43 protein-coding genes, 1 pseudogene and 1 riboswitch are annotated in these 46,104 nt (G+C 69.8%); of the genes and pseudogenes, 10 read left to right on the top strand and 34 right to left on the bottom strand.

Annotated elements, in window-relative coordinates; translation table 11 throughout:
- Positions 1–375: phenylalanine--tRNA ligase beta subunit-related protein (locus H1D24_RS37890; RefSeq protein ID WP_258564649.1), on the top strand; the 375-nt coding region annotated here is incomplete at its 5' end.
- 60 nt (positions 376–435) lie between these two features.
- On the opposite strand, the gene H1D24_RS37885 is transcribed toward H1D24_RS37890, so the two are convergent.
- The 7 genes from H1D24_RS37885 to H1D24_RS37855 form a co-directional block, all read right to left on the bottom strand.
- A complete protein-coding gene (locus H1D24_RS37885) occupies positions 436–1,068 on the bottom strand; it encodes an MBL fold metallo-hydrolase (protein ID WP_181662284.1) in 633 nt (210 codons plus the stop codon).
- Positions 1,065–2,150 carry an S-(hydroxymethyl)mycothiol dehydrogenase gene (locus tag H1D24_RS37880; protein ID WP_181662283.1) on the bottom strand — a complete coding sequence of 362 codons (1,086 nt, stop codon included), beginning with the start codon at positions 2,148–2,150 and terminating at the stop codon, positions 1,065–1,067. Before H1D24_RS37880 ends, H1D24_RS37885 begins: the two co-directional genes overlap by 4 nt.
- A 58-nt stretch (positions 2,151–2,208) precedes the next feature.
- Positions 2,209–3,423, bottom strand: coding sequence for a cytochrome P450 (locus H1D24_RS37875; protein ID WP_181662282.1), 1,215 nt, complete (start codon positions 3,421–3,423; stop codon positions 2,209–2,211).
- A gap of 103 nt (positions 3,424–3,526) precedes the next feature.
- A complete protein-coding gene (locus tag H1D24_RS37870) occupies positions 3,527–4,477 on the bottom strand; it encodes a PDR/VanB family oxidoreductase (protein WP_181662281.1) in 951 nt (316 codons plus the stop codon).
- Between the two features lie 157 nt (positions 4,478–4,634).
- Positions 4,635–5,441 (bottom strand): IclR family transcriptional regulator, encoded by an 807-nt coding sequence (locus H1D24_RS37865; protein ID WP_181662280.1) that lies wholly within the window; start codon positions 5,439–5,441, stop codon positions 4,635–4,637.
- Between the two features lie 134 nt (positions 5,442–5,575).
- Positions 5,576–5,827 carry a hypothetical protein gene (locus H1D24_RS37860; RefSeq protein WP_181662279.1) on the bottom strand — a complete coding sequence of 84 codons (252 nt, stop codon included), beginning with the start codon at positions 5,825–5,827 and terminating at the stop codon, positions 5,576–5,578.
- A 52-nt stretch (positions 5,828–5,879) separates the two neighbouring features.
- Complete coding sequence (locus H1D24_RS37855) at positions 5,880–6,419, bottom strand: MarR family winged helix-turn-helix transcriptional regulator (RefSeq protein WP_181662278.1); 540 nt, start codon at positions 6,417–6,419, stop codon at positions 5,880–5,882.
- A 93-nt stretch (positions 6,420–6,512) separates the two neighbouring features.
- Between H1D24_RS37855 and H1D24_RS37850 the strand changes: the two genes are divergently transcribed.
- The 4 genes from H1D24_RS37850 (at position 6,513) to H1D24_RS37840 (ending at position 8,823) form a co-directional block, all read left to right on the top strand.
- Positions 6,513–7,166, top strand: a complete 654-nt coding sequence (locus tag H1D24_RS37850; RefSeq protein WP_258564648.1) for a GTP cyclohydrolase II — start codon at positions 6,513–6,515, stop codon at positions 7,164–7,166.
- A 140-nt stretch (positions 7,167–7,306) separates the two neighbouring features.
- Positions 7,307–7,579: a dihydrofolate reductase family protein gene (locus H1D24_RS44300; RefSeq protein ID WP_374064569.1), complete on the top strand. Its 273-nt coding sequence runs from the start codon at positions 7,307–7,309 to the stop codon at positions 7,577–7,579.
- Positions 7,462–7,716 carry a zinc-binding dehydrogenase gene (locus H1D24_RS44295; RefSeq protein ID WP_374064578.1) on the top strand — a complete coding sequence of 85 codons (255 nt, stop codon included), beginning with the start codon at positions 7,462–7,464 and terminating at the stop codon, positions 7,714–7,716. Before H1D24_RS44300 ends, H1D24_RS44295 begins: the two co-directional genes overlap by 118 nt.
- 174 nt (positions 7,717–7,890) lie before the next feature.
- Positions 7,891–8,823, top strand: coding sequence for an NADP-dependent oxidoreductase (locus H1D24_RS37840; RefSeq protein ID WP_181662276.1), 933 nt, complete (start codon positions 7,891–7,893; stop codon positions 8,821–8,823).
- Between the two features lie 62 nt (positions 8,824–8,885).
- On the opposite strand, the gene H1D24_RS37835 is transcribed toward H1D24_RS37840, so the two are convergent.
- The 14 genes from H1D24_RS37835 to H1D24_RS37770 form a co-directional block, all read right to left on the bottom strand.
- Positions 8,886–11,441, bottom strand: coding sequence for a family 78 glycoside hydrolase catalytic domain (locus H1D24_RS37835; protein WP_309484595.1), 2,556 nt, complete (start codon positions 11,439–11,441; stop codon positions 8,886–8,888).
- 47 nt (positions 11,442–11,488) lie between these two features.
- Positions 11,489–12,256, bottom strand: coding sequence for a carboxymuconolactone decarboxylase family protein (locus H1D24_RS37830; protein WP_181662275.1), 768 nt, complete (start codon positions 12,254–12,256; stop codon positions 11,489–11,491).
- A gap of 33 nt (positions 12,257–12,289) precedes the next feature.
- On the bottom strand, positions 12,290–13,771 hold the full coding sequence (locus H1D24_RS37825; protein WP_181662274.1) for an aldehyde dehydrogenase family protein: 1,482 nt from the start codon (positions 13,769–13,771) through the stop codon (positions 12,290–12,292).
- 113 nt (positions 13,772–13,884) lie between these two features.
- Positions 13,885–14,712 carry an NAD(P)-dependent oxidoreductase gene (locus H1D24_RS37820; protein ID WP_181662273.1) on the bottom strand — a complete coding sequence of 276 codons (828 nt, stop codon included), beginning with the start codon at positions 14,710–14,712 and terminating at the stop codon, positions 13,885–13,887.
- 64 nt (positions 14,713–14,776) lie between these two features.
- The gene (locus H1D24_RS37815; protein ID WP_181662272.1) at positions 14,777–15,553 is read right to left on the bottom strand and encodes an SDR family oxidoreductase; all 777 of its coding nucleotides are present in this window, start codon (positions 15,551–15,553) and stop codon (positions 14,777–14,779) included.
- Positions 15,550–16,335: an SDR family oxidoreductase gene (locus H1D24_RS37810; protein WP_181662271.1), complete on the bottom strand. Its 786-nt coding sequence runs from the start codon at positions 16,333–16,335 to the stop codon at positions 15,550–15,552. Before H1D24_RS37810 ends, H1D24_RS37815 begins: the two co-directional genes overlap by 4 nt.
- Before the next feature lie 41 nt (positions 16,336–16,376).
- The gene (locus H1D24_RS37805) at positions 16,377–17,042 is read right to left on the bottom strand and encodes a TetR/AcrR family transcriptional regulator (protein WP_309484594.1); all 666 of its coding nucleotides are present in this window, start codon (positions 17,040–17,042) and stop codon (positions 16,377–16,379) included.
- Between the two features lie 324 nt (positions 17,043–17,366).
- Positions 17,367–17,603, bottom strand: coding sequence for a ferredoxin (locus H1D24_RS37800; protein ID WP_181662269.1), 237 nt, complete (start codon positions 17,601–17,603; stop codon positions 17,367–17,369).
- A gap of 24 nt (positions 17,604–17,627) precedes the next feature.
- The gene (locus tag H1D24_RS37795; RefSeq protein ID WP_181662268.1) at positions 17,628–18,818 is read right to left on the bottom strand and encodes a cytochrome P450; all 1,191 of its coding nucleotides are present in this window, start codon (positions 18,816–18,818) and stop codon (positions 17,628–17,630) included.
- Positions 18,815–19,651 (bottom strand): mycofactocin-coupled SDR family oxidoreductase, encoded by an 837-nt coding sequence (locus tag H1D24_RS37790; protein WP_181662267.1) that lies wholly within the window; start codon positions 19,649–19,651, stop codon positions 18,815–18,817. Before H1D24_RS37790 ends, H1D24_RS37795 begins: the two co-directional genes overlap by 4 nt.
- Before the next feature lie 105 nt (positions 19,652–19,756).
- A complete protein-coding gene (locus H1D24_RS37785) occupies positions 19,757–20,449 on the bottom strand; it encodes an SRPBCC family protein (protein WP_181662266.1) in 693 nt (230 codons plus the stop codon).
- Positions 20,446–20,952: a (2Fe-2S)-binding protein gene (locus tag H1D24_RS37780; RefSeq protein ID WP_181662265.1), complete on the bottom strand. Its 507-nt coding sequence runs from the start codon at positions 20,950–20,952 to the stop codon at positions 20,446–20,448. Before H1D24_RS37780 ends, H1D24_RS37785 begins: the two co-directional genes overlap by 4 nt.
- 42 nt (positions 20,953–20,994) lie before the next feature.
- Complete coding sequence (locus H1D24_RS43845) at positions 20,995–21,873, bottom strand: FAD binding domain-containing protein (RefSeq protein ID WP_181662264.1); 879 nt, start codon at positions 21,871–21,873, stop codon at positions 20,995–20,997.
- A complete protein-coding gene (locus tag H1D24_RS37770) occupies positions 21,870–24,215 on the bottom strand; it encodes a xanthine dehydrogenase family protein molybdopterin-binding subunit (RefSeq protein WP_181662263.1) in 2,346 nt (781 codons plus the stop codon). The genes H1D24_RS43845 and H1D24_RS37770 overlap by 4 nt, the downstream gene beginning before the upstream one ends.
- A gap of 100 nt (positions 24,216–24,315) precedes the next feature.
- Between H1D24_RS37770 and H1D24_RS37765 the strand changes: the two genes are divergently transcribed.
- Complete coding sequence (locus tag H1D24_RS37765) at positions 24,316–24,924, top strand: TetR/AcrR family transcriptional regulator (protein ID WP_181662262.1); 609 nt, start codon at positions 24,316–24,318, stop codon at positions 24,922–24,924.
- 202 nt (positions 24,925–25,126) lie between these two features.
- On the opposite strand, the gene H1D24_RS37760 is transcribed toward H1D24_RS37765, so the two are convergent.
- Genes H1D24_RS37760 through H1D24_RS37745 form a run of 4 tightly spaced genes read right to left on the bottom strand, consistent with a single transcriptional unit; the run spans position 25,127 to position 30,266 of the window.
- Complete coding sequence (locus tag H1D24_RS37760; protein ID WP_181662261.1) at positions 25,127–25,951, bottom strand: ATP-binding cassette domain-containing protein; 825 nt, start codon at positions 25,949–25,951, stop codon at positions 25,127–25,129.
- A complete protein-coding gene (locus H1D24_RS37755) occupies positions 25,948–27,753 on the bottom strand; it encodes a dipeptide/oligopeptide/nickel ABC transporter permease/ATP-binding protein (protein ID WP_258564647.1) in 1,806 nt (601 codons plus the stop codon). Before H1D24_RS37755 ends, H1D24_RS37760 begins: the two co-directional genes overlap by 4 nt.
- Positions 27,750–28,694, bottom strand: coding sequence for an ABC transporter permease (locus tag H1D24_RS37750; RefSeq protein WP_181662260.1), 945 nt, complete (start codon positions 28,692–28,694; stop codon positions 27,750–27,752). Before H1D24_RS37750 ends, H1D24_RS37755 begins: the two co-directional genes overlap by 4 nt.
- Before the next feature lie 12 nt (positions 28,695–28,706).
- The gene (locus H1D24_RS37745) at positions 28,707–30,266 is read right to left on the bottom strand and encodes an ABC transporter substrate-binding protein (RefSeq protein ID WP_181662259.1); all 1,560 of its coding nucleotides are present in this window, start codon (positions 30,264–30,266) and stop codon (positions 28,707–28,709) included.
- 404 nt (positions 30,267–30,670) lie between these two features.
- On the opposite strand from H1D24_RS37745, the gene H1D24_RS37740 reads away from it, so the two are divergent.
- Positions 30,671–31,279 carry a TetR/AcrR family transcriptional regulator gene (locus H1D24_RS37740; protein WP_181662258.1) on the top strand — a complete coding sequence of 203 codons (609 nt, stop codon included), beginning with the start codon at positions 30,671–30,673 and terminating at the stop codon, positions 31,277–31,279.
- Positions 31,280–31,573: 294 nt separating this feature from the next.
- Here the strand turns inward: H1D24_RS37740 and H1D24_RS37735 are convergent, their stop codons facing one another.
- On the bottom strand, positions 31,574–32,809 hold the full coding sequence (locus tag H1D24_RS37735) for an MBL fold metallo-hydrolase (protein ID WP_181662257.1): 1,236 nt from the start codon (positions 32,807–32,809) through the stop codon (positions 31,574–31,576).
- An 825-nt stretch (positions 32,810–33,634) separates the two neighbouring features.
- On the opposite strand from H1D24_RS37735, the gene H1D24_RS37730 reads away from it, so the two are divergent.
- Both H1D24_RS37730 and H1D24_RS37725 read left to right on the top strand, forming a co-directional pair.
- Positions 33,635–34,798, top strand: coding sequence for a glutamate dehydrogenase (locus H1D24_RS37730; RefSeq protein ID WP_181662287.1), 1,164 nt, complete (start codon positions 33,635–33,637; stop codon positions 34,796–34,798).
- Between the two features lie 172 nt (positions 34,799–34,970).
- Positions 34,971–35,591, top strand: coding sequence for a TetR/AcrR family transcriptional regulator (locus H1D24_RS37725; protein WP_181662256.1), 621 nt, complete (start codon positions 34,971–34,973; stop codon positions 35,589–35,591).
- A gap of 188 nt (positions 35,592–35,779) precedes the next feature.
- On the opposite strand, the gene H1D24_RS37720 is transcribed toward H1D24_RS37725, so the two are convergent.
- From H1D24_RS37720 to H1D24_RS37710, 3 genes are all read right to left on the bottom strand, one after another.
- On the bottom strand, positions 35,780–36,571 hold the full coding sequence (locus H1D24_RS37720; RefSeq protein WP_181662255.1) for an SGNH/GDSL hydrolase family protein: 792 nt from the start codon (positions 36,569–36,571) through the stop codon (positions 35,780–35,782).
- A 242-nt stretch (positions 36,572–36,813) separates the two neighbouring features.
- The gene (locus tag H1D24_RS37715; RefSeq protein ID WP_181662254.1) at positions 36,814–37,752 is read right to left on the bottom strand and encodes a M23 family metallopeptidase; all 939 of its coding nucleotides are present in this window, start codon (positions 37,750–37,752) and stop codon (positions 36,814–36,816) included.
- A 2-nt stretch (positions 37,753–37,754) separates the two neighbouring features.
- Positions 37,755–37,935: riboswitch (cyclic di-AMP (ydaO/yuaA leader) on the bottom strand.
- 286 nt (positions 37,936–38,221) lie between these two features.
- Positions 38,222–40,315, bottom strand: a complete 2,094-nt coding sequence (locus tag H1D24_RS37710) for an alpha-galactosidase (protein WP_181662253.1) — start codon at positions 40,313–40,315, stop codon at positions 38,222–38,224.
- Between the two features lie 266 nt (positions 40,316–40,581).
- Between H1D24_RS37710 and H1D24_RS37705 the strand changes: the two genes are divergently transcribed.
- The gene (locus H1D24_RS37705; protein ID WP_181662252.1) at positions 40,582–41,379 is read left to right on the top strand and encodes a tyrosine-protein phosphatase; all 798 of its coding nucleotides are present in this window, start codon (positions 40,582–40,584) and stop codon (positions 41,377–41,379) included.
- 23 nt (positions 41,380–41,402) lie between these two features.
- On the opposite strand, the gene H1D24_RS43205 is transcribed toward H1D24_RS37705, so the two are convergent.
- The 5 genes and pseudogenes from H1D24_RS43205 to H1D24_RS37680 form a co-directional block, all read right to left on the bottom strand.
- Entirely contained in the window at positions 41,403–41,594 is a 192-nt protein-coding gene (locus H1D24_RS43205; protein ID WP_246460325.1) for a DUF6126 family protein, read from the bottom strand.
- The gene (locus H1D24_RS37695; protein ID WP_181662251.1) at positions 41,591–42,226 is read right to left on the bottom strand and encodes a helix-turn-helix domain-containing protein; all 636 of its coding nucleotides are present in this window, start codon (positions 42,224–42,226) and stop codon (positions 41,591–41,593) included. The genes H1D24_RS43205 and H1D24_RS37695 overlap by 4 nt, the downstream gene beginning before the upstream one ends.
- 66 nt (positions 42,227–42,292) lie before the next feature.
- Complete coding sequence (locus H1D24_RS37690; protein ID WP_258564646.1) at positions 42,293–43,774, bottom strand: aspartate aminotransferase family protein; 1,482 nt, start codon at positions 43,772–43,774, stop codon at positions 42,293–42,295.
- A complete protein-coding gene (gene dxs, locus H1D24_RS37685; RefSeq protein ID WP_181662250.1) occupies positions 43,771–45,675 on the bottom strand; it encodes a 1-deoxy-D-xylulose-5-phosphate synthase in 1,905 nt (634 codons plus the stop codon). Before dxs ends, H1D24_RS37690 begins: the two co-directional genes overlap by 4 nt.
- Positions 45,676–45,926: 251 nt before the next feature.
- Positions 45,927–46,104: pseudogene (locus tag H1D24_RS37680) on the bottom strand (flavodoxin-dependent (E)-4-hydroxy-3-methylbut-2-enyl-diphosphate synthase); the annotation flags it as partial.

Genomic DNA, 46,104 nt, shown 5'->3' with positions numbered 1-46,104 from the left:
GTGACGGCAAGGCGTACCGCCGGCGCCTTCGACCTGGACAACGTCACCGGCGACGTCGTCATCCGCCACGCGGACGGCACCGAGTCCTTCACCCCGCTCGGCGAACCCGACACCGTCGAGAACCCCAAGCCCGGCGAGATCATCTACGCGGACACCACCGGCGTCCTGACCCGCCACTGGAACCACCGCGACGCCCACCGCACCCGCGTCACCGAGGACTCCACACACGTCGCCTTCATCCTCGAAACCCTCCACGCCACCCGTGACGGCGACCTCCTCAAGGTCGCAGCGGACGAACTCGAGGGCCTGCTCGCCCCGCACGCCGAACAGACCGCCGTGCACTACCTCAGCCCTGCACAACCTCAGGCCGCTTGACGAGCCACGTCAAGGCTGTGGCGTAGGAGTCAGCAGGCCGGGCGGGATCGCTTCTGCAGCCTAGTAGCCCCGGTCGACCCACTCTTGGAGATGCGGGGCCTCGGTGCCGATGGTGGTGTCCTCGCCGTGGCCGGTGCGGACCACCGTTTCCGGCGGCAGCACCCACAGCCGGTCGCGGATGGAACGGACGATGGTCGGGAAGTGGGAGTACGACCGCCCGGTGGCCCCCGGTCCGCCGGCGAACAGGGTGTCGCCGGTGAAGACGGTGCCCAGTTCCGGCGCGTGCAGGGAGATCGCTCCCGGCGTGTGTCCAGGAGTGTGCAGCACGGTCAGTTCGATACCGGCCACGCTGATCCGGCGCATGTCGGCGAGGTGGCCGTCCGGGTTCCGTTCCGGGTGGGTGTGTTTCCACAGCAGCCGGTCGTCGAGATGGATCAGGATCGGTGCACCGGTGGCGTCGGAGAGTGCGGGAGCGGCGTATATGTGGTCGTCGTGGCCGTGGGTGCACACGATGGCCTTGAGATGCCGGTCGCCGACGGCGGCCGCGATGGCGTCGGCGTCGTGGGCGGCGTCGATGACGATCACCTCTTCGTCGTCGCCCACGATCCACACATTGTTGTCGACGTCCCAGGTGCCGCCGTCCAGGCTGAAGGTGCCGGACGTGACCAGGTGCTCGATACGGGAGGCCGTCACAGCACGACCACGGAGCGGAGCACGTCGCCCTTGTGCATCCGGGCGAAGGCGTCCTCGACGCCGTCCAGGGCGATCGTCTCGCTGACGAACGCGTCGAGGTCCAGACGGCCCTGGAGGTACAGGTCGATCAGCAGGGGGAAGTCCCGGGAGGGCAGGCAGTCGCCGTACCAGGACGACTTCAGCGCCCCGCCCCGGCCGAAGACGTCGAGAAGCGGCAGTTCGAGCTTCAACTCGGGCGTGGGCACGCCGACGAGGACCACCGTCCCGGCCAGGTCGCGGGCGTAGAAGGCCTGTTTGTAGGTTTCGGGGCGGCCGACGGCCTCAATGACGACGTCGGCGCCGAAGCCGCCGGTCAGCTCGCGGATCGCCTCGACGGGGTCGGATTCGCGCGAGTTGACCGTGTGCGTGGCGCCCAGCCCCCGGGCGGTCTCCAGCTTGCGGTCGTCGATGTCCACCGCGATGATCCTCGCCGCGCCGGCCAGGTGGGACCCGGCGATGGCCGCGTCGCCGACACCGCCGCAGCCGATGACGGCGACCGAGTCGCCGCGGCCGACGTTGCCGGTGTTGATCGCGGCGCCGATGCCCGCCATCACGCCACAGCCCAGCAGACCCGCGGCGGCCGGTGCCGCGGCCGGGTCGACCTTGGTGCACTGCCCGGCCGCGACCAGGGTCTTCTCGGCGAAGGCGCCGATGCCCAGGGCCGGGGACAGCTCGGTGCCGTCGGTGAGGGTCATCTTCTGTCGCGCGTTGTGGGTGTCGAAGCAGTACCAGGGGCGACCGCGCAGACAGGCCCGGCACTGGCCGCACACGGCACGCCAGTTGAGGATCACGAAGTCGCCGGGCTCGACGTCGGTCACGCCTTCGCCGACCGTCTCCACGACGCCTGCCGCCTCGTGGCCGAGCAGGAAGGGGAACTCGTCGTTGATGCCGCCCTCGCGGTAGTGGAGGTCGGTGTGACACACGCCGCACGCCTGGATCCGCACCACCGCCTCCCCCGGCCCGGGGTCGGGGATCACGATCGTCTCGATGCCGACCGGCTCGCCCTTGGCCCGCGCGACGACGCCTCGTACCTGCTGGGACATTGCTGGTTCCTTCACTTTCCGCAGAGATGTTTGCGACGGAGCCGATGTCGACGGCTGTTCAGGCAGTCGGCTGGACGCGCAGGGGCAGGGACGCCCACGAGCGCAGGGTGTTGTTGGGGTGGCGGTGCGGTGTGCCCGCGAGTTCGATCCGCTCGATGCGGTCGGCCAGGGCGGTCAGCAACGCTTCGGCCTCGAGACGGGCAACATGCTGGCCGACGCACTGGTGCAGGCCCATGCCGAAGCCGACGTGGCCGGAGGGGTCACGGGTGAGGTCGAAGCGGTCTGGATCATGCCAACGGTCCGGGTCGCGGTTGGCCGCCCCGAGGAACATGAGGATCTTCGTGTCCTTGGGGACGATCGTGCCGGCGATGGTGACGTCGGTGGTCGCGGTACGGAAGAAGGTCTGCACCGGCGACTGCCAGCGGACCGCCTCGTCGAACGCGGCACGTGCCAACTCCGGCCGGTCCCGCAGTCGTTGCCACTCGCCGGGGTGGGTGGCGAAGGCGTACAGGCAGGCCGCCAGCCCGTGCACCGTGGTGTCGACGCCGGCCGTGAGCAGCGAACGCACCACCAACGGCGCCTGTTCGTACGTCAGATCGCCGCGGTCGGCGGCGGCCCAGATCTGCGCGCCGAAGCCGTCCTCGCTCAGCGCCTCGCGCCGGCACTGGGCGTTCACCCATGCGGACAACTCGGCCGTGCGGTGCGCGTCGGCCGCGACGAGATCGTTGCGCGGGCCGAAGGCGTTGAAGGCCATGTTGCCGTACGGCAGGAGGTTCTCCCGGCCGTCCGGGCCGAGGCCCACCGCGTCCGGGAAGGCCCGCAGCGGGAACGCCTCCGCCAGCGCGGTGAAGGCATCGAACTCGGTTCCCTCGGCGAGGACTTGATCGACGAGTTCCTCGGCCACGGCCGCCCACGACGCGCGCAGGCGGCGCAGGGCGGGCGGGGCCAGGATCTCGCGCAGGATCCGGCGCGGGGCGTCGTGCCGGGGCGGGTCGGCCTCCAGCAGCAGGCTCGGCGGCCGCCACGGCTTCTCGTGCCGGAAGTTGGCCAGGCCCACACCCGAGCCCGACTCGAAGCGCTGCCAGTCCACCAGAGCCGCGTGCACCTGCTCGTAGCGGGCCAGTGCATGGACGTCGTAGCGCGAGAGGTATACGACCGGACCGGCCTCGCGCAGGGCCTGGTGCAGCGGTTCGGGGTCCAGGAGGACCTCGTGGGCGAACGGGTCGGCGTCACTGACGGGCGGCACGACGGCACGCTCCAGTGCCTCAGTCATCACGGCTCCTTGGGGAAGTGAAGGATCTCAGAGGCCGGCCTCAGAGATCGGTTTCAGAGAGCGGTCTCAGAGAGCGAAGGAAGTCCAGAGAGTGGAGGGCACCTCAGAGATCGAGAACGAGACGGTCGCCGCAGGAGCGGGACACGCAGAGGAACATGCAGTCGTTCGCCGCGCGTTCATGGTCGGCCAGCACCGAGTCCCGGTGGTCCGGCTGCCCCTCCAGCACCGGTGTCAGACACGTTCCGCAGGTGCCCTGCTCGCAGGAGGACAGCACATCGGCTCCGGCGCGGCGCACCGCATCGAGCACCGAGACCTCCGGGGTGACGGTGACCGTGCGTCCGGTGCGGCGCAGTTCCACCTCGAACGGCGTGTCCCGCACCGGCGCGGTCTGCGCGGCGGAGGTGAAGCGCTCGACCCGCAGGGCGTACGGCGGCCAGGCGGCGCAGGCCGCTTCGACGGCGGCGAGCAGCGGGGCGGGACCGCAGCAGTACACCTTGGTGTCGGGGCGCGGGGTGCCCAGCCAGGTCGCGAGGTCCAGCAGCCCGAGTTCGTCCTGCGGGACGACGTGCACCCGCTCGCCGTAGGCCTCCGTCAGCTCCTCACGAAAGGCCATCGACGCCCGGGTCCGGCCGCCGTACAGCAACTGCCAGTCGGCGCCGAGCAGTTCGGCCTGGCGCACCATGGGCAGCAGCGGGGTGATGCCGATGCCGCCCGCGATGAAGAGATACTTCTCCGACGGCACGAGGGGGAAGTGGTTGCGCGGGCCGCCAACCCCGACCCGGTCCCCCGGCCGCAGCCGATCATGCACATACGCGGATCCGCCCCGGCCCGCGGGCTCCCTCAGTACGGCGATCCGGTAGGTGTGCGCGTCCCATCGGTCGCCGCACAAGGAGTACTGCCGGGTCGTCCCTTCCGGCAGCACCAGGTCGATGTGGGAGCCCGGCGTCCAGTCCGGCAGCCGGGCACCGTCCGGACGGGCGAGGGTGAGTGACACGACGCCCTCGGCGACGTCCTCCTTCACGGAGACCGTCAGAGTCGCCGCGTTTCCCGGCATCGACCGTCCTGCGCCGACGCCGGACCCGGCATCCGCAACCACGCTGCTTCCGACCACGTTGTCGCCTCCCGTCGTTGGGTTGCAGGCAGGATGCGGGGCGGCGACGGACGGTCGCGACGGCATTCTCAACCAGTGAGAGACGAACTTCCGCCGACTGTCATACGGCCGTTGCACTGCCGTCACGTGAGCCACCGGGATCCCGGCGCTGTCCCGAGGTGTCAGGGGCTCCCAGCGCACGGGAGATCCCGCGTGCCGCGGTCCGCACCACCGGCACGACGGACGTGGCCCCGGCCTCGTTGGGGACGATGACCGCCAGCGCGGCCACCACCTCACCGCGCGCGTCACGCACCGGCGCCGCGATGCCCAGGGCGTCCGGGTGCACGTACCCAGGGCAGTACGCGTACCCCCGCCGACGCACCTCGGCCAGCACGGCCCGCAGCCCCGCGGCAGTGGCGGGAGTGTTCGGGGTGTAGCGGTGCAGAGGCTCGTCGAGCATCCGCCGGCGCAGGTCCGCGGGCCCGTGGGCCAGGAGGACCAGACCGCTGGAGGAGGCATGCAGCGGAAGGCGGCCCGCGATGCGGGTGTAGTTGATGACCGCGCCCGGTGCCGTCAGCCGCTCCAGGAACAGCACCTCGTCGCCGTCCAGCACACCGAGCTGCACATGATGGCCGACGACGTCGTGGACGCCCTCCATGAACGGCATGGCCGCGTTGCGCAGCGACAGGGTGGGCGAGGCCCGTGTGGCGAGTTCCCACATGCGCATGCCGATACGGACCCGGCGGTCGGCGTCCCGGGTCAGGAACCCGTACGAGACCAGCTCGGCCACCAGCCGCGACCCCGTCGCCACGTGCAGCCCCGTACGGCGGGAGATCTCCGAGACGGTCAGGGCCGACTCCTCCGGCGTGAACGCCTCGAAAATCCGCACGACCCTTGCCAGAACCGACTCGCCGTTCTGTGTCCTCACCTCGCCATCATCGGATTCCTTCCAGACACGTCAACCCCACGGAAGGCGCCGTACGACCAGCTCGGCTGGCGCAGGACTCGGCTGCACCCGCATCCGCCGACGCAGCCGAGGGTGACCCCGGTCCCGGCGCGGCCCTAGACCGCGGCGAACCGGAGCTGCTCGACGACCTTGCCGCCCTCGCGCCGGGTGAAGGTGGCCGACCGCTTGCCCAGGTCCCCCAACACGACGACGACAGCCTGATCCGGGCGCCGGGGCGTGCCAACCGCGCCGCCTTCCAGGCCCAGCTCGGCGAGCAGCACCGAGTCGGCCGCTCCATCCGGCGGCGCAGCACGGTCTCGGTCCGCAGCGTGCTGGTACCGGCACGCCATGCGGGCCGGTACCAGCACGGACAGGCACCGGACGCTCGGCTGCGCGGTAAGGGCCGGCCGCGGCCGGCCTTCACGCATCGAGGCCGGCAGCGACCTCAGGGCCAGGACCCGAGCACGTGGTCCCGTCGGCCACGGGAGGGCTCGCTTCGCCGGGTCCGGCGGCCATGCGGCGGCTCGCTTCGCCGAGTCCGTCGGCGAGTGCCCGCACCTGGTCGGGCGTGAGCACATCGATGAGCAGTTCCCGGACCAGGCCCACATGGCCGGGCGCCGCCCGCTCCAGCAGAGCCATGCCCTCGTCGGTGAGAACGGCGTAGACCGCACGCTCGTCACTCGGACAGGAGCGCCGGCGCACCAGCCCGGCCTTCTCCATCTGCCCGATCTGATAGGTCAGCCCGCTCTTGGAGTTGACCAGGGCGCAGGCCAGTTCGGCCATCCGCAGTTCCCGGTCCGGAGCCCCGCTGAGCCGGGCGAGGATCTCGTACTGCAGGCCGGACAGGCCGAAATCGCGCTTGAGCCGCTGCTCCAGGTGCCGGTACAGCAGCGCGTGCGCGGTGGTGAAGGCCGTCCAGGCACGCTTCTCCTCCTCGTTCAGCCATCGCGTATGACCCACGTCACACCTCTCGCAGTTGTTCAAATTGGAACTCCATCCTATATCGTCAATGGCGCGTTCAAATTTGAATCACCTAACGCCACGGGAGACGCCATGACCACCAGCACCGCCGCCGCCACCGCCACCGCCACCGTCCGCACCCAGGTCCGCATCCCGCTGCGCTTCTCCGACGGCTACCAGGTGACGGCCGAGGTGGTCACCTTCGACGGCCTGGCCGACGGCGCCGAGCACGTCGCCCTGATCCTGGGAGACCCGGCCGCCACTGCCACCCCGCTGGTGCGTCTGCACTCCGAATGCCTCACCGGTGACGTCTTCGGCTCCGCGCGCTGCGACTGCGGACCCCAGCTACGCGAGGCCACCGAGCGCATCGCCGACACCGGAGGCGTCCTGCTCTACCTCCGCCAGGAAGGCCGCGGCATCGGCCTGTACAACAAGCTCGACGCCTACGCCCTGCAGGACCAGGGCCTGGACACCTACGAGGCCAACCTGGCCCTCGGCCTGCCCGAGGACGCCCGCGACTACACCGCCGCCGCCCAGATGCTCACCGCCCTCGGCATCACCGAACTGAATCTGCTCACCAACAACCCCGACAAGGCACGGCAGCTGGGCGACCTCGGCATCTCGGTCACCCGGACCGTCCCCACGGGCGTGCACACCACGCCCAGCAACCTGCGCTACCTGCACGCCAAGGTCCAGCACACCCACCACACCATCGCCCTCGCGCCGGTGCCGAGCCTGGCCGGCTGACCCTCGCAACAGACACGTCGGACACTCCCATGACCGCACATCCGCATGTGGTGCTCTCCTGTGCGATGTCCCTCGACGGCTACCTCGACGACGCCGGCAACCAGCGCCTCGTCCTGTCCAACGCCGAGGACCGGTAGCGGGTGGACGCCCTCCGGGCCTGGGCCGATGCCGTCCTCACCGGGGCAGGCACACTGCGCTCGGACAACCCCCGTCTCCGGGTACGCTCCATCCGCCGACGCGCTGAACGCCGCTCACGGGGGCGATCGGCGTCCCCCGCGCGAGTCGTCCTGACCGCATCCGGAGACATCGACCCGCATGCCGCCTTCTTCGCCGAGGACGGCACCGACCGGCTCTGGCCGCCCGCGACATCCTCGGCGTCAACCTCGGCAACCGTCCCACCGCCGAGACGCTGACGACACTCGCCGAACTCGCCGCCACCCGGGAACTGCGCGTCCGCATCGACGCGGAAGTCCCGCTCGCCGACGCCCCGGCCATCGTCGCCAAGGCCCTCGCCGCCCACGCCACCGGAAAGACCGTCATCGTCCCTTGACGACGCCGTCACGAGGCTCGGACGCGCGGACGGAGGGCGGGCGACTCTCGGCCCTCTGCCCGCCGTGGTGGACGCCGATCCGCCCTGGCGGCGAATCGGCTTTCCCCGGCCCTGCTCCGCAGGAGTCCGTTTCCTCCCCCGCTTGAAGGCGGGGGTATTCACGGAGGAACCCTGATGAACCGAACGGCACAGGCTGTGCGTTTCGACCGGTACGGCGATCGTGACGTGCTGTACGTCACCGATGTCCCGATGCCCGAGCCAGGGCCCGGGGAAGTCGTCGTCGAGGTCCGTGCCGCCGGCATCAACCCCTTCGACACGATGATCCGCTCCGGGGTGATCCGAGATCTGTTCCCAGTGGACTTCCCCTCCGGCCAGGGCAGCGACCTCGCCGGGGTCGTCGTGGCCGTCGGTGCCGGGGTGGACGGGTTGGCCGTCGGCGACGAGGTTCTGGGCTGGACGCCGGTTGCAGGCACACAGGCGACGCATGCGGCTGTCCCTGCGGACCGGTTGGTGGCAAAACCGCCTCAGGTGAGCTGGGAGGCAGCGGGCTCCCTGCACATGGTCGGCGCCACGGCCTACGCGGCCGTGCGCGCCGTCGCTCCCCAGCCCGGGGAGACGGTCGCGGTGTCCGCCGCCGCGGGCGGGGTCGGTTCGTTCCTCGTGCAGATGCTCACCGCTCGGGGCGTGCGCGTGCTCGGCATCGCCTCGTCGGCCAACGCCGAGTGGCTGGACAAGCACGGTGTCATACCGGTGTCGTACGGAGAAGGCCTTCGGGAGCGTCTCCAGCAGGCGGCGGGAGCGGGCGGAATCGAGGCGTTCATCGACCTCTACGGGCCGGAGTACCTCGACCTCGCGGTCGCTCTCGGCATCAAGCCGGACCGCATCCAGACGACCGTCGCCATGGAACGTGCGGCGGAAATCGGCGCCAAGACCGACGGCCGCCACAACGCGACCGCACGCGAGATCCTGGTGGAGCTCGTCGATCTCGTCGCCTCGGGTGCCGTCGAGCTTCCGATCGCCGCCACGTATCCGCTCGACCGCGTGGCCGACGCCTTCGGGGAGCTGGAGCAGCGGCACACCCGGGGCAAGATCGTCCTGATCCCCTGACCGAGGCCGAGAGCGAGCCCCGGAGTGACCGTCCGGCCCTCCGGGACTCCCTGGTCGTCATGTCACCCGGCGTTGAAGCGGTACGACCCCGCCCGGGCCCGGTAGACCTTGTAGGCCGCACCGCCTGAGGTGTCGTCACGGACGAACGCGACGCCCCGGGGCGCGGTGACGGGCTTGTCCTGGGTGGGGACCCAGATCTCGGCCTCCGTGTTGTACGGGATGGTGACCGCGAGGTCGATCCTGCCGTCCGGGCGGCGGTGCCATTCCGAGGACACCTTGCCGCGCACGGTTTCGATGGAGGCGCTGACGTGGTCGAGGGTCGCGGGTGACAGCTCGGTGTCCTGCGTGTCCTTCGGGACTCGGCTGTTGACCGCGGCCGAGGGGATGTACGGACGGATGCGCAGCGACTCGTAGGCGGTCGAGGTCGGCTTGATGCCGGCCAGGCTCTGGTAGAACCAGGTGGCCACGTTGGAGCGGTAGTGGTGGTTGACCGAGAGCCTGTCGTTCCACTGCTCCCACAGCGAGGTGGCACCCCTGGCGATCTGGTGGACGTAGCCGGGCATGCCGGTCTGCGTGACGGCCTTCAACGCAACGTCCGTGTAGCCGTACTCGCTGAGGATGTTGAACTCGTAGCGTGAGCCGTACATGTCGTTCTGGATGTGCTGGTCCGCGGCCACGATGCGGTCGGCGAGCAGCTTGGCGAGGGCCTTCTTGTTCTCGGCGAGCGTCTTCGTGCCCGCCAGGTGGCGTGGGTCGTCGTGGTTCAGGTCCGAGCCGGGTACCAGGTCGAAGGCGATGGCCATGGCGTTCTCGCTGGAGATGCTGCCCTGGGTGAAGTAGCCCTTGGACGTGTCCCAGTAGTTCGCGATGAACGCCTTGCGGAGGGTCCGCGCCAACTTCGCGTAGTGCGCGGCGCGTTCGGTACGGTCGAGCCCCCGGCCCACCTCGTCCATGTAGTCGCAGAAGTGGATGTAGAAGGCGAGGCTGATGACGGCGTTGTTGCCGGGGCTCTCGGCGCCGGAGTAGGCGCCGAGGGAGGCTTCGAACTTGAAGTCGTTCTCGGCGGTGAACAGCGTCTCGTAGTACTTCAGGAGCCTGTCCTGGTGGTCGTAAAGCTCCTCGAACAGGCTGCTGTTGCCGTAGTACGTGTACAGCTCCCACGGCATGACGAAGTACGCCGAGTCCCAGGCGGGCACCGCCTTCCACGCGGCGTTCCAGCCGGGGGTGTGGTCGTAGCCGAATCCGCCCTTGCCGAGGGGGACGATCATGGGGAGCTGACCGGTGGAGATCTGGTTGTCGGGGAAGTGGCGCAGCCAGTTGGTGAAGACGGCGTTGACGTCCCAGGTGAGGGACTCCGACTCGGAGCTGGCCATGGCGTCGCCGGTCCAGCCGTTCTTCTCCCGTGACGGGGTGTCGGTGGGCTTCTGGACGAGGTTGTTCTGCTCGGCCCACTCCAGGTTGCGCTGGAGGCGGTTGAGCAGGGCGTTGTCCGTGGTGAAGGTGCCGGTGCGGGCGAAGCCGGTGCGGGCGACGTCGACGGTCAGCAGGTCCGCGTCGCGGGTGAGGTCGGGGGCTCGCCCGAGGACCGCCTCGAGGTTCATGACTTCCAGGTAGCGGAAGCCGAAGTGGCTGAACTGCTGTTCCCAGGTCTGCGTCGACCGCCTGCTGAGGGTGTAGTAGTGCGTCTGGAGATTGGCGTCGTGCTGGAAGTTCTCCTCCTCGACGGAGAGCGGGGAGGCGGCCGTGCCATCGCCGGCGACGATCCGGTTGCCGCCGCGGAGCCGCAGGGTGAGGCCCTCCTTGTCGGGGCGTATGCCGGTGAGCTGCAGGCGGACGAAGCCCGTCAGGATCTGGCCGTAGTCCAGGACCCAGATCCCCGAGCCGGGCGCCGTCTCGGTGATCGAGACCGGGCGCAGCGTCTGGTTGACCAGCACCGGCTCCGCCTCGTGGGCCCGTACGACGGCAGGCTTGAAGCCCTCGGGAACCGTCGTGGCCGGCAGCGCGCCGTGGTGCTTCGGCGAGGGGCCTGCGCAGCTGCCTGGCTGGATCAGCACGGTGGCCGGGCGCCAGTCGCGGCCGGTCCTGTAGCCGGGCGAGCGCCACTCCCCCAGCTGGTCCGCGCGCCGGGCGTCGTACTTCTCGCCCGAGTAGACGGAGTCGAACGTCGTGGGCCCGTCCGCGCTGAGCCAGTTCTCGTCCGTGACCAACGTGGTGGCGGAGCCGTCGCTGTAGGTCACGACGAGCTTCGCGCGCAGGCGGGGCTGGCCGGCGTAGGGGGCGAGCTGCCAGTACCACTCCTGGGGCGTCGTCACCCCGTACCAGCCGCGTCCGAGCTCGGCCGCCACGACGTTCTCCCCGTCGGTCTCCAGCAACGCGGTGACGTCGAAGGTGTCGTACAGGACCGTACGGTCGTAGGTGCTCTGGTCGGTGAGCAGCCGGGGCACCTTGGTCCCGTCCTGCGCTGCCCGCTTGCCGTCGACGGTGATCGGGTCGCCGTTGACGGTGAAGGTGACATTGCCGGCGGCGCTCAGGTGCAGACGGGCCTTGGCGATGCTGCGCCCTCGGGGCAGGGTGAACGCGCGGCGCAGCACCGGTGCCGGGGTGGCGATCGGCAGCACGGCGTTCTCCTGTGCCGAGGCACAATGCTTTGGTCGCAGGAACGTCGTCAGTCGGGCTTGGACGCCCACGCCGTCTCGACCGCGTCCGCGAGTGCCTCCCCCTTGGCGAATCCGTAGTACGCGGCGAACTGCAGCACGATCTCGTCCATTTCCACCTTGGTGAGGTCACCTGAGTGGAGCGCGGCGGTGACATGTGTCTGCAGCGGGACGGGCGAGTCGTCGAGGGCGACGCTGGCGACGGTGACGATCCGACGCTCCCGGCGGGTCAGCCCGGGCCGCTGCCAGACGTGCCCGAAGACGAAGTTGAGGATGCCGGCGTGCCGGTACGGCGAGTTCGTGGGCGGTGCGGGCATGAGGTTGACGTCGATGAACTCCTCCACACCGCGCTTGAGCCGCTCGTCCCACACGCCGGGGCCGAGGGTGTCGTTCGGCAGCTGCGGCCACGGCGGGGTCTCCTCACCGCGCTCGCGGTGGACGCGGTCCCACTGCCGGGCGATCGCGCCCTCCAGGTGGGACGCTTTGGGCCACCCGCAGTACACCGCGAAGTGCAGGACAAACTCCAGCAGGGCCTCGAGCTTGATGTCGCCGCTGGCGAGTGCCGCATGGACGTGCTCCTCGATGGGCCCGGGGGAGTCGGCGGCGGCCACGCACGTCAGCGTGACCCATCGCCGGTCCCGGCGGCTCAGTCCGGGACGCGACCACACCTCGCCGAAGAGGTAGTCACGTGAGGCCCGGCCGAACGGGGTGGTCGCCGCGGGTGGTTCGGCGGTGGCCATGACCTCGGTCACGGTCCGTGCCGCGTGGGTGCCGTCCATGGGTGCCTCCTGAGGCCCGGGTTCGGGATGTCCTCATGCGCGGATGAAGACGTTCTTGGTCTGGAGGAACTCGTAGAGGCCCTCCTTGCCGCCTTCGCGGCCGTAGCCGCTGTGCTTGTAGCCGCCGAACGGGGCGCCCGGCGGCTGGCCCGAGGCACCGTTGACGAGCACGGTGCCCGACTGGAGCAGGGGCACGATGCGCTGCACCCGCGACACGTCACGGGTCTGTACGGCGGTGCCGAGGCCGTAGGGCGTGGAGTTGGCCAGCTCGACCGCCTCGTCCTCGCTGTCGAAGGGGATGACCGACAGCACCGGGCCGAACACCTCCTGCTGGCCCACCTCGCTGTGCGGGTCCACGTCGGCCAGGACCGTCGGTTCGATGAAGTAACCGTCACGGATCTCCGGTGCCAGCGCCGATGGGTCGGCGGGGCGGCCACCGACGACCACCCTGCTGTCCTTGGCCGCCCGTTCGATCATGCCGAGGATGCGCTCGTGGGCCGTCTTGCCGATGACCGGGCCGAGTGCCGTGCCCTGGTCGAAGGGGTCCCCGACGCGCAGCGCGGCCGCCGCCTCGGCGGTGGAGCGGACCACCCGGTCGTAGACGTCGCGGTGGACCAGCATGCGGGTGGTGAGGTTGCAGCCCTGTCCGGAGAGGGTGTAGCAGGACCGGACCGTCTCCGCGACGGCCGCGTCGAGATCCGCGTCGGGGAAGACGACGTTGGCCGTCTTGCCACCCAGTTCCAGCAGGACCGGCTTGAGGGTGTGGCGGGCCGCGTCGAGGATCTTCTTCGCGGTCGGGATCCCTCCGGTGAAGGAGATCTTCGCGACGTCGGGGTGGCGGACCAGCCGGTCGCCGGCCTCGGGGCCGCCGGGCACGATGTGCAGCACTCCGGGCGGGAGCCCGGCCTCCAGGGCGATCTCGGCGAACCGGGCCACGGTGAAAGGGGCCAGGTCGGGGGACTTGACCACAACGCAGTTCCCGGCGGCGAGCGCGGGAGCGATCTTCATGCCGACCGACATGATCGGACCGTTCCAGGTCAGGATGATTCCGATGACCCCGTACGGTTCCGGGACGGTGTAGTCGAGGCCCGGGACCATCCGCGGGCTCGGCGGAATCGTCGCGCCCTCGATCTTGTCGGCCCAGCCTGCGTAGTAGCCGAACCATCCTGCACACAGGTAGGCCAGGGCCGCGGACGTCGTGAACGGGACGCCGAGTTCGAGGGTGTTGAGCCGCCCGAGCTCGGGGACGCGCTCCCGCATCAGTTCCTCCACGCGCTGGAGGATGCGTCGGCGTTCGTCCGGGGACATCGCCCGCCATGAGGGAAAGGCTGCTTTGGCCGCGGCGACGGCTGCGTCGACCTCCTGCGGTCCGCTCAACAGTACGGTGCCGTTCGCACGGGCGGTCGCGGGGTTGATGTGGTCCATCTGGCCGGCTGACGTCCGGTCGAGCCAGGTGCCGTCGACGAGGGGGCCGGTGGTGCCGAGGTCGTGGGACACGGTTGTGGAGGAAGTCATGTCGGTTCCGCCTTGTTCTCGTCCGGATGGGGCGGTGCGCGGGAGCCGCCGTTCATGGGGCGTCCGCGCCGTGCGGCGCGGCGGACGGGTCCGACACGCGATGGGTGCGGTGCTCAGGGCGCCAGAGGCTCGTCCAGTGCCGACAGGGTGTGCGCGGCGAGGTCCGCGAGCGTCTGGGGCCGGGGGTTTTCGGCCGTATCGGCGACGTCGAGCATGATGCCGACGTCCTTGCGCAGCAGCGGCAGGGCCTGGCGCAGCCCGGCGGTGTTGAAGCCCGACGCGGCCAGAATGGCCGCCGCCCGGCTGCCGCCGCTGCCGTGCGCCAGCACCTGCGCTACCGCGGCGCGGTCCATGCCGAGACCGTCGGCGAAGGAGAAGGTGTCCAGTGACAGGCCGACCTGCGCGGTGAACACCAAGTTGTTGAGCACCTTGGCGAGTTGGCCGGTGCCCAATGGGCCGAGGTGGATCACCGGGTCGGCGAAGGTCTCGAACACCGGGCGGCAGCGTGCGACGTCGGGCTCCTGTCCGCCGGCCATCACCAGGAGCCTGCGTTCCGTGGCGGCACCGCCCCCGCCGCTGACCGGGGCGTCCACGACGGCGACCTCGCGCTTGGCGGCCTCGTCGGCGATGTGCCAGCAGGTGTCGGGGTGAATCGTCGAGTGGATGGCGACGACTCCACCGGGAGCCATGCCCGCCAGGACGCCGTCGGGCCGTAGGAGCACGTCCTCGACGTCGGCGTCGGCGACGACGCACAGGCACACGATGTCGCTCGCGGCCCCCAGCTCGGCCGGTGTGGCGGCCACGGTGGCAGCGGTGTCGGCGAACGCATCCGTGGACGCGCGGCGACGTGCCCACAGCGTCAGGGGAAACGACTCCTCCGTGATGCGGCGGGCCATCGGCGCACCTTGGCTGCCCAGCCCGATGAAGCCGACTCGTGTCATGGATGTCCCTTCCTCTGCGCGCCCTTTCGGATGCTCCGGCCCGTGCGTGGCAGGGATATGCCGGTCACAGCCGCGTGACCCAGCCGCCGTCGACGCTGATCGCCTGACCGTTGATCCACTCGCCGGCAGGGGAGGCCAGCAGGAGCAGCGTGCCGAGCAGGTCTTCCGCGGGCGCGGACTTCTTGCCCGGGATCGACGCCGCCAGCGCGGCGCGTGCGGGATGGTCGGCCGGCAGGCTGCGCAGGCCCGGTTCGTTCTCGACCAGGCCGGGCGCGATGGCGTTGACGTTGATGCCCAGCGGGCCGAGCGAGCGTGCGAGGCCGACGGTGAGGTTGACCAGGGCGAGCTTGCTGATCCCGTAGACGCCTCCGCCCATGAAGGCGCCGGCGGACACCTGGTTGATGATCCGTCCGCCGCCGCGCTCGGCCATCGACGCCTTGACTGCTCCCGCGCACACGACCGCGCCGAACACGTTCACGCGCATGACCCGGTCGAACCAGTCCATGGGCAGGTCGAGGATGTCGACCTGGGGGATCTCGGCCATGAGCGCGGCGTTGTTCACCAGGATGTCGATGCCGCCGAAGGCGGCGGCCGTCTTCTTGGCCATGTCGGCCGCCGAGGCGCGGTCGGTGATGTCGACCTGCACGCCGAGCGCGTGCAGACCATCGGAGGCCAGGGCCGAGGCGGCGCTCTCGGCGCCTTCGCCGTTGAGATCCGCCAGTACGACGGCGGCGCCGGCCTCGGCCAGCGCCCGGCCGTAGACCTGGCCGATGGCGCCGGCACCGCCGGTGACGACGGCGACCTTGCCGTCCAGGCGAAGCCTGTCGAGTGTGCTGCTCATGGGACGTCCTTCGTCAGACGGGACAGGTAGGCGTCGACATCACGTCCGCGCTCGCGAAGTTCGTCGGCGGCCTCCTGTGCGGTGAGTATGAGGAAGCGGTTCTGCGTGACGCCGTCGGCGACGAGTTCACCGACCGAGTCGGCATCGAGGACAGGGAAGCTCGGCCCGCGGGGCGGCGCCGGCTGCCCGTAGAAGGCGATCTGCTCGACGATGTTGGTGGCCACGCCGGCCGGGCACAGGCACGAGACGCCGATGCCGCGCGGGCGCAGGTACAGCGCGAGCGCCTCGGACAGCCCGACGACCGCATGCTTGGTCGCGGTGTACGGCAGTCGGTCGAATCCGTAGGGCAACAGGCCCGCCGTGGAGGCGGTGTTGACCACGTGGCCCGCCCCCTGCTCCAACAGGACCGGGAGGAACACGAGGTTGCTGCGCACCACGCTCAGCAGATTGACGTCGACGACGCGTTGCCACGCGTGGAGGGGGATGTCCTCGACGGGGCCGACGGCCAGGATCCCGACGTTGTTCATGATCAGGTCGATGCGGCCGAAGTGGTCGAGGGCCAGGTCCCGGACCGCTTGCAGGTCGTCGAGGCTGGTGACGTCGCACACCGTGGCGACGCCGTGGGAGCCGAGTTCGTCGGCGACGGAGTGCGCCCGCTCGCCGACGAGGTCGGTGACCACCACCCGCGCGCCGCGCCGGGCGAAGGCGTGGGCGGTGGCGCGGCCGATCCCGCTGCCGGCGCCGGTGATCACCGCCACGGCGTTGTGCAGATCGATGCTCATCGGACGGTCCTTCCTCTGCTCGCCGATGGGAAGGCGGATGCTCACGGGTGGAGCGGCAGGGCCAGTGCCGGCAGGTCGGTCTCCCCGGCCACGGACGATGTCGCCGGGGACACGGGGGCTTCGAGGAAGCCGACCAGGCCGTCGAGCAGGTCCCCGACATGAACGGCGAACGGCAGCACGTTCCCACCGCGTTCACGGGTCCGCTCGCGTTCAGACGCGGCGTGCACGCCGAACGCCAGGGCCTGTGCGATGCGGTGGCTGCGCAGGGGTTCGGGAATGTGCCCCAGCAGCGCGCCGACGCGCTCGACGAAGTCGGTCGTGGGCCGGCTCAGCTCGCCGGGGAGACGCTCGAAGACGTCCCTGCGGCCGTACTGCTGCAGCATCGCGACGAAGCTCAGGTAGTGGCTGCCCTCCTGCTCGCCCTGTTCCAGGATCGGCAGGATGTGGCACTCCACCCACGACCTGAGGTCGTCCGGGCGCCGACGGGCGACCAGCAGCCTGCGTCGCTCGTTCAGGCCCGGCAGACGGTACTCGAAGATCTCCTGGACCAGGCGTTCCTTCGAGCCGAAGTGGTACTGGACTGCCGTGTTGTTGCCGTTCCCGGCGGCCGCGCTGATCTGGCGCAGGGACGCCCCGTCGAGGCCATGCTCGGCGAACAGGCGCTCGGCAGCCAGGACGATCTGCTCCTTCACGGACGGTTGCACCACGACACCGAACCCCTTGGAGAGTGACGTTTCACATGATCGAGAACGGAATTTCCGTCTTACGGCGGGCATCGAATCACGCCACATCGGCGAAGTCAACTGCCTTAGCAATCAGGCAGGTGCGCGATCCGGGCGTTCAACGATCCCGCCGTATGCTCTCGGCGGACGCATGGCGAGAAGGCCGACAGCACCATCCGTCGGCGCACGGCTGACTGCTTTCGGCGCACGCGTTTCCCTTCTCAAGGGGACTACCGAACGACGGGCCCGGAAAGAATCAGGCCGGGGCGGTACGGAATGCGATGTCCCATGAGCCGCCCGGCCCCACGTTCATGACTCCGGCGGAAAGATCGCTTTCCCGGTGTCCGCGTCGGCGATGGAGATCGCCTCGATCGGGCAGGACTCGGCGACTTCGAGGACCTCCTCCGAGGCGGGCAGGGTCTCGGAGGTCGCGCGACCCTGTCCGCGTTCGTCGAGTTCGAACTCCTTCGGCGCGGAGGCCGCGCACAGCCCCGTACGGACACACACCCGCGGGTCGACCGTGACTTTCCAACGATCCGTCATCATCAGGCTCCTCAGCCGCTCAGCTCCTCAGGCTCCTCGGATGACGAGCGGCAGCGTCTTCCAGCCCCTCACGGTGGAGGTCTGGGCCAGCTCCGCGGCGTCCCAGTCCACCTCCCAGTCCGGGAAGCGCCGCAGGATCTCCTCCGCCGCCACCTTTCCTTCCAGACGGGCCAGCGCGGCACCCAGGCAGTAGTGGGCGCCGACGCCGAACGACATGTGCTGGGAGACCCGGTGGATGTCGAACCGGTCGGGGTCGTCGAAGCGCCGGGGATCGCGGTTGGCGGCGGCCTGGATGAAGAGGATGGCGCTGCCGGCCGGCACGGTGCCGCCGTGGAACTCCACGTCCTTGGTCACATAGCGGGCGGTGAACGGACCGGTCGGCTCGAAGCGCAGGATCTCCTCGATGGCGTTCGGGATGAGGGAGGGGTCGGCGACCAGTTCCCGCCGGGTCTCGGGGTAGCGGGCCATCAGCGCGCCGAACCAGCCGATCAGGCGTCCCGTCGTCTCGTTGCCTGCGCCCGCCACCACCGAGCAGTAGGTGAGGACCTCCTCGTCGGTGAGCGTGCGCCGCTGCCCCGTCTCGTCCTCGAACTCGGCGGTCATGAGCTCGGTCATGAGGTCGTCGGAGGGGTGCTTCTTGCGCCACTCGAGGTACTCCTGGAAACCCTCGGTGATCAGGATCTCCTCGTGGTCGATCCGGCCGCCGTCCTCGGTTTCCAGGGCGGCGTCCGTGCGGTCGCGGTAGGTCGGCTGGTCGGCTTCCGGGATACCGAGGAGCATCCCGATCACCCGCATCGGCATCTCGGCGCCGACGGCCTCGACGAGGTCGAACCGCTCGGCGCCGGCCACGGGTTCCAGCACGCGCTCGCAGAAGGCCCGGATCTGCGGCTCCAGTTGGGCGATCCGGCGCGGGGTGAAGAGGCGGGCGAGCAGCCGACGGTGGATGTCATGGACGGGCGGATCCTCGAAGATCAGGGTGCCCGGCGGAAGCTCGATGTTGGCCTGGATGATCTCGAGGATGTCGCCGCGCGCGGAGGAGAAGGTCTGCCAGTCGGCGAGGCCGCGCTGGCAGTCGGTGTACCGGCTGACCGCGTAGAAGTCGTGCCGGTCGTTGTAGTAGAGCGGGGCTTCCTCGCGCAGGCGGGCGTACAGGGGGTAGGGGTCGCGGGCGAGTGCCGCGTCGAAGGGGTCCCAGTAGACGGGCTCGGCGGTGGTCATTTCAGCATGGCTCCCGCGTCGATGGTCATCGTGGCTCCGGTGACGAAGCGGCCCTCGTCCGAGGCGAGGTAGAGGACCGCGTTGCTGATGTCGCGCGGCTCGACCCAGGGGGTGGGCAGCAGGTGCATGCCCTGCGAGACGGCGGCGAAGTCGTCGACGGTGGGGTTCTCCAGGTCCGGGCGGAACATCCGGTACGTCTCCTCGTGCATCACCATCGGCGTGTTGACCTGGGTGGGATGGAGCGAGTTGACGCGGATGTTGTGCTCGCCCAGCTCCCAGGCGAGCGTGCGCATCAGGCCTACGACACCGTGCTTGGCGGCGATGTAGTGCCCGATGTTCGCGTGGCCGCGCAGACCGCCGACGGAGCTGGTCAGGATGACCGAGCCGCCCCTGCCGCCCGCGATGATGTGCGGGACGGAGACCTTGGTGGTGAGCCAGACGCCGGTCAGGTTGACGTCGATCATGTCGCGCCAGGTCTTCTCGTCCATGACGTGGAGGCGCGCGCCGTCGCTGCCGAGGCCCGCGTTGGCGCAGACGATGTCCAGTCGGCCCAGCTGCGCCACACCGTCGTCCACGGCGGCCTTGAGCGCGTCGTGGTCGCGTACGTCCGCCTGTACGGCGACGATGCGCCGGCCCAGCTTCTGCACCTGGTTGACCGTCTCCTCCAGGTCCTCCGGAGTGGACATGGCGAACGTGACGCCGTCGAGTTGCTTGCAGACGTCGACGGCGATGATGTCGGCGCCCTCCTCGGCGAGGCGGATCGCGTGGCTGCGTCCCTGGCCGCGCGCCGCGCCGGTGATGAAGGCGACTTTTCCTTCGACTCGTCCGGGCATGGTGGTGTACCTCGTTCCTGGGTTGAAGGACGTGACAGGGCGTACTGAGGGCGTGCTCACGGTGCGGCGGACGTGCGCGGTCCGGTCACCGGTGGTGCCGACGAGTCACCGGTGGTGCCGTCGTCGGCCGAGCAGGCCGAGGGCGAAGATCAGCAGGGCGGCGGCAGCCGCGATCGGTGCGACGCGTTTGAGCGCTCCGGCGCCGGTGGCGTCGATGAGGTCGAGCGGGGCGGCAGGCGTGTGCCGGGCAGGGGCCGGGTGCTCGTCGCCGGGCATCCGTTCCGGTGAGCCGGCCGGGGCCTCCGGCGACATACCTGCGTCCGCCGCGCGGTACGCCGGGGCCTCGGGGGCGTTCGCGGCGAGTTCGGCGGCGAGGTTCTCGGCGAAGCGGTCCATCAGCGCTCCGGACACCTCGGCGAGCGTGCCGCGGCCGAACTGGGCCGGCTTGCCCGTGATGTTGAGCTCGGTCTCCACGTGTACGTCGGTGCGGTCGTCGCCGGCGTCGGTCAGGCGGCAGGTCACCAGGGCCTTCGCGGTCCCGTTTCCGCGCGCCTCCCGACCGCCCGCTTCCAGGACCACGATCCGGGCCTGCTCGTCGCGCGACAGGAAGGTGACGGTGCCGTTGTAGGTGAGACCGATCGGGCCCAGCTTGACCTTGATCCTGCCGCGGTGTTCGTCACCGTCGCTGGCCGTGAGGGTCGCGCCGGGAACGCAGGGCGCGACGCGCTCGACGTCGAGCAGGACCCGCCAGGCGTCCTCCACGGCGACGGGGATGCTGAGGGTGTTCTCCAGTTTCATGCCGGGCCTTCCGTCACGGTGGTACCCGCGGTGTCGGCGGCGGCCCGGACCGCGTTCACGATCCCCTGGTAGCCGGTGCAGCGGCACAGGTTCCCGGTCAGGGCCTCGCGGATCTCCTCGTCGGTGGGCTTGGGGTTCTCGGCCAGGAACGCGGTGACCGAGACGACGAAGCCAGGTGTGCAGAATCCGCACTGCAGGCCGTGGTGCTCGCGGAACGCCGCCTGGACGGTGGAGAGTTCACCGTCCGGCCCGGCGAGCCCCTCGACGGTCGTCACCTCCGCGTCGTGGGCCTGCACGGCGAACACCAGGCAGGCGCGGACGGCTTCCCCGTCGAGCAGCACCGTGCATGCGCCGCAGACGCCGTGCTCGCAGCCGAGGTGCGTGCCGGTCAGGCCGCAGTTCACGCGGAGGAAGTCGGCGAGGGTGAGCCGGGGCGGTACGCTCGCCCGGCGGCTGGTTCCGTTGACGCGTACGTGAATGTCGACGGTGTCCACGTCAGTCATGGAGTGCCTCCTGTACGGCGCGTCATGTCGACGGTGTCCACGTCAGCCATGGAGTGCCTCCTGTACGGCGCGTCGCCAGGCGCGGGTGACCATGGCGGCACCCACGCGTGTGCGGTAGGGGGCCGACCCGTGCAGATCGGACGGGACGGAGTCGAGGCCTTCGGTCGCGGACCGCACGATCTCCTCGGCATCGGCTTCGGCAGGGTCGGAACCGATGAGCGCGGCCTCGGTGCCCCGGGCCCGTATCGCGGTCGCGCCGAGTCCGAACAGGCCGATGGCGCACCGGTCGAGGCGGCCGTCGCCGTCCACGCGGAGCGCGACCGTCGCCCCGGCGATGGCGAAGTCCCCGCTCCTGCGGGCGAACTCCTCGACCGCGAAGCCGCAACGGCCTTTCCACACCGGGAAGTTGACGCCGGTCAGCAGCTCGTCCTCGGCCAGCGCCGTGCTCCACATGCCGGTCAGGAAACGCTCCGCCGGGATGGTGCGGCGGCCTCGTGGCGACAGTGCCTCCAGCTCGGCGTCCAGCGTCAGTGCCACCGCGGGGTACTCGGCCGCGGAGTCGGCGTGCGCGAGCGAACCACCCACCGTTCCGCGGCTGCGGATCTGGAAGTGGCCGATGAGAGGGGTGGCGCGGGCAAGGAGCGGGACGGCGGCGCGGACCTCGTCGGAGCGCTGGACGGTGGCCTGGGTGGTGCCCGCCCCGATCCAGACCGTGCCGTCGCCACGCCGCTCGATGCCCCGCAGCTCGTCCAGGCGGCGCAGGTCGACGAGGTGCCCGAAGGCTGCGAGGCGCAGGGCCAGCATGGGGACGAGGCTCTGCCCTCCCGCGATGGCCTTCGCCTCCTCTCCCAGCTCGGCCAGCAGACCGACTGCTTCGTCCCCGCCAGCCGGCGCGTGGTACGTGAAGGGTGCGGGCTTCACCGGGTCACCGCCTGCCGTGCCCGGGCTTCCTCCAGGAGGCCCACGATGGACGACGGTGTGAGCGGCAGGCGGCTGATCCGGACGCCGAAGGGTGCGAGCGCGTCGGCCACCGCGTTGACGACGGCCGGCGCGGAGCCGATCGCACCGCCCTCGCCGACTCCCTTGTAGCCGCCGGGTCCAGGGCTGGGCGTCTCGACGTGCCCCACCTCGATGACGGGCACCTCGGTGGCCGTGGGCAGCAGATAGTCCATGAACGTGGTCGAGACGGGGTTGCCGTCCTCGTCGTAGGCCAGATGCTCGTAGAGCGCGCCGCCGATCCCCTGCACGGTGCCGCCGAAGATCTGGCCTTCCACGACACTCGGGTTGATCATCGGGCCGCAGTCCTCGCTGACGATGTACCGGAGCAGGGTCACCTCTCCGGTCACCACGTCGACCTCGCATGTGCACACGTGCGTCGCGTTCGCCCAGATCATCAGGTGCGGGGTGTGGTAGCGGCCGCTCGCCTCGAGCCCGGCCGGTACTCCGGGCGGCAGGGCGTGGACCTGGTAGTACGCGATGTCGGCGATCTCGGCGAGGGTGAGCCCGGCGCCGCCGCTTCTCTTCGATGTCGCCCGCCCACGAATGAACTCCACTTCCTCAGCGGGTACTTCGAGCTTGTGTGCCGCGATCGCGAGGATCCGCTCCCGCAGCTCCCCGGCCGTCCGGGCGATCGCGCCCGCCGTCATGGGCCCGGACCGGCTTCCGCCGGTGCCGGCGCCGTACGGGGTGACGGCTGTGTCGCCCTGCACGGTGCTGACGTCCTCGATGGCGGCGCCGAGCGCGTCGGCGGTCAGCTGGACGACCGTGGTCTCCAGACTGTTGCCACACGACCCCCCTGCCACGTACACGTTGACCTTGCCGGAGGGCTCGATGCGTATCGTCGCTCCCTCGGTGGCGTGGAACGGCGTGGCGCCCGCGGTGGGTTCGACGTACGTGCAGGTCCCGACGCCCAGATAGCGCCCTTGCTCCCGGGCCCGCGCCTGTTCCCGGCGGAACGCCTCGTAGTCGAGCATCTTCAGAGCCTGTTCGAAGGTCTCGCGCGGGGAGATGTGGTCGTAGGGCATGCCGTTGAAGTTCGCCGTGGGAAGCTCGTCACGGCTGAGCATGTTGCGGCGCCGTAACTCCACGGGGTCGAGGCACAGTTGCCGAGCGGCGGTGTCCAGCAGGGTCTCGCGGGCCATCGACTCGTACTGCCAGGGTCCTCGGTAGGCGACCCGCCCGCTGGTGTTGGAGAACACGAACCGCGACGAGAACGTGCCCTCAGGGATCCGGTAGGGGCCGGGAAAGAGCATGCCGACCGCCACACCGCTCTGCACGGGCGACGGTGTCGGGTAGGCGCCCGCGTCCTGGACGTGGTCGAGCGTCGCGGCCAGGATTCTGCCGTCGTCGTCGAAGGCCATCCGTGCCTCGCCGTGCTCGTGGCGCGCCTGCCCGGCCGCGAGGAGGTGTTCCTGCCGGTCCTCGATCCACTTGAGAGCGGCGGGCAGCTTGGTGGCGGCGAGCATGACGCACATGTCCTCGCGCTGCGGCAGCACCTTCTGCCCGAACCCGCCGCCGGTGTCCCGCATCACGACGCGCACCCGGTGCTCGGCGATGCCGAGGAGGCGCGCGCAGAAGGACCGGACCTCGTGCGGGGACTGGGTCGCCGCCCAGATCGTCATCTCCCCGCCCGCTGCGGCCCATTCGGCGACGATCCCCCGGGTCTCCATCGGGACCGGCCCGTGGGACTGCTGGTACACGGTCTGGCTGACCACGTGCGGCGCGTTCTCGAAGACCGGTTCGAGGTCCGCCATGGGGCGTCCGCCGAGTTGACCGACGAGGTTGCCGGGCCGGTCGGCGTGCACTGATTCGGTGGAGTCGAGGGCCGTCGCGTAATCAACGACCGGGGGCAGCGGGTCGTAGTCGACGACCACCAGCTCGGCCGCGTCCTCGGCGATGTAGCGGTCATCGGCCACGACCATCGCCACCGGGTCCCCGACGAACCGGACCTCGCCCTCCGCAAGCGGCGGCCGGGGGGTGTCGGGGTCGTCCGGTCCATTCAAGGTGTACCACTGCTCGCGCACACCGGGGTTGAGGTCCTGTGCGACGAACACAGCGTGCACGCCGTCGAGTTGTGACGCCTCCGACACATCGATGCCGAGGATGCGGGCCCGGGCCATCGGACTGCGGACGAAGCAGGCGTGGAGCATTCCGGGGCGTATGACGTCGTCGACGTACGTGCCGGTGCCGGTCAGAAGTCGTAGATCCTCAACTCGTAAGGTGCGCGTGCCGACGTAGGTCGCGTCGCCCACGGTTCGTGTCATCGGTCTGGCCCCTCCGCTCACATGCTGAACGAGTGTTTAACCGAATGCGCTGAACAACTGTTTAACAACGTTCTTCGAGGCCGTCAAGCACAATGACGGCATGACTGCGCCTCGACGAATGGGTACCGAGAACTCCAAGACGCGCCTGCGCCTGCTCGACATCACGGAGCGGCTGATGCTGGAGGAGGGGTACGCGGCCGTCGGCGTACGGAGGGTGGCGCGCGAGGCGGAAGTGGCCCCGGCTCTCGTCCTGTACTACTTCCGCACGCTCGACGACCTCTTCCTCGCCGTACTGCGGCGACGTGCCGACGAGGAGTGGGAGCGGCAGGCCCGTCTGCTGAGCGGTCCCCAGCCGCTGCGCGCCCTGTGGAGACTCAGCAGCCACCCCGGCAATGCGCTGACCACGGAGTTCACGGCACTGGCCAATCACCGCAAGACCATCCGTGCCGAACTGGCCGCCCACGCGGCACGCTATCGCGAGGCTCAGTTGCAGGCCCTCACACGCGGCCTTGCGGAGGCTGGCACGGACCTGCCCCCCGAGGTCTCCCCGGCCGTGCTGCTCATGCTGACCAACGCGCTCGGCCGGATCCTCATGATGGAGAACGCCATGGGAATGACGACCCGGCACGAAGAGGCCCTGGCCTTCGTGGAGCAGATCCTCCAGCGGTACGAGGGCGCCACCGCACCCGCGGAAACCCCTCGCGGGTGAGACCACCTCAGCTCCTTTCCTCCGACGGCTTCCGCCCGCCCAGCTCCCGCCAGCGCGCCCGCAGCGCGTGCGCGGCCGCCTTGGGCCGCCGATCGCGCGTGAAGACGCCCTTGCGGAGCATCGGCTTCTAGCGAGTTCAGCCATCGCCAGCCTCCTTGTTTGAGGCAGCAGAACACTGCGGAGAGAAAGAAGCGGGGTCGAGTCACAGCTTGAGTCGCTGTCGCGCCTCGCGCCGCTTCCTCTGCTCCACCGGGTCCGCGACCGGCGCGGCGAGCAACAGGCGCTGTGTGTAGGGGTCTTCGGGGGTGGAGGTGACACGGTCGGCCGGGCCGGTCTCGACGATGTGGCCGCGATGGACCACGCTCACCCGGTGACTCACGTGCCGGATGACCGCGAGGTCGTGCGAGATGAACAGATACGCGACGCCGGTGCGCCGCTGGATGTCGACGAAGAGGTCGAGCACGCGTGCCTGGGTCGACAGGTCGAGCGCGGAGACCGGCTCGTCGCAGACGATCAGCCTCGGCCCGGGGGCCAGGGCCCGGGCGATCGCGACGCGCTGGCGCTGGCCGCCGCTGAACTCGCGCGGCAGTCGTTCGGAGGCGTCCGCCGGCAGTCCCACCTGGTCCAGAAGTTGGCGGACGCGCGCTCGGGCGCTGCGTGGGGTCGCACCCTGCACCACGAGGGGCTCGGCGAGGATGTCGCCGATGGTGAGGGACGGGTTGAGTGAGGAGTAGGGGTCCTGGAAGACGACCTGGACGTAGCGGGCGAGGGCGCGCCGCTCCTTCGCCGTGCAGTGGGTGATGTCCTGGCCGAGGAGGCCGATGCGTCCGCGGCTGGGCTGCACCAGGCCGAGCACCGCCCGGCCGATGGTCGTCTTGCCGGACCCGGACTCGCCGACGATGCCGAGCGTCTCGCCCTCGTCCACCGCCAGCGACACTCCGTGCAGCACCTCCTGCGGGCGGGCGCGGAACCCGCGTCCCGGATAGGCGACGCGCAGGTCGCTCACGTCGAGCAGGGCCGTCGTCATCGCGCCTCCTTCTCCAGCGTGTCGGTCTTGAGCGTGTCGGTCTTGAGCGTGTTCGCGGCCGGACGGTCGGTGCGCAGCGCGTGCTCGTCGAGGAGGGAATCCAGCAGCATCCGGGTGTAGGCGTGACGTGGGGTGGTGAAGAGGTCGAGCACGTCGCCGGTCTCGACGATCCGGCCCTGCTGCATGACGGCGACGCGGTCGCAGATGTCCGCGACCACGCCGAAGTTGTGGGTCACCAACAGCACCGCCATGTTCAGTTCCTTCTGCAGGTCGCGCAGCAGGTCGAGGATCTCCGCCTGCACGGTGACGTCGAGCGCGGTCGTGGGCTCGTCGGCGATGAGCAGCGCCGGGCGGCTCGCGACAGCGCCGGCGATGAGCACGCGCTGTGCCATGCCGCCGGAGATCTGGTGCGGGTAGGAGGTGAAGGTTCGCTCGGGGTCCGGGATGCCGACCCGGTCCAGCAGGGCGAGGACGTGCTCGCGCGCTTGGCGTCGGGGCATCGGGGTGGCCGCGCGCAGGCCCTCGACGAGCTGTGCTCCCACCGTGAAGTCGGGGTCCAGGTTGGACATGGGTTCCTGCGGCACATACGCGATGGACGTCCCGCGCACACCGCGCAGTTGGCCCTCGCTCAGGCCGAGGAGTTCGCGTCCGTCGAGGCGGATCGAGCCGCGGGTGACGACCGCCTCCGACGGCAGTACTCCGAGCACGGCGAAGGCGGTCTGGGTCTTGCCGGATCCCGATTCGCCGACGAGTCCCAGGGTCTGCCCCGCCTCGAGGCTCAGTGTGACGCCGCTGACGACCTCCGTCAGCTCGCCCGACGGTGTCGGGTAGGCGATGGCCAGGTCCTCGACGGTGAGCAGCCCCGGAGCCGAAACCGAGGTCTCGGACGACGGCGTGATCGGCCGGCGCTCGGGTGCGCTGATCCGGGACGGTTTCGGCCGACCGCCCTCCAGGACGTCCCGCAGCGAGTTGCCGAGCAGTACCAGCGTCGCGGTGATGATGCCCAGCATCAGGCTCGGCCAGAGGAACTGCAGGGGTTCCTCGTAGAGGTTGGCGAAGCCCTCGGAGATCATCGCGCCGAAGCTGGGGACCGAGCTGGATCCGACGCCGAGGAAGGCGAGGCCCGACTGGACGGCGATGGAGGAACCGGCGAGGAAGGCGGTGGCGATGATGACGGGTCCCCGGACCACGGAGAGCACGTGCCGTCGCAGGATCCGCCGGTCGGGCAGGCCCGAGACGCGGGCGGCGTCCACGTACAGCTCGTTCTTCACCCCGAGCACGAGGTTACGTACGAGGCGGTAGATCCCGGGCGAGAGCAGGACCCCGAAGATCAGCATCGTCGCGCGGTAGTCGCCGTCCGTCACCGGCAGCAGCACGATGAGCAGCAGCAGGCCCGGGAAGGTCATCACGAGGCTGAAGACCCACTCGGTGACGCCCCGGACCCGGCGGCCGAAGTAGCCGCCGACGAGCCCGAAGGTGACACCGATGGCCAGGGCGATGCTCGTGCCGATGAGGGCGGAGACCACGCTGGTGTCGATGGAGGCCAGCAGCCGCGCGAAGATGTCGCGGCCGCTCTCGTCGCCTCCCAGCAGGTAACCGTGGGTTCCGGCATCGGCGTTGACCGCGTCGAGTGAGGCGTCATTGGGACCATGATCGGTGAACAGCGGCGAGAGCAGGCCGAGAAGGATCACGGCCAGGAGGAGGCTCGCGCTGATGACGGCCTGCGGGTCCTTGAGGAGCTTGCGGAGCGGAGACCTGCGGACGGGCACAGCGCTACCAGGTTCGGTGGTCAACTCAGTCAACTCAGGATCCTCGCCTTCGGATTGAGCCAGCCGTTGACGAGATCGACGACGAGGTTGACGCCCACCACGAGCAGCACACCGAACAGGCTGATGCTCATGATGATCGGGATGTCGCCCTGCAAGGAGGCGTTGAAGGCGTACTGGCCGAAGCCCGGCAGCGCGAAGACCTGCTCGATGATGAGGGCGCCGCCGAGCATCTGGATGAACTCCAGCGACAGCACCGTGAGCGCAGGGCCGGCCGCGCCCCGCAGGGCGTGGCGCAGCACGATCGACCGGGTCGGTATCCCCCGCGTGCGCAGGGTGCGTACGTAGTCCTTGCGCAGTTCGCCGATCATGGCGCCGCGGATCTGGGAGGTGAGACTGGCAACACCGCTCATCATCAGGGCGACCACCGGGATGGTGATGGTGGAGACCCAGCGGGCCGGGTTCTCCGACAGCGGTGTGTAGCCGGTGGCCGGGAACCAGCGCAGCTCGATGGCCAGGACGTAGACGAGGGCGATCGCGATCAGCAGGTTCGGCACCAGGTAGCCGAGCATCGACACGCCCTGGGCGATCCGGTCGACGGCGCCGCCGCGGGTGGCCGCCAGGACGCCGAGCACCACGCTGATCACCACGGTGACGAGCAGGGCGGCGAGCACGATCGACAGCGTGACGCCGAGGCGGGCCGCGATGGCCGACCGGACGGGCTCGCTGGTGAAGTAGGACAGGCCGAGGTCGCCGCGGACGGCGTGGGACAGCCAGTCCAGGTACTGCGCGAACAGCGGGCGGTGGAGCCCCAGTTGGGCCTTCTGGTCCTGGACCAGGTCGGGCGTCGCGCCACTGCCGACGATGCTGCTGGCGACGTCGTCGAAGGAGGTACTGAGCAGGGCGAACGTGATCATGGTCACCAGGACGGCGAGCACCAGGCCCGCGGCAAGGCGACGCAACACGTAGAGGATCATGATGCGGCTCTCTTACGGGGCCTGGTCGGCGGCGCCGAACTGCCGGATGGTGGCGAGCGTCGAGGAGCCGTCACCGAGGTAGGTGATGCCCTTCTTGGTCGCCCAGTCGCTGCCGATGTAGAACACGGGGCCGTACCACGCGTTCTCGACTCCGAACTCGTTGATCTCCTTGTAGATGTCCGCGGCCTTCGCCGGGTCAAGCTCCCGGTTCGCCCGGTCGAGGAGCTTGGAGAGCTCGGGGTCCGTGGAGTTGAACACGTTGCGGTAGCCGGTGGGACTGTAGAAGTTGCGCGCCTCGACCGGGGTGGTGTTCAGCCCGTCGACGATCAGGAACATCGGGTACTTCTTGGAGGCGATGGCGGAGACGCTCTGCTGCGGCGGCACCGGCTGCCACTTCACCTTGATCCCGATGTCGGCGAGTGCCTGCGTGAACGTCGGCTCGAACGGCTTGGTGAAGACGAGGCTCGGCATGGTCACGGAGAAGCCGTTCGCGTAACCGGCCTCGGCCAGCAACTTCTTGGCGGCCGACGGGTCGTAGGAGTGCGTCTGGTCCAGCGCGGGATCGTGCCCCGGCCCCTTGGGGTTGAAGATCTGCTCGGTCGGCCGGCCCGAGCCCCGGAGCAGTTGCTTCACCATCTTCGTGCGGTCGAAGGCCATGTTGATCGCCTTGCGGACCCGCACGTCACCGAGCGGCTCGAGCACGGACCCCTCGCGGTCCCCCAGGACCAGGGCAGCCACCGCGGTCGCCTGGACGTGCTTGGTCTCGAAACCCGCCGACTTGAAGGAGCCGACCTGCGCGACGTCGATGGTTCCGGCGTTGGTCTCGCCGGCCTTCAGCGCGTTGGCGCTCGCGGTCTGGTCGGAGATCACCCGGATCTTGACGGTCCGGAAGGGGTAGGCCTTCTTGTTCCAGTAGTCGTCACGCCGCTTGAGCACGTACACCGATCCGTTCACCGTCGCGCCCTTGTCGAGGGTGTAGGGGCCCGAGCCGACCGGGTTCAGCGCGGTGCTCTTGGACGTCATCGTCTTCGGGTCGCCGATGACGCCCGCGGCCGTGGAGAGCGAGGTCAGCAGCGAACCGTCCGGCTGCTTCAGCTTGATCACCACGGCGTGGGAAGCGGGTGCCTCGACCGAGGCGACGGAGGCGAGCACGCCCTGGTTCGGCCCGGGCGTCGTCCTGATCAGCTCCAGCGTGGCCTTCACGGCGGCCGCGTCGACGGGGGCGCCGGAGCTGAACTTCATGCCGGTGCGCAGTTTCAGCGTCAAGGTGCGCGCATCGCTGGAATACTGCCAGCTCTTCGCCGCGCCGGGCTGCAGCCGGCCCTTGTTGTCCTGGATCAGCAGCGTGTCGTAGACCGAGTCCCAGACGTACATCTGCTGACCTTCGAGGAGTTGGGTGGGATCGAACGAGTTGGGCGTGCCGAAGATCGAGAGTGCCAGCGTCTCCCCCGAGGACGAGGACGCTCCTGTCGACTCGCTGTCGCACGCAGACGATGCGAGCAGCACAGCGGCGATGCCGACGGCGGCCAGGGCTCGAGCGTGCGATCGCGGGTGCGGGTGTCGAATGCGCATGGGGTGGATTCCTTCGTTCGGGAACCAACGTGTGCAGAGACCTTCGCCATGGCCCTGTGGCCATGGATGGAGCTGAAGCTGCGAGCGCTGCGCGAGTGAAGAGAACCGCGCGTCTACCGGTCCGGCGGCGTGCCGGCGTCGTCGTCCACGTGCACGTCTGCCTCCCCTGGTCGGCCCTGCAGGTGAGCGATCGCGCCAACCCTTACCACATGGTTGGATTTCGCTCGGACGTTAGGCCCGTACGGGAAGCGCGGGAAGAGTACGATCGGCCTTCGTAATCAGAGCGTTATCTTTCGATCGCCGCGACACGGGCCGCAAATCCCAACCATATGGTAAGTTTTGGCTGTCCCGGTTGACACGCACGGCCGATTCCGAACCCGCCTCGTGGGGAGAGTGAGCACACCGTGGGTCAGGCAAAAGCACGCGGGCCGTACGCCAAGACACCGGCCCGCAGGGCGGAGATCGTACGGGCGGCACGCGACAGTTTCGCCGAGCACGGCTACGTCAAAGCCTCCCTACGGGACATCGCGGAACGCGCCGGCATCACCCACGCCGGTCTTCTCCATCACTTCCGCAACAAGGACGAGTTGCTTGCCGAGGTGCTCGCCGAGCGGGACTCGGAGGAGTGGCAGCAAGGCGTGGCACAGGTCGACAGCCTCGACCAGCTCGCGCCCTACCTCGGTGAGCTCATCCGTCATCACCAGAAGGCCCCGGAGCTGATGCGCCTGTGGATCGAGCTCGCCGCCGCAGCCTCACGCCCCGACCATCCCGCCCACACCTACTTCGCCGAGCGCTACGAACGCGGGCGCAGGCAATTCGCCGAGGGATTCCACGACAAGGCGGCCCGCGGCACCCTGCGCGAGGGCCTCAGCCCCGAGAGCGCCGCGGTTCTCTTCCACGCCGTGCTCAACGGCCTCCAGCTGCAGTGGGTGCTCGACCAGGACCTCGACATCATCGGACCCGTCAACGACTTCGTGCGCCTGCTTCTCGACCGGAATCAACTCGACGAGTGACCGGCTCGCCGCCCAACTCGGCGCCCAACTCGGCGCCCAACTCGGCGCCCAACTCGGCGCCCGGCTCGGCGTCTGGGCGCATCTGTCGGATTCCGGCCGCCGTCAGGGCTGATGCCGAGCAGGGTGCGTGGGCGGACTTCTTCGCCTCGGATGAGCTGGCGTTCCCTACTACCTCGCGTATCTGGACCTCGTGCAAGGTACATCCCGTGGGTGGCCGAAGCCTGCGCCCCATTCTCTAGAGGGCATGTCACCCGGCAGCTGCGTAAGCCATGGTGAGATCGTCCATCGCCGGCGTCACCGCTCGCCGACAAAGTCGGGATCAGCCAGGGTGCCCTCTGGTGTGGCATGCGGCCCCTCGGGGCGGCGCCACGGACGTGCGATGGAAGCGGACACAGCCCGCCACCAGGGATCAGTCGGGAGTGGCCCAGCAGCCTCGAAGGGCTCGCCCGGCCGGGGAAGCGCAACCGCCTGCCCGACCTCCTCAGCAGCGTCCTTCGTCCACTCCCCGGGCTCCGCCCACGGGTGCAGGGACAGATTGAAGGTGCCCCAGTGGATCGGCAGCATCACACCGTGCGGCTTATGCCCCTGCAGGTCAAGGTGTGCCTGGACCCCCTGCGGGGGCGACATGTGAATGTCCGGCCAGGCTCCAGGCAGCGGCGTGGAATCCGTGTGGTTCTTGGGCCAGAATTCGCTGTACGCGCCGATCTGGATCATCGTGGCGTCGAAGGGGCCGTGCTCGGCGCCTATGTCCTTGAAGCCGGGGAAGTACCCGGTGTCCCCGCTGTGATAGATCCGGTGCTCGTCGCCCGCCACGACCCATGATGCCCAGAGCGTGTGCTGCTGGTTGCGCAGGCCGCGGCCGCAGAAGTGCCGCGCGGGGGTGGCGGTGAGGGACAGGCCGGACACCTCGGTCGACTCGTTCCAGTCGAGCTCGCGGAGCCGGTCCGCCGATACGCCCCAGCGCTCCAGATGGGCGCCTACGCCGAGCGGCACCGCGAAAACGGTGTCCGTATCGGCCAGCTGCTTGATCGTGGGCAAATCAAGGTGGTCGTAGTGGTCGTGCGAGATGACGATCGCGTCGACCGGTCCCAGCGCGGCCAGAGGCACGGGAACGGGATGCAGCCGCTTGGGACCTGCGAAGTCGAAGGGGGAACACCGCTCGCCCCAGACCGGGTCGAAGAGCACCCGGCGGCCGTCGATCTCGGCGAGCACGCTCGAGTGGCCCATCCAGGTGAGCCGCAGCCCGCTCGCCGGGGACCTCGCCAGGTCGGCGAGGGTCGAGGGGTGCACCGGCACCGCTCCGGCGGGGGCGCGCCTGGCGCGCTCCTCCTTGCGGAAGTACGACTTCGCGAGCTCGAACGCGGAGCCGGAGGAGGGGCGGGTTCGGGCGCCCACCGGGTTCTGGAACGAGCCGTTCGCAAAGTTCGGCGATCTGTGGATCCTGGCGAGCCGTTCACCCGCCGGTTCCGCGCCGAAGGCGGCGGGCCGCAGCGAGCGGAGCCCCGAGCTCAGGGAACGGGAACCGGTCACGGCGCCTCCTGTGGTCGTAGGACATTCATTATGCGTGGCGCCTCTGACAGGCCCGGGTCGGCGGGGTGACGGCACGATGTCCGCGCCGCGGTCCTTCCCCGGTGATCTCCGGTGCCCCTCGCCTTGCTGCGCCCCTCATAAGGACGCCACAGCCGGCTCCAGGGATGACAAGCCCGTGGTGTGGTGCTCGAAATGTGGGCCTGTATGCGGGCCGGTATGTCACATCTGCGGCGCCCCGGTCCGTCGTACCGGTGACAGCACACCGCATCCATGAAGACGGACGAAGACGGAAGGTGGCCCCCATGGCCCGCGCTCGCGCATGAACTCGGCACTGGGGCTCACCAGTCAGGGGTTCAAGGATTCGTGCGATCTCCGCGACGGCCCAGGGGCGGCGACGCGTGGTGCGGCAGGATCGTCGGGTGCCCTGACCGGAGGCGCTTGACACTTCACCGTCCGGAGGCGCTTGACGCTTCACCGTCCAGAGACACCGCCGCACGCCGACCACGGATGCCGCCGCGACGCTCAAGGGGCGCGTTGACAGGGGTCTCCAGGCATCTCGATACTGACTGGCGATTCAGTAAGCGCGCGGTCTGTTCCGTGAGCGCGTCTATTCCGTGAGCGCATCGATTACGTGAGCGCATCGAATACGTGAGCGCATCGCGGTGCGAGTATCGCGGTGAGCGCATCGAACCCTGGAGACCCATGTCCGGCCCACCCACCGCAGCCGCGCCACCGACCGCATCGGCCGCATCGGCAGCACCTGGCGAACCTGCCGAACCGGCCTCGCGACGCACCGCAGGGGGCGCCGTCGCCGAGCCCCCACTGATGTCGCTGACCTGGACCGATCACATCACCAGCCGCCGGGGGTTCCTCGTGGTGGACCGGCTGGTGCGGGGTGTCTCCAGCGGCGGGTTGCGGATGCGTGCGGGCTGCACGCTCGAAGAGGTCACCGGTCTCGCCCGCGGGATGACGATGAAGGAGGCCCTGCACTACAACCCGGAGGGCCGCTACATCCCCCTGGGCGGCGCCAAGGGCGGGATCGACTGTGACCCGCAGGACCCGGAGGCGTACGGCGTCCTGGTGCGGTACCTGCGCGCCATGCGCCCGTACATCGAGGACTTCTGGACGACCGGGGAGGATCTCGGCCTCACTCAGGACATCGTCGACAGGGCTGCTGCGGAGGCGGGGTTGGTCTCGTCCATCCAGGCCGTCTACCCGCTACTGGACGACGAGACGGCGGCCCGGCAGCGGCTCGCCGACGCGTTCGCGGTCGAGGTGGACGGCATCGGACTCGACGAACTGATCGGAGGGTGCGGGGTGGCGGAGTCGGTGCTGGCCGCGTTGGACCGGGCGGGTGTGCCGTATGCGGGCACCCGCGTCTGCGTGCAGGGTCTGGGGACCATGGGCGGCGCGACCGCCCGCTTTCTCGCGCGCGCGGGGCTCACGATTGTCGCCGTCGCCGACGTCAAAGGCACGATCGCCAACCCGGCCGGGCTCGACGTCGAGGCGCTGCTCGCGGCCAGGGACGCGTACGGCACGGTGGATCGCGCCGCCCTTCGCGACGACGACCGTGAACTGCCGGGCGACGCCTGGCTGTCCGTCGACGCGGAGATTCTCGTTCCCGCGGCGGTGTCGTACACGATCGATGCCGGGAACCAGCGGCGGATCACGGCCCGCTGGATCGTCGAGGCGGCGAACATGCCGGTGCTGCCCGATGCGGAGGAACTGCTGGCCGCGAGAGGGATCACCGTCCTCCCGGACGTCGTCGTCAACTCCGGCACGAACGCCTGGTGGTGGTGGACGCTGTTCGGCGACATCGGCGCGGACGCGGACGAGGCCTTCGACCACACCCGCCGCTCCATGCGCGCGCTGATCGACCAGATGCTCACGCGCGCGGAGGCCGACGGTACGACGCCGCGCGCGGCCGCGCACACCATCGTGTCGGACCGGCTGCCGGTGATCGCGGAGCGGTTCGGGTGGTACGGATGACTGTCCCGGTGACCGGTCCGGTGACTGTTCCGGCGCGTGCCCACGCGCGCGTGCCTCACGCGGTCCGGCTCCTGGTGTGCAGCGTCGGCGGTGTTTCCCTGTACAGCGTGGACGGTGTTTCCCTGTACAGCGTGGACGGTGCTTCGCTGTGCAACGTGGGCGGTGCTTCCTGATGACACGGGTGCGGTTGAGCGTGGCTGAGCGGCGGGAAGAGCTGTTGCGTGCCGCCGTCGAGCAGATCGAGGCGCGAGGGGTCGCGGCCGTGCGCATCGCCGATGTGGCCGCCACCCTCGGGGTCAGCAACGCCCTGGTGCTCTATCACTTCTCGACCAAGGAACAGCTGGTCGCCGCCGCGTTCGCACATGCCGCCGAGGGCGATCTCGCGCATCTGCGCAGGCTGCTGGGCAGGCGCACGACGGCGGTACGCCGCCTGCGTACCGCCGTCCGCTGGTACGCGCCGACCGGGCAGGCCAAGGGGTGGCGGCTGTGGATCGAGGGCTGGGCGGGGGCCCTGCGCGATCCCGCGCTGCGCGAGGTGACGCGCGGCCTCGATCAGCAGTGGAAGGCAGCGCTCGCCGAGGTGATCGCGGCGGGCGTGGCGGCCGACGAGTTCCGCTGCCCGGACCCGATGGCCGCGGCCCTGCGCCTGACCGCGCTGCTGGACGGGCTCGCGGTCCAGATGACGGCCTACGACGGCGCGCCGTCCCGTGCGCGCATGACGGAGTGGGTCGACGAGGCACTCGCCCGGGAACTGGGCCTTGAGCGGGAGGCGTTGACGGCAACGGCACGGTGACCCGCCGGGCGGGCCCCACGGTTCCGGACGCGCCCCGGCTCCGGGCCGGAGGCCCATGACGGGTTCAGGCCGTACCTGACGAACCCGCCGTCGTGGGGTTGTGCCCACCCGTTCCCCCCAGCGGCACGACTGCCCACGACGCTCACCGCATACCACCCTCCCCCGGTTCCCAAGACCACCAGATGCCTCTACAGAGGCAGCAGATCCGGTCTCTTCGCCTCGACGTGGTCCCCGGAGGACTCGCCGCGCAGCCGCCGTCCGATCCACGGCACGAGGTATTCGCGGGCCCAGTGGATCGTGTCGCGGCGCACCTCGAGGGAGCCGCGCGGCGGTTCCGGGGGCCAGGGCTGGTCCGGGTCGGCGGGCACCTCGAGTCCGAGCACCTGTGCGGCGCGCAGGGCGACACGGGTGTGGCCCTCGGGCGACAGGTGCAGCCGGTCGGGGTCCCAAGCCCTGCGGTCCTGGATGGTCTTGAGCGACCACAGGTCGAGGACGGGGTAGCCGTACCGGTCGGCGATGGCCCGCAGGTGCAGGTTGTACGTGGCGATCTTGCCGCGCAGGTGCTTCAGCACGGGTACGCCGCGGGTGTCGAAGCCCGTGGCGATCAGGACGGTGCCCGCGGCCGATGCGAGGTCGGCGACGGCCCGCTCGAAGCGTTCCGCGACGTCGTCGGGGTCGGTGCCGGGCCGGATGATGTCGTTGCCGCCGGCGCAGAACGTCACGAGGTCGGGAGCCAGTTCCTTGGCCCGCGGGACCTGTTCCGCGACGATCTGGTCGAGGAGCCTGCCGCGTACGGCGAGGTTGGCGTAGCGGAAGGTGTGCTCCGGGACCCGGTCGTCGAGAAGGACGGCGAGCCGGTCGGCCCAGCCGACGAAGTGCCCGCCGGGCCCGGGGTCTCCGACACCTTCCGTGAAGCTGTCGCCGACCGCTGCGTAGGACCTGATCACGTCACTGGTGAGGAATGTCGACTCTGCTGCCACGTCGGCATATCTTTCACCTCGCTAAGTGACCTACGCCACCGTAGGCAGGGGTTGACGGCGGGTGAGATATGCCACTCGTCAAGATTCGCCCAAGCCAGGAATAGAGCCGGGCCGTTCATAGAGGCAGGGTCGGCGCGGCTCACGGGCGAGACGACGTGCGCCCGGCCAGGTCGCACCATGGGGCGGTGCAGGCCTGACCGGGCCTCGTCGATCGGTGTCGGTCCCTCGAAACCGAGGTGGTGTCAGATGGAGACGCCGTGCTGGCGCAGGTACGCCAGCGGGTCGACGTCGGAGCCGTAGTCCGGCGTGGTGCGGATCTCGAAGTGCAGGTGCGGGCCCGTGCTGTTGCCCGTGGAGCCGGAGAGCCCGATCTGCTGTCCCGCGGTCACGGTCTGGCCGGCCGAGACGGAGAGGGCGGACAGGTGGGCGTACTGCGCGTACAGACCGTCGCTCAGCTGGATGACGACCTGGTTGCCGTACGAACCGGCCCAGCCGGCGGAGACGACAGTGCCCGCACCGACGGCCTTGAGGCTGGTGCCGGTCGGAGCCACGAAGTCCACGCCGGTGTGGTAGCCGCTCGACCACATGCTGCCCGACTGGCGGTAGGGCGTACTCATGGTGGCGCCGGGGATCGGCGCGGTGAAGGCGGAAGTGGTCGTGGCTGCCGTGTCCGCGGGCGCCGTGCTCGTGGCCGTGGTGGTCGCCTTGGGAGCGGTGGAGGTCGTGGACGCCTTCTCGGCGGGCGCCTTGGAGGCGGCAGCGGCCGGGGCCTTGGAGGCGGAAGCGGAGGCCGAGTCGTTGGTGGCGGCGGCCTTGCCGTCGACGACGAGCTTGAGGCCCGCGCGGATCTTTGTGGGGTCGGCGCCGATGGCCTTGCGGTTGTCCTTGTAGAGCTTCTTCCAGCCGCCGGCGACCTTCTGCTCCCTGGCGATGCTGGCGAGGCAGTCGCCCGACTTCACCGTATACGTCTTCGTCGCGGCCGACTTGGCGGCGGGCGCGACGACGGCCTTTCCGGAAACGGACTGGACCGCGGACTGCGGGGCGGTCTGTGCGGGAGCGGCGAAGGCGCCCGTGGCGCCGATGAGCGGCAGTGCGAGTGCGGCACTCCCCGCGCTGAAGGCGGCTATGGAGCGGGTGAAGCGCAGGGACTTGGAACGGCGGTTCTTACCGGTCGCGGGCATGGCGAATTCCTCTCCGGCGCCTGCGAGGTGAGCTGTCGGGTTCGGACTGGAGATGTCCGGCCGCGTTTTGGCGCGACTTCACCCCAAGCTGGTCCGGATACCCGGAACCGGCGTTCTACCTGTGGGATCCCCCGCTCCTGCCATACACGTTGTGTGAGTGGGGATTCCGGGCGATGGCAGGATTCGGCGTCCGCCCGGATCGACCGTGACCGTAAGCGAGTCGGAATGGCGGACACAAGCGTGGTTATTCCGGCGGGATTCCGGTTCTTGATCCTTCGCCGGAAATTCCGGTCACTGTCCGTGGATTAACGATCTCCGCATTCAGGCCAACAGCCCGGAAATTCAGGGGCGGTCACGAAAGGGAGATCGCCACCCACCGTCACCAATATGATCCTGCTCACGGCATGCCGCTCATGACACCTTATTGCAGGGCGAGTTAGAGCTAATAACCCAAAGAGGACTAAATCGGTCAGATGCGACGCAGACGGAGAACTGCCGCATCCAGGTCGCCATGCAGCCCGGTCCGCAGACCGTGGTGCAGCAGCACCGCACCCCGGTGCACCGTGCCGGTCTCGAGGCACTCGTACGACCCGGCGGGATCGAGCTCGCGCAGCCTGACCGCCGGGGGCGCCTCCCCGTAGTGCTGGGCCTGCAGCCACGCCAGGACGAAGGTCTCGTCCCCGAGGACGTACTGCACCGCGCTCAGCCCGCCCTCCGGCGCCCTCAGCCGGTAGAGGTCGCCGCGCTGCACGACGGGGCGGATGTCCTTGTAGAGATCCACCCACTGACGAGCCTCGGCGAGCTCCTCGTCGCTCCACTCGGTGAGGTCGCCGCCGACCCCGAGCACCCCGGCCATGGCGCTGACGAAGCGGAATCGCAACGAGCTCACTCGGTCATTGAGCTGGACGTTCGGGCTGTCGGTGACCCAGGCCGCCATGACCCGCGCGGGGTGTACCTGAGTGAAGCCGTGCTGGATGGCGAGCCGGTCCAGCGGGTCGGTGTTGTCGGAGGTCCACACCTGGTCGGTGCGCGCCATGATGCCGAGGTCGATCCGGCCGCCACCGCCCGAGCAGGACTCGAAGGCCACTCCGGGGTGCGCGGCCCGCAGCCGGTCCAACAGCCCGTAGAGCGCGTGCACATGGGCGTTCCACAGCCTCTGCGGATACGGTTCCCCAGGCCAGCCCGCGTCCGTGAAGCAGCGATTGAAGTCCCACTTCACATAGTCGATGGGCGCGCTGCCCAGCAGGGTGTCCAGCTGCTCCCACAGGTACTGCTGGACGTCCTCGCGGGCGAGGTTCAGGACCAGCTGGTTGCGGAACTCCGTCCGCGTACGTCCAGGGAAGTGCTGCACCCAGTCGGGGTGGGCGCGATACAGATCACTGTCGGCGTTGACCATCTCCGGCTCGACCCAGATGCCGAACCGCATGCCCAGGGCGTGCACGTCGTCGGCAAGCGGCTTCAGCCCGTGCGGGAAGCGGTCCGGGTTGGGCGTCCAGTCGCCCAGACCGGCCCGGTCGCTGGTCCGTGCGCCGAACCAGCCGTCGTCGACGACGAACAGCTCGACGCCCATGTCGGCGGCGCGCCGGGCGAGCGCCCGCTGCTGGTCCTCGGAGATGCCGAAATTGGTGGCCTCCCAGGAGTTGTAGAGCACGGGCCGGTCCTGAGCGGCGTCGGGAATAACGTACTTGCGCTGATATGTGTGCCATGCCCGACTTGTTCCGCCGAAGCCGCCGTCACTCCACAGCCCCGCGAAGACGGGTGTGGCGATCGCCACTCCGGGCTTGAGCAGCGCCTGCCCCGAGTCGTCGTGCCCCGTACCACCGGTGATCTGCACGATGCCGTCCGGCAGCTGCTGCACGGCGATCCGCCAGGACCCCGACCAGGCGAGGGCGCAGCTGTACACCTCGCCGCTCTCCTCGGTGGCCGCGCCTTCCGCGTCGAGCGCGACCCACGGCAGGTGCTGGTGCCCGGTGTGCCCGCGCCGGCTACCGATGATCTTCTCGCCGTAGGTCAGCTCGGAGCGCCCGAGCCGGGACTCGGCCGCCCACCGGCCGTGCAGCTGGGACAGCCGCCAGCGGTCGCGCACCGGCAGCGTCCAGGTCGCGGAGTCGGCGCGCAGCACCTCCAGGGCGGGGGCGTCGGCCGGCCCCTGGTGGATCAGGATGGCGCTGCGCTCGACGACGTCGTCGCGCATGCGGTACACGAGGGTGAGCTGGAGGTGGTGCACTTCGTCGAAGAAGTGCACCTGCAGCTCGTCGTCGTCCGCTGCCGCGTTCCGGTAGCGCCACTCGGTCCCGCGCACCTCGTCGGTGCGTACCGACAGCGCGGGGCGTACGAAGCGGGGGCCGCCCTCGACCGGGTACTCCTCGTGCCCGTCGAGCGGGGACTCGAAGGGCCAGTACGGAGCGGGGGGCTCGGCGGCGAGCGCCTCGGCATCGGCAAGCGTGATCCGCGGCCCCCAGTGAAGGTGCAGCAGCTCGTCGCGGTCCGTCAGCCGCAGCGCATAGCTGCTGCCGGGCCCGGAGAGGAGCCACGTCCGGCCGTCCGCACCGATCTCGATCATCAAGCCCCCACATTCGCTCACGCCCGATCAGGTACCAACATCATCGGGGGTGAGGCACCCTCTGGGCAATGGCCTCATACAGGGCAGCGCGGGCATCGAGGCCGCCCGGCAAGGCACCAAATACGGCTGTATGGACAGCGGAAACACGACCACGCAAGGCCCCAAAACCGCCCCCGCAGCAGCTGATTGGCCCTGACACCCATGTCGTATGGTCGACAGAGCGCCCTCCGGCGAGCAGCGTCGGTGGCCGACTGGGAGGAGCCCACGTGACGCAGCAGGTCCCGTCGACAGACCCTGAGCTGGTCGGTGTGCGCAACTTCCGTGACGTCGGGGGCCTCCCGACCACGGACGGTCGCCGGACCCGGCAGGGGATGCTGTTCCGGAGCGGGCACCTGGCGCACGCGACCGAGGCGGACGCGGCATTCCTCACCTCACTGGGCCTCCACACGGTCTTCGACTTCCGCAATTCCGCGGACCAGCGGCTCGAGGGCCCGGACGTGGAGCTGCCCGGCGTACGCAATGTGAACATCCCGATGAACGACCCCGCCGACGGGGCCGAGTTCTGGCGGATGGTCCGTGACGGCAGCGTGGACCAGCTGCGCGCCATCCTGTCCGACGGCAAGGCGGCGAACCGGATGATCAGCTCGTACCGCACGATCATCAGGCAGCGCACCGCCGAGCAGAGCCGTGTGCTGCACGCCCTGGCGGACGACAGCGTCCCCGCGCTGCTGCACTGCGCCGCGGGCAAGGACCGCGCGGGCGTGACGATCGCAGTGGCACTGCTGGCCGTCGGTGTCGAGCGCGACGCCATCGAGGCGGACTACCTCGAGTCGAACGCCCAGCATCGCCGCTACAAGGTGCGCCGGACCGATACCTCCCCCAACGGCATGTCCCCCGAGATCATGGAGCTCCTGAGCCCGCTCTTCGACGCGCGCGCCGAGTACCTCCGCGCGGCGTTCGACACGATCGAGGAGACGTGGGGCGGCACTGACAACTACTTCGCCGAGGGCCTGAAGCTGACGCCGGAGGTACGCGAGAGGCTCCGCGCGCGCCTGCTCGACTGAGACCCGGCCCTCGGAACAGGCGGTTACTGGCTCTTCGCGCCGAGCTCGAAGAGCAGATAGATGAACGCCGCCAGGAGATGCCCCACGGCGATGTAGACGATGAGCCGCACCCAGAGAGCGCGCGGGAACCTCTCCTCCATCGAGCGGCGAGACGCGGCCGGCTCGGACGGCGCAGGCTGAGGCGTTATCGGTTCCGGCGTCGTCGGTTCGGTCATCGCGGGTCTCCCATGGTCCGGTGGCCGGCCGCCGGGCCGAGGCACGGCACGACGGCGGGGCTCTGCAGCAATGTGTGTACGAAGAGCAGCTCGGCCCCGTCGCGGCCGTCGGCCTCGAGCCGGTGCGGGGTCAGCGAGTCGAAGTGAGCGCTGTCGCCTGGCCCGAGGCTGTGCGTGGCGTCCCCGAGCCGCAGCCGTAGCCGTCCCTCGAGCACGTAGAGCCACTCCTCCCCCGGGTGTACGCGCACGATGTCGCCCTGCGTCCCAGGCGCCACGTGCACCCGCAGGGCCTGCATGGCGCGACCGGAGGAGCCCGCCTGCCGGTAGGTCCAGCCGCCCGCCTCGGTGGGCTCGGTGTCCGCGCCGCGGAGTACGGCGTCGCGGTCGGTCACCGTCTCGCCCAGCAGCTCAGAAACCGTCGTACCGTAGATGCGCGCGAGCGCGAGCAGCATCGGCAGCGAGGGCTGGCGTCGTCCGGTCTCAAGGCGTGAGAGGTGGGCGGGCGAGAGACCTGCGGCGCGGGCGGCGGCCTCGAGGGTCAGCGAGGCTCGTCGCCGCAGCTCGCGCAGGTGGGGTGCGACGGCGGGCAGCTCATCGGGTGTCGCCGGCCGCTCCGGCTCGGAAGGGCTCATGCCTCCGATTGAGCCAGACGTCATGCCTCCTGGGCAAATTTCTTGCCCGAGAGGCAAAGAGGCGCGCTACCGGTTGGCCACCGCCTGCTTCACCAGCGTCTTCCCGAAGTCCCACATCAGCCCGCCACCACTGTGGGCATCGTCCATGACGGCGGTGAAGGCATCCACGAAGCGGTCCACGTCCCGCTCCCCCACGACCAGCGGCGGGATCAGCTTGATCACTTCAAGGTGATCGCCGGACACCTGGGTGAGGATGCGGTGCTTCTGCAGCAGCGGCACCACCACCATCTGCGCGAAGAGCCCCTTGCGGGCGGCCTGCAGCACCGTCCAGCGGCTGCGCAGTTTCAGCGACCGTGGCCTGCCGAACTCGATGCCGATCATCAGGCCACGGCCCCGTACATCGCTCAGCAGCTCATAGCGGTCGACGAGCGCCGCCAGCCGGCTCTTGAGCAGCCCACCGGTCGCGCGCGCGTTAGCGACGATCTGCTCGTCCTCCATGACCGAGAGCACGGCGAGCCCAGCTGCCATGGCCTGGGCGTTGGATCCGAAGCTCGCCGAGTGGACGAGCACGCGGTCGATCGACGAGTAGACCTTCTTGAAGATCCAGTCCTTGCCGATCGTGGCGCCCACCGGGACGTAGCCTCCTGAGAGCGCTTTCGCCACGCAGACCAGATCCGGTTCGACCCCTTCCTCGTGCTGATACGCGTAGAAGTCGCCGGTACGGCCGAGGCCTGTCTGGACCTCGTCGGCGATGAGCAGCGCCTTGTGCCCGTGGAGCAGGTCCTGGGCGGCACGCAGATAGCCGGGCGGCGCCTCAAGTACGCCCTTGCCCTGGATCGGCTCGACGATCAGCGCGGCGACATCGCCCTTCTTGAGCTCCTTCGCCAGTACGTCGAGGTCGCCCAGCGGGACCGGGGTGTCGGGCAGCAGCGGTGCGAAGCCGTCCCGGAAGCCCGACTCGCCGTTCACGGACAGCGAGCCGGTGGTCAGCCCGTGGAATGCGTGCGTGCAGTACAGGACGCGCGGCTTCCCCGTCGCGTACCGGGCGAACTTCAGTGCCGTCTCGACGGCCTCCGTGCCGCTGTTGCCGAAGAACACACGGTCCAGGTGCGGGCTGTGGGCCAGCAGCTTCTCGGCGAGCAGTCCGGGCAGCGGCTGGCAGTCGAAACGGGTCAGATCGGCGAGCGAGGCGTCCAGGACGTCGTGCAGCGCCTTGCGTACGACGGGGTGGTGCCGGCCCAGGCCCATGACGCCGAACCCGGCGAGCATGTCGAGGTAGTCGTTGCCGTCCTCGTCCCAGAAGTACGCGCCCTCTGCCCGCTCGTACACCTTGTCGAATCCGATGGTGTGCAGCATGCGCGGCAACTGGTGGTTGAGGTACTTGGAGTGCAGCTCATAGCGCTCGGCGCCGCGCTCGGCGAGGAGTCTGCCGAGGTCGAACTCCTTGCGCCCGCCGGGCGGCGTGTCCTCGCGCGCATGATCCCGCGCGCTTGCCCCCGTGCCGCTCTGCGGGCCTTCCTCGAACTCCTTGGGGTCGGAGGTGGTCATTTTTCCGGTTTCTCCTTGGCTGCCAGGGCGGCACCGATCCGTCCGGCGATCTCGACGGGCGTGAGCCCGATGTCGGCCAGTACCTCACCACGCTTGGCGTGCGCGAGGAACTGCTCCGGGATGCCGAACCGCCGTACGGGTACGTCCACTTCGGCCTCGCCCAGCGCCAGCGCGACCGCCGCACCGACCCCTGCCGCCTTGCTGTTGTCCTCGACGACCGCCACCAGATCGTGCGCGGCGCCCAGCGGCGGCAGTGCGGGATCGACGGGCTTGACCCAGCGCGGGTCGACGACGGTGCACCGGATGCCGCGCGCCTCGAGCAGCTCGGCGGCCTGGAGGCACACCGGTGCCATCACGCCGACGGCAACGAACAGCGCCTGCGCGTCGTACGCAGATCCCTGCCCCGAAGCCGTCCGGTGCAGGACGTCGAGGCCGCCCATCCGGTCCACGGCCGGAATCGCCGGTCCCACCGACTCCTTGGGGAACCGCAGCAGCGTCGGCGCGTCGTCTACGGCGACCGCCTCGCGCAACTGCGCCCGCAGCTGGTCGGCGTCGCGCGGCGCGGCGATACGCAGACCTGGCACGACCTGCAGGATCGACATGTCCCACATGCCGTTGTGCGAGGCCCCGTCGACCCCGGTCACACCCGCCCTGTCCAGTACGAACGTCACGCCGCACTTGTGCAGGGCGACATCCATGAGGAGCTGGTCGAAGGCGCGGTTGAGGAAGGTGGCGTAGACGGCGACCACCGGATGCACCCCGCCCGTCGCAAGGCCGGCAGCGGACACCGCGGCGTGCTGCTCGGCGATCCCGACGTCCCACACCCGGTCAGGGAACTGCTCGGCGAACTTCGTCAGCCCCACCGGGTGCAGCATGGCCGCCGTGATCGCCACGACGTCCTCGCGCTCGGCGCCGATTCGGGCGATCTCGTCGCCGAACACTGAGGTCCACGAAGGCCCGTTGGACGGCGCGAGCGGTTCGCAGGTCAGCGGGTCCATGACGCCGACCGTGTGGAAACGGTCGGCCTCGTCCGCGAGCGCCGGCTCGTAGCCGCGCCCCTTCTCGGTGAGGCAGTGCACGAGCACCGGCCCGTGGAAGCGCTTCGCCCGGCGCAGCGCCGACTCGACGGCACGGGTGTCGTGTCCGTCGATCGGCCCGACGTACTTCAGCCCTAGGTCCTCGAACATGCCCTGCGGCGCGAAGGCGTCCTTGAAGCCCTTCTTGGCGCCGTGCAGCGACTCGTACAGCGTCCGCCCGATCACGGGTGTGCGCTGCAGTACGTCCTTGCCCCAGGCCAGCGCCTTTTCGTAACCGTCGGTCGTGCGCAGCGTCGCGAGGTGGTTGGCGAGGCCGCCTATCGTCGGGGCGTAGGAGCGTTCGTTGTCGTTGACGACGATGATCAGCGGCCGGTCCTTGGCTGCCGCGATGTTGTTGAGCGCCTCCCACGCCATGCCGCCGGTGAGAGCGCCGTCTCCGATGACGGCAACGACATGGCCCTGCTCCCCCAGCACCTGGCGCGCCTTGGCGAGGCCGTCCGCCCAGCCGAGGGCGGTGGAGGCGTGGCTGTTCTCGATGACGTCGTGCTCGGACTCCTCGCGCGACGGATAGCCCGACAGGCCCCCCTTGCCGCGCAGTTTGGAGAAGTCCTGACGTCCCGTCAGTAGCTTGTGTACGTAGCTCTGGTGGCCGGTGTCCCACAGGATGCGGTCGACGGGCGACTCGAAGACCCGGTGCAGGGCGATGGTGAGCTCCACCACCCCGAGGTTGGGCCCCAGGTGACCGCCGGTCCGGGCGACCGCATGCACCAGGAACTCACGGATCTCCTCGGCCAGCAGGTCGAGTTCCTCCTCGGACAGCGCCTTCAGATCACGTGGCCCCCGGATGCCTTCCAGAATCGTCACGCTCGGGCCTCCCCTCTTTTTTGAAGCTCGGTTCGCCTCCGGAGCGCGCTGTATCCATAAGCCCCTGTCGGGGCGTGGCCGGTGTCGAGAAGGCGACCGTGCTCAGCCCTCCTTCGTCGGGCCTCCGCGCTCCCCCACTCTCGGCTTCTCCCCCAGTGCCTTGAGGGCCTGGGAGGTACCCCCAGAGCGGGGGCACGCTCATCCTTCTCGACACCGTCGCGCTCCTTCGGCTCACTCGCTGGCAAGGTTGTTCAGCTCACGGTGATGCCGGATGCTCCTGGCGTGGTGACGGTCGGCGCGCCGGAGGCGACGCCGTCGTTCTCCATCTGCTCGGCGATCTTCATCGCTTCCTCGATGAGGGTCTCCACGATCTTCGACTCGGGCACCGTCTTGATGACCTCGCCCTTCACGAAGATCTGACCCTTGCCG

Source organism: Streptomyces himalayensis subsp. himalayensis (genome assembly GCF_013778455.1).
Classification (GTDB): Bacteria; Actinomycetota; Actinomycetes; order Streptomycetales; family Streptomycetaceae; genus Streptomyces; species Streptomyces himalayensis.
The sequence above is the reverse complement of the archived record's forward strand: the minus strand, read 5'-3'. Positions and strand labels throughout refer to the sequence as shown.

Bases quoted from the DNA above. Each gene is read 5' to 3' on its own strand.
- H1D24_RS37765 (WP_181662262.1), top strand. From the start codon at position 24,316: ATGACTGCGCCTCGACGAATGGGTACCGAGAACTCCAAGACGCGCCTG.
- H1D24_RS37690 (WP_258564646.1), bottom strand. From the start codon at position 43,774: ATGACCACCTCCGACCCCAAGGAGTTCGAGGAAGGCCCGCAGAGCGGC.
- H1D24_RS37785 (WP_181662266.1), bottom strand. From the start codon at position 20,449: ATGAAACTGGAGAACACCCTCAGCATCCCCGTCGCCGTGGAGGACGCC.
- H1D24_RS37800 (WP_181662269.1), bottom strand. From the start codon at position 17,603: ATGATGACGGATCGTTGGAAAGTCACGGTCGACCCGCGGGTGTGTGTC.
- H1D24_RS37830 (WP_181662275.1), bottom strand. From the start codon at position 12,256: ATGGACGGCACCCACGCGGCACGGACCGTGACCGAGGTCATGGCCACC.
- H1D24_RS37710 (WP_181662253.1), bottom strand. From the start codon at position 40,315: ATGATCGAGATCGGTGCGGACGGCCGGACGTGGCTCCTCTCCGGGCCC.
- H1D24_RS37840 (WP_181662276.1), top strand. From the start codon at position 7,891: ATGAACCGAACGGCACAGGCTGTGCGTTTCGACCGGTACGGCGATCGT.
- H1D24_RS43205 (WP_246460325.1), bottom strand. From the start codon at position 41,594: ATGACCGAACCGACGACGCCGGAACCGATAACGCCTCAGCCTGCGCCG.
- H1D24_RS37760 (WP_181662261.1), bottom strand. From the start codon at position 25,951: ATGACGACGGCCCTGCTCGACGTGAGCGACCTGCGCGTCGCCTATCCG.
- H1D24_RS37795 (WP_181662268.1), bottom strand. From the start codon at position 18,818: ATGACCACCGCCGAGCCCGTCTACTGGGACCCCTTCGACGCGGCACTC.
- H1D24_RS37745 (WP_181662259.1), bottom strand. From the start codon at position 30,266: ATGCGCATTCGACACCCGCACCCGCGATCGCACGCTCGAGCCCTGGCC.
- H1D24_RS37850 (WP_258564648.1), top strand. From the start codon at position 6,513: ATGACCACCAGCACCGCCGCCGCCACCGCCACCGCCACCGTCCGCACC.
- H1D24_RS37695 (WP_181662251.1), bottom strand. From the start codon at position 42,226: ATGAGCCCTTCCGAGCCGGAGCGGCCGGCGACACCCGATGAGCTGCCC.
- H1D24_RS37815 (WP_181662272.1), bottom strand. From the start codon at position 15,553: ATGAGCAGCACACTCGACAGGCTTCGCCTGGACGGCAAGGTCGCCGTC.
- H1D24_RS37825 (WP_181662274.1), bottom strand. From the start codon at position 13,771: ATGACTTCCTCCACAACCGTGTCCCACGACCTCGGCACCACCGGCCCC.
- H1D24_RS37730 (WP_181662287.1), top strand. From the start codon at position 33,635: ATGTCGCTGACCTGGACCGATCACATCACCAGCCGCCGGGGGTTCCTC.
- H1D24_RS37780 (WP_181662265.1), bottom strand. From the start codon at position 20,952: ATGACTGACGTGGACACCGTCGACATTCACGTACGCGTCAACGGAACC.
- H1D24_RS37875 (WP_181662282.1), bottom strand. From the start codon at position 3,423: ATGACTGAGGCACTGGAGCGTGCCGTCGTGCCGCCCGTCAGTGACGCC.
- H1D24_RS37870 (WP_181662281.1), bottom strand. From the start codon at position 4,477: ATGCCGGGAAACGCGGCGACTCTGACGGTCTCCGTGAAGGAGGACGTC.
- H1D24_RS37880 (WP_181662283.1), bottom strand. From the start codon at position 2,150: ATGTCCCAGCAGGTACGAGGCGTCGTCGCGCGGGCCAAGGGCGAGCCG.
- H1D24_RS37820 (WP_181662273.1), bottom strand. From the start codon at position 14,712: ATGACACGAGTCGGCTTCATCGGGCTGGGCAGCCAAGGTGCGCCGATG.
- H1D24_RS37725 (WP_181662256.1), top strand. From the start codon at position 34,971: ATGACACGGGTGCGGTTGAGCGTGGCTGAGCGGCGGGAAGAGCTGTTG.
- H1D24_RS37790 (WP_181662267.1), bottom strand. From the start codon at position 19,651: ATGCCCGGACGAGTCGAAGGAAAAGTCGCCTTCATCACCGGCGCGGCG.
- H1D24_RS37715 (WP_181662254.1), bottom strand. From the start codon at position 37,752: ATGCCCGCGACCGGTAAGAACCGCCGTTCCAAGTCCCTGCGCTTCACC.
- H1D24_RS37770 (WP_181662263.1), bottom strand. From the start codon at position 24,215: ATGACACGAACCGTGGGCGACGCGACCTACGTCGGCACGCGCACCTTA.
- H1D24_RS37750 (WP_181662260.1), bottom strand. From the start codon at position 28,694: ATGATCCTCTACGTGTTGCGTCGCCTTGCCGCGGGCCTGGTGCTCGCC.
- H1D24_RS37810 (WP_181662271.1), bottom strand. From the start codon at position 16,335: ATGAGCATCGATCTGCACAACGCCGTGGCGGTGATCACCGGCGCCGGC.